The following is a 47356-nucleotide window of genomic DNA, read 5'->3' on the forward strand; positions in this document are numbered from 1 at the left end:
CCTTTTTAACTTCATCAATCAGTAATGCCCGGGAATTTGATTTCTCATGAGACAACTTTTCAACGATGGAGTGAAGCCCTGCTCCATAATCATGAGGAAGATGAAATCTTTTATCTGCCAGCTTATCGAGCAAAGTTTCATCTACCGTATGCCCTATTGCTGTGACAGTCACTGCTTCTATTGTAATAAACAATTCTGAAAGCTGTAAATCATTAAAAGTTTCCATACTTTGTTTGTCTCCCCCACCTCTTACCAATGCTATGATATCGTAGCCTAATGCTGAAACTTCTTCAAGTTTGGAAACAATAGAGGTCGATGAAGTAATACTGCAGGTATATTCCGAGACCTGGAAATACTTCTGGAAACATCCAATCCTTCTGCGAAGTCTCTTTGTACAATCGCATTATTTCCATAAATGTTAGCAATTCTGATCGGCTCATCTTTCAGAATCTTCTCTCTGATCACAGTTTCCAGGTCCTTGGAGCCCTTCCCAAGCTTCTTCTGGATAAGCTCATATCTCTGTAATTCTTCCTCCGAAATTGCGCGTTCTTCCTGCTGAATAATCTCATCGACTACAAAGCGAAGTTCCACAGAAGAGTTCTTAATACTTTTCTCAATATATCCTCTGAGGGTATAAATCTCATTATTTTCAATCTTACTTCTCAGTAACGCAGAAACCCGTACCCCAATAGAAATTGTATCAGATTCTGAAAATAAATTATCATAGTAATAATTTCCATAGGCTTTCCCACCACCAAAAGAGTATCTTCCCTTAAGATAAATAAGATTAACCGTTGCATTAAGTTTTAATGCATTACTAAAAAGGCCAAGTACCGATCCCGGAGAATAAACCTGATATGCCAACTCATTTCCCTGCATGTTTTTCAAACTCAAAATTAAATGACTTCAAAGGTATTGTTATTTTATTAATTTAACTTTTCAAACCTAGAATTGCTAGAATTCCCAATAATATGCATCCACATTATCAACCATTTTATTTTACAAAAATACACTCCGTAAACGACAAAACATGTCGTATTTTATCCCTAGAAAAATGGAACCCTGCCGGTTGAAGTTTTTTGATAAATTATAACAACTATTGTACTACCAGATCTGATAGAACAGAGAAAAAGCATGGGGTCAACGAATATAGTATTATTGTTAAAAAACGATCATTTCTTAGAACATCAATTTTGGAATGCAAAGTAACAAACAAGGTTTGAACGTTAAAATTCGTTAATTTAAACTATTATATAATAATTATTCTTGAGATTTGTTGTGAACATAAAATATATTAATATGAAAAATTTAAAAAAGCTTAACAAAGCAGAATTAAAAACAATTGTTGGCGGAGCAGATTGTACCAGACTATGTTTTATAAATGATAAATTAACATGCGTTCCGTATAATTCATGTGGCGGCCCTGGGCTTGAGCCATAAAAAAAGAATAACCTGTTTTTCAGATACGTATTTTCAAAATACTTTCAATAACAGTAAACCATGAAAAACAGGTTATTACCTTAAAAACATCTATACACACCTAAGAATCAAGAACTAACCTGAACGTCAGATTAATCCGCTCTTTCATGGGTATTATAGATTTAGCTATCCGATGCTCCCAGTTTTCCTGCAAATCGCCTTTCATGATAAGCAGAGAACCATGCGGAAGCGGTAAACTGTACTTACTGGCATGGTGGTCTTTTTTCCTGAAATCAAAGTTCCTGGTTTGCCCAAGGCTGATAGAGGCAATCACAGGCCGTTTACCATACCGGCTTTCTTTATCTCTATGCCAGGCCACAGAATCATTATGGTCTCTGTAGAGATTTAATAAAACTCCATTAAACTTACAGTTAAACTCTTTTTCTATCCTTTCCTTGAGCAAGAACAGTTCAGGAGTCCATGGATTTCTTGCCCTTTCTTTTTCTTGAGCACCATAATCTTTTGAATCCCCATACCATGCTGTCAGCCGTGGAGTCAATATCATTTTATCATACATTTTCTGTGTACGCTGTTCCCATGACGCGGTATTGAGCAGCTTATCTTTTAACTGATCAGCTTGCTCTTTACTTAGAAAATGTTCCCTGTATTCCAAAAGATCCTTTGGAAATTCATAGAACGCTTCTGTATCGAATAAACTTAACTGATTCATAATTCTTCTTATCAAAAATTTTACTATTACTACTGTATCTTATGTCTTGGCAATCCAATCTCATGGGCCTGCGGATAAGGTTCTCTATAGGTCATGCTTACATCTTCCCTGATCTGCCTGTGGATATCATATTGTTTTTCTTTATCATAAGCATACCTTGGATCAGGAATCATGGGCATCTTTGCCATTTTATGAATGGTAACGGTAGGAAAATGAAAATCGACTTCCACGGTTCCAAGGAGCAGATAACATCCGCCGCCCTGAAAATCATACTGCTTTAGACTGTCAGGAAAATGAGCGGTATCAAAATAATCTCCGTTCACATCGATCCACGTACCAAAATACATGGTGCCTTTCTTCGTGGGTACATGTTTTCTTGAAATCAGATACGCCAGCATTTTAACCTGCTGCTTATGAAACTTCAATAAATCCTTCACCAAAACAGAACCCCGGTACCGGGTCTGTAACAGATCAAAAGGGCTGCATGAAACAGGAAACCCAATGAGTTCAATTTCATCAAAGGCATCCTCAAAATGTTCCCGCTTTAATTCAGGAAGCTTAAATTCCTGAACCGGTTCTTCAATCAGCATAAGCCCTCTGTTTTCAGGCTTAAAGTTAACAAGCAGAACTCTCGCCTCAACAAGCAGTTCATTTTTAGGTTTTCCAGTAAACCGGAAGGCGCCGATAAAAATCAGGATCTGTATGGTTTCAATACCAATGGGAATACGTCTTATAAAATTCTCCAATGAGGTATATACTCCGTTGGTTTTTCTTTCCTCGACAATACCGTGGGCAATTCTTGTTTCCAGCCCTTCCAAAAGCATTAATCCCAGATAGATATCCGTCCCTTTCAGTGTTGTCTGATACTCACTGTTATTAATACAGGGAACCTGGATATTTCCGCCCGACATTTTTGCTTCATGAATATAGACTTCAGTTCTGTAAAATCCTCCCTGGTTATTAATCACTGACACCATAAATTCCAATGGGTAATATACCTTTAAATACAAACTCTGATAACTCTCCACCGCGTAGGATGCCGAGTGTGCTTTACAGAAAGAATACCCGGCAAAAGATTCAATCTGTCTGTATGCCTCAGCTGTCAACAGTTCCGAATGGCCCTTCTCCTTACAGGATGCAAAGAAATTATCCTTTATCTGCTGAAGCTTTTTAATCGATCTTCCTTTTCCGCTCATGGCTCTTCGTAAGATATCCCCGTCCGCTAATGATAATCCTCCAAAGTACTGGGCAATCTTAATCACATCTTCCTGATATACCATAATGCCATAGGTTTCTTTCAGATGCTCTTCAAATACCGGATGAAAATATTCAAACTGATCCGGATGGTTATGCCTGAAAATATATTCCCGCATCATTCCGCTCTGAGCCACTCCCGGCCGGATAATGGAGGAAGCGGCGACCAGTGTTCTGTAATTATCACACTTAAGTCTTCTTAAAAGACCGCGCATGGCGGGAGATTCTATATAAAAACAGCCGATGGTTCTTCCTATCGCCAGATATTCATTGGTTTTTTCTTCATCTTTTGACAGTGATGTATCGCGGATATCCACAGCGATTCCTTTTGTTTTCTTAATAAGAGCTACCGTATCATTGATGGTACCCAATCCTCTCTGGGAAAGAATATCAAATTTTTCCAGCCCGATATCTTCTGCCACATTCATATCAAACTGAACAATCGGAAAACCTTTGGGAGGCATTTCAAGTGCCGTATAACTTGTAATAGGTTCTTCAGAAATCAGAATTCCACAGGAATGCATGCTTCTCTGATTGGGAAATTTCTCCAGCAGCTTACCATACTTTTGTACCATCTGAACCACTGTGTTATGGTCATGGTCTTCCATAGGCTTTGTCGCCAGATCATCCAATTCTTCTTTAGGAAGTCCAAACACTTTTCCCACTTCTCTGAAAATAGACCGGTATTTAAACTCCACATTGGTTCCGCAAAAGGCTACATGATCCTTTCCATACCGGTCAAAAACATACTCCAATATCGTATCCCTGTTCTGCCAGCTCCAGTCGATATCAAAATCAGGCGGAGACTTCCGGTTAAGATTTAAGAAACGTTCAAAATACAGGTCCAATTCCAAAGGACAGATGTCGGTTATTCCCAGACAATAGCTTACAATAGAATTAGCACCACTTCCCCTTCCCACATGCATAAGCCCCAAGCTGTTGCTGTAACGGATAATATCCCAGGTTATTAAAAAATAAGAACAGAAATTAAGTTCATCGATCACTTTCAGTTCTTTTTCCACTCTTAATCTGGCCATTTCATGATGAGTTCCGTATCTTTTTTCCAGTCCTGAATATGCCAGCCTGCGAAGTAATTTTACATCATCTGCTTTTGATTTTGTATAAAATTGTTTATTCTTTACCTTTTTAAAATCAAATTCAAAGCTGCATTGTGCCAGCATTGCTTTTGTTCTTGTAACAATCTCCGGATATCTTTCAAATGCCTTTGCAATCTCCTTTTCAGTCATAAAATATTCTGATTCCCTGCATATATCCCGTTTAGTGAGCTTTGACAATAAGGTATTATGATCAATGGCCCTGAGAATTTTATGCAGTTTATACTCCTCACCGGTTCTGAATGTAACAGGATGCAGAACTACCATTCTGGAAATCAGTTTCTGGTACTCAGGTCTTATCAAAAAATTCAGTTCCTCTATTCTCACCCCAACCCGTTCATTTTCCTTTAAGACTTCCGGGATATTACTCATAGGATAAACCACAAAGATATTTTCAAATTCCGGCGCTGTCTCTGAAAGTTCCTTATCGTCACAGTTATGCTGAGTAATAATGGTATTGACTTCTCTTATTCCTGAAAACTCTTTTGCAACAGCAATATACAACAGTTTGCCTTCCTTGCGTACCTCAACGCCTGCGATAGGTTTAATACCAACCCGTTCACATTCTTTCTTAAAATCATAAATAGCGGTAACGGTATTTATATCCGTCAGTACTAGCTCTGTACTCCCTGATGCATAAGCCTGCTTCACCAATTCCTCTATGGATAGGGTCCCATATCGGAGGCTGTGAAAAGAATGACAATTCAAAAACATTATTAAAAATTTAAAATTATTTTTCAAAATCAAAACCTGAAGCTCTCCCAACTGCTCCCATACCGTAGCGGTTTTTCAGATAATCCATGGTCTGATATAAATTCATCTGCTCCTCAGTATCTTCAAACAGATTCATCTGGTGATTCCCATGCACGAGGCCGGTAAAGCGCAGCCCTACCAGACGAAGTCTCATTCTTCTGGTATATACTTTATTGAATAATTCCAGAGCCACTCTTGAAAGGGTGTGATCTGCAGAAGTATAAGAAACTCTGCATTGTTTGGTTTCGGTATCAAAATTGGCATACCGTATTTTTACAACCACTGTGGATGTCAGCCATTTTTCCTTTCTGAGCTGATACGCTAACTGTTCCGCCATTCCCGATATCAGCCTTTTCAATTCTGAAACATCCATAGTATCATTGGTAAAGGTTCTTTCCGTAGAAATGGATTTTCTTTCAGAATAAGGAACTACAGGATTTTCATCAATTCCATTAGCTTTTTTCCAAAGCTCTTTTCCGTTCACGCCGATCATCTGCTGTAAAACCAGAACGGGCATTTCAGACAGCGTATGAATGGTACGGATTCCAATTCTTGATAATAACTGAAAAGTCTTGTCTCCCATCATCGGAATCTTTTTAATAGATAGAGGGTTTAAAAAAGATCTGATCTCTAAATCTTTAATTTCCAGTCGGCCCACCGGTTTCGCTTCTCCCGTTCCTATCTTTGAAACAGTTTTATTAGCAGATAAAGCAAAGCTTATAGGAAGTCCTGTTTCTTTGGTAACAGCTGCCGCAATTTCCTGGGTCCACTGATAGCAACCGAAAAATTTATCCATACCTGAAAGATCAAGATAAAACTCATCAATACTCGCCTTTTCCATTACCGGAACTCTTTCCTGGATAATTTCAGTCACGGTATGAGATAAATTGGAATACAGCTCATGGTCTCCCCGGATGACTTTCGCATCAGGGCACAACCGGACTGCCATTCGGATCGGCATGGCAGAACGGACTCCAAATTTCCTTGCTTCATAGGAGCATGATGCTACCACTCCACGGTCACCTCCGCCAATAATCAGGGGAATTCCGTCAAGCTGAGAATTATTACGTCTCTCGCAGGATACAAAGAATGTATCCAGATCCATATGTACAATCGCCCGGTTCACGTCACAAAATTAGATACTATATGTATCATTTTTCATATATTTGCAGATACAATTTGTATCAATGTCAATTTTTTCAGATAACATCAGGTTTTTAAGAACTCAGAAAAAATTATCCCAGCAGGAACTGGCGGATAAAATTTTGCTGAGCAGGGTCCGGTATTCAAAATATGAGGACGGGCGTTCGGAAGCCCCCTACGAAATACTGATCAGAATTTCAAAGTATTTCAATTTAAGTATTGATCTTCTTTTGACAGTGGATATCAGGAAATATCCTTTAGAAGATGTATTGAGACTTCCGGATAATAGAATTGTTCTACCAGTTATCGTTGATCAATTAGGTAACAACAGTATTGAAATTGTTCCCCAAAAAGCCTCCATGGGATATTTATCAGGATACAGTGATCCTGAATATATTGAAAGCTTACAGAGAATTTCACTACCCTTTCTGACCAACGGAAAATACAGAGCGTTTCCGGCAAAAGGCGATTCCATGCCGCCCTTTAAAGACGGTTCTTACATTGTCGGGAAATATATAGAAAATATCAAGGATTTAAAGTCCGGCAAAAGTTATGTTTTCGTCACCCTGAATGATGGTATCTCTTATAAAAGACTTATCTCTTTGAATGAAAAATCAATAACCGTAGCAGCTGACAATTCATTTTATACACCTTATGATATTCCTTTCGGAGAAATCGTTGAAGTATGGCAGTATGCTTCTGGAATATTTCCTGAAGATTTTGAACCTGAGCTTTTTGAAAACTATAATGTGAAGGAAATACTGCTTGGGATTCAAAAAGATATCCGGATACTTGATGAAAAGTTTTCAAAAAAATTAGATTAAAATAATTTACACTATCCCATTATTATAACTATGAATATCTCCTATTACGATTTTCAGAATTTAACCGATCGCCAGACACAATATGAACTTGTACTAACTCATGGACGCATCATCAGTGAAAGAATGGTTTCCCAATCAAGATATGTTTTGTATGAAATTTCAAATTTTTCGGTAGAACTGATCTATGACAACATGCATAATAAAATTATTGGTATGAATCTTTTTGAAAAGCACTCCAGTTATAGATAAAAATCCTGTTTTATCAATAATAAAACAGGACAAAAAACACAAATGATGAAAAAAAAACGTCTCGATCGAGACGGCGTAAAATTAATTATTTTTACCATAGTAGCAACAAAAAGCTGTTAAAAAATTAATGTCTTATTGGTATTTTCCAGACAATCCCAGCCAAATATCCCCATCTACTTCCACTTTTAACTTTTCCTATCCAATAGGTCTAACTTCGATGTTAAATCAATACTTAACATCATGGAAGATATAGCAAATACCCAAAATCCTGATCCTGCATTAATTAATACTCTGCTGGTTTTAAACCCTAAGACCAACAAAATAGAAGTGGTAAAAACTGTTGATGAAAAAGGTGATCTGAAAACAGTATCCAATACCCGGAAAAACCAGAATCAGTTTTTAAAAATTGATAAGCAGGGCGATTTATTTTCCAACTTTTTTTCCAATTTCCTCAGCCAGCTCAAAAACCCTACTTCATTTAATTTTTTTACCTCTCCTCTCAAAGAATCTGAAAAAATTGGAAAACAGATTGAGCATTACCTCAAGCATTCAAGCAGTAAAGGTGAAGAATTTCTGAAGACCTATAAAATAGTAACCCCAAACACCATTACAATGAGTACAAATCCATCATCAGAAAAAGAATATCAGTACTCCCAGGATCAGATCGACTGGGATATGATGTCAAAATTTGGGCTGACGCAGGAAAAATTAGAAAAAGCCAATGCCCTGGAACCCATGCTAAGAGGATTCAAAACCAATGGTCTCGTTCCCATCAGTCTTAATCTCGGAACAGCGCTTATCCGGATAGACGCCCGTCTTTCACTCAGCACTAATGATGCCGGCAATGTCATGATCAATCTCCACGGCATCAGAAAAGAACCTAATTTCAATTTTAAGTTTCTAGGTCATGAATTTACTGCTGAAGACCGTAAAAATCTAATGGAAACCGGAAATATGGGACGTGTTGTAGATCTTGTCAATCCAAAGACTGATGAAATCATTCCTTCCCTTATCAGCAGAGACCGGCTGACTAATGAACTTGTTGCCTACAAAGTAGAAAACATCAGAATTCCTGATGAAATCAAGGGTGTTAGATTAGATGAAGCCCAAAAGCAGACGCTTATAGAGGGCAAAGCATTATATCTGGAAGGGATGATCTCTACTAAAGGGGAACCTTTCAATGCCCATGTCCAGTTTAATGCTGATAAAAAGTATGTTGAATTTCTTTTTGATCAAAAGCAGATTCAGCAACAATCTCAAACCCATACACAGACAGAGATACCAAGATCATTCAGAGGCAAAGAATTAAGTGACGAGCAGTATAGTCAGTTTAAAGCAGGCCAAACGATTTATCTCGACGGATTGCTGGATAAAAAGAATCAGCCCTATCAGGGATATATCACTCTTAATAAGGAGAACGGAAAAATCGATTTCTCATTTCAGAATCCTGATAAAATCCAACATAAGACAAAGCCTACTGAGGAGCATACAACCCAGACAGCAGTGAATTCAGAAGGCAAGACCAACGAAGCCACCAAGCATTTAAAGGAGCCTCTACAAAAGGGTCAGCAGGCACCTAAAGACAAAAGCCAGCAGTTAAAACAGGACAAAGCCCAGTTCCGCGCTAGAAAACGCCTATAATACCCACTTCAATTAATAATCATTATGAAAGCAGTATTAGCAGAAAAGCCAAGTGTTGCCAGAGAAATAGCAATGGTTTTGGGAGCAACAGAAAAGAAAGATGGATATCTGACCGGTAATGGCTATGCCGTTACCTGGGCTTTTGGCCATTTGATTACACTCGGGATGCCAGAAGATTATGGCATTTCAGCTTGTAAAAAGCAGACTTTACCTATTTTACCTGACCCTTTTAAATTAACCATCAGAAAAGTAAGAAAAGATAAACAACTGATAACTGATCCTGGCGTATCCAAACAGCTAAAAATCATAGAAAAATTGTTTACATCATGCAGCAGTATTATTGTTGCTACAGACTCAGGAAGAGAAGGGGAACTGATCTTCCGGTACATCTATGAGTATTTGAACTGTACCCTGCCATTTGAAAGATTATGGATCAGTTCACTCACTGAAAAAGCCATTAGGCACGGTTTTCAAAATCTGAAGCCGGGTCACCTATATGATGGATTATTCCATGCTGCTCAGTGCAGAAACAGAGCCGACTGGTTATTAGATATTAACACGACCCAGGCACTAACTATAGCAGCAGATGACGGGTTATATTCACTTGGAAGGGTCCAGACTCCCACTTTAGCTTTACTCTGCAAACGTTATAGAGAATATAAAGAGTTCACAAGCCAGCAATACTGGCAGATTGAGCTTATGCATCAAAAAGATTTTGTGGAGTTCAAAAGTCTTGGAGTACTCAAATTCAGCGATAAAAAACAAGCTGAGGACTTTGTAAAATCACTGGAAAGAAACAGGACTACAGCAACAGTCACTGCGATTACTTCACACCCCATAACAGAACATGCTCCTCTTCTGTTTGACTTAACCGGCCTTCAGAAGGAAGCTAATAAAAGATTCAGCTTCAGTGCTGAGCGAACACTCGATATTGCCCAAAGCCTTTACGAAAAAAGGTTCATTACCTATCCACGTACGGGCAGCCAATATATTTCAGAAGATCTATGGCCGGACATTCCAGATCTCATAAGAGTACTGCAGGAATGGGAGCCTTATAAAACCGCAGCAAGCATAATCCCATGGGGAAACTTCAATAAAAGCATTGTCAAGAATGCTAAAGTTACCGATCATCACGGGCTGCTTACTACAGAAAAAATACCTTCAGCACTTACTTCAGAAGAAAAGGTGATATATGATCTGATTGCTTTTCGACTATTTGAGGCCGTCTCACCGCCATGTGTCAAAGAAATCACAGAAATCAGTTTACAGGTACTTCACTATGATTTTACAGCTAAGGGACAAAAGATATTACAAACAGGCTGGCACCATATCAACGGCAATTTTTCTGAAGGTATCGATGAAATCCGGCAATTTCCTGAGTTAAAAGAAGGAATGGATCTAAAGATTAAAATGTTTGCTGTTCTGGAAAAGAAAACGCAGCCTCCCAGCCTTTATACCGAAGAAACCCTGCTTTCTGCAATGGAAAATGCAGGCAGAAATATTGAAGAAACATGGCAGCGAAAATATGTAAAGAATATCGGAATCGGCACTCCTGCCACGCGTGCCTCTACTATTGAGACACTGCTTGACAGGGGGTATATCAGAAGGCAAAAGAAACTGCTTATTCCTACTGATAAAGGCTTACAGGTATATGATTTAGTTAAGGATAAAAAAATTGCGGACGTTTCTATGACTGCAGAATGGGAACAGTCCATGGAGGATATTGAGAATAATGAATTGGGTGCTGCTGAATTTCAAAAGAACATTGAAAACTACACGATGACGATTACGGAAGAATTACTGCAGATAAAAATTGAAAGAACTCATCTTCCCGGTATTGTATGTCCCAAATGTAAAACCCAGTCATTGATGATTGATGATCGTGTTATAAAATGTCCTGATACGTATTGTAACTGGTATCAATTCCGAAATATCTGCGGAACCCGGATCGAAACAGCCGACATTGAAAGACTTGTCAAAAACGGGAGAACCGCATTAATCAAGGGTATGAAAAGCAGATCAGGTAAAACTTTTAATGCCCATATCATCCTTAACGAAAAAGCTGAAAGTTCATTTGAATTTGAACAAAAAAGACGATAAAGCAGCTCAATACTATTGATTTCCTAATCTCACAACGACTCTTATAAAAGCAAACTTAATTAACAATATAACGCATAGACACAGTAAATCGGAAAAGAGAATCATTTGTTTTAAATTTGCACCCGATTCTCATGTTTAATTTGAGTTTTCATGGTTATTAGTTTTTTATCCCCGGTCTCCGGGGATTTTTACTTTATTTTTTGGGTATTAAATGCTGTAACTCAGGATCGGCTTTAATACGCTTCATTTCATTTTCAATGATCTCTACCATATCAAGCTTCACTTTTTTATAGTTCTCTTCAATAATTGATGTGAACCGGTCTTCTCCACTATCATTTACAAATGATAAAATCTCTGGTATCCGCTGATAAAATTTAGTTTCTTCAGCTACTTTCTCATTATCCACTACGATTTCTGCATGAAACATTTTCTGTTCAATTCTTTCATCAAAATTATCAGATACAGCTCCTACAAACATTCCCTGGCTTAATGTTGAGATTTTGGAAGCCGGTATCAAGCTGTCTAGCTGGGTAGATATGGAAGTAGATTTATCATTTCTGTTGATGGTTATGCTTTGCCTTTTCTGCAAAATCTTTCCAAAACGCTCTGAAAGATTTTTTGCGGTATCTCCGACTACCTGTCCGCTGAATATATTGCCTACTGTATTCTGAATCACTTTACTTTCTTTGTCTCCGTAATCTCTGGTCAGCTGAGAAAAATCCTGAAATCCTAAGCAGACAGCTACTTTATTACTTCTTGCGGTTGCAATCAGATTATCCAATCCCCGGAAATAAATCGTAGGCAATTCATCAATAATCACTGAACTCTTTAGTTGTCCTTTTTTATTGATGAGTTTTACGATTCTGGAATTGTACAAACCCAGTGCTGCTGAATAGATATTCTGCCGATCCGGGTTATTCCCTACACATAATATTTTCGGTTCTTTCGGATTGTTGATATCTAATGAAAAATCATCTCCGGTCATGACCCAATATAACTGAGGAGATATCATTCGTGATAAAGGAATCTTAGCAGAGGCAATCTGCCCCTGAAGCTGGTCCTGTGCGCCACCTTGCCACGCGTCCATGAAAGGGGAAAGATAATTCTCAAGATCAGTATAAGAAGTTAATATTGTGAAAACATCAGAGTATTTTTTATTGAGTAGTTCAATGGCATGCGGAAAAGTGCAGTATTTACCATTTTCATATATTTTCAGGAACCAGATAATAGCAGCTAAAAGAATAATGGGAGATTCCACGAAGAAGTCTCCTTGCTTTTGAATCCAGGTTCTGTTTAAATTGAGCATGATGGTGTAAGCTGCTTCATAGGCATCTGAAATATCCGTCATAAAGTCAGGATTTAAAGGATTGCACCGATGGCTTCTTCGGGGATCATCAAAATTAATGACATAAAATTTCGGTTTTACTTTGTATTTATCCTGATGTTTCAATACATGATTATAAGCAATTGTTGAAAGATCATCAAACTTAAAATCATAGATGTACATGGAGAACCCCTTCTCAATCTGCTGTTTGATATAATTATTAACAATGGCGTATGATTTCCCTGAACCTGGTGTCCCCAGGACAATGGTTGCCCTGAATGGGTTAACAATATTAATCCAGCCTTGATTCCATTTTCCTTTATAATAGAATTTAGTGGGAAGGTTAACAGAATATTCATTTTCCATCAGTTGGGTTTCCTGCATAAAACTTTCATTCTCATTATTGAATACATCATCCATCAGGTTATGTTTTAACAAACGGCTCATCCATACCCCTGATACCATTAGGAGGATATATCCTACTGACATTGAAAGCATATATAAAAGAATGCCTGCCCCGCCCCATCTCAGCAAAATAGTATTCAAGAAAAACAACACCGTTCCTACTGCCATGAAGCCGATAATCCGAGGCCAGGTTATCTTCTCGTCTTTTACTCCTTTTGTTCCCAGGCAGCTTAGAGAGAGTAATACAATGCTAAAAACTTTTGTATAGAGACAGTGAGAGAACAACCCTGCCGTTCTTTGGAAATTCAGCAGTATTCTGTTGATAACTTCCAATGTCCATCCTTTTTCATGAAAAAATGGATAACAATACCAGTAATAATGCATCAGTACCATTAAAATACTGACGGTACGCATAAAAGCCATAATTTTAGCTAAGCCCCGTAGATCATCTTCACCCTGCATATCATTTATTTTTAGAGTTAGGATGATGAATTTATCGGGTAACAGAAGTCTGCTTTCTACACTGGCAGTGTCAGGCATTATAAGGAAGCATTTGGCACAGTACCGAAATTTATTTTCTCATGAATCATAGCAGTTGTTGACCAGGGAATTTTTTACATTTGTCTTATAACAAAATATCAATGAAACCTGTACAATCAAAATACACTGAATTACTGGACAGTATCGGATCCGCTATTGAGGTTGCAAGACAAAATGCGGTCAAGGCAGTTAATACTGAACTGGTGAAAGCCAACTGGGAAATTGGCAGGCATATCGTGGAATACGAGCAGCATGGTGAGGAACGTGCAGAATACGGAAGTAACTTACTGGCAACACTTTCCAAAGATCTGAGGCAGCGTTACGGCAAAGGATTTGGCAGGCGTAATATTTTAGATATGCGCAGATTTTATCTGACCTATCAAAAATGGCAGGCAGTGCCTGCCAAATTAAGCTGGACTCATCTGGTTACTTTGCTGGGCATCTCTGATGATACGGCAAGGAAGTTCTATGAAAAACAGGCAGTACTGGAAAATTGGGGCTACCGTGAACTGGAAAGGCAGATCAACTCTTCCCTTTTTGAAAGACTGGCATTGAGCAAAGATAAAAAGGGCGTACTGCAACTGGCGGAAAAAGGTCATATCGTAACCGATTCCACAGAGGCTATAAAAGATCCGTATGTCTTGGACTTTCTCAAATTACCTCAAAGTCATCGTGTTACCGAAAAAGCATTGGAACAGAAGATTATTGACAATCTGCAGATGTTTCTTTTAGAACTGGGAAAGGGTTTTACATTTGTCGGAAGACAGTATAAGATATCACTTCGTAACAGGCATTTTTATATTGATCTTGTATTCTACCACCGTATCTTAAAATGTTTTGTGCTGATTGATTTAAAAATAAAACAGGTTGAGCACAATGATATAGGACAAATGAATTTATATCTGAACTACTTTAAATCTGAAGAAAATGTTGTGGATGATAATGAGCCTATAGGCATTATCCTTTCTGCGGAAAAAGATGAAGTATTGGTGGAATATGCAACAGGTGGTATTTCTAATAAAATATTTGTTTCCAAATACCAGTTGTATTTACCTGATAAAAAGGAATTACAGCAAAAAGTACAGGCAATTATGCAAAAAGAAGGCTAAGGGTAAGAAATCATTAGACTATCTTTTTCTTTTCTTTTTCCACTTTCGCATTTGCTGTGAAAAAAACTGTTCTTCATCGTCTTCTCCCTGCACTGTTGGCAACAATCCGGGAAATGAGTCCATTGATTCAAAGTCATGTAAATCGTGATTGTCATCATTTAAGAATCCAAATAGGGGATGAAGTTGAAGGGGTAAAAATTGATTTGTTGGGAGTGATTCAGCTTCTGTCTGCTTTGCATCAGAGGATTTATTTAAATGCTCCTGATTCTTCCATAAATCATTAAAAACAGCAGCGGAGTATCCTTTTCCCAAATTTGAACCATTCCATACTGTTTGGGTGTTATGATCGATAAACGTGATTCCATACATACGTCCGGCTTCATTTCTGCGGATTACCGTATTAACACCCACAGACTTTAATTTCTCCACAAAATCTTTTTCATGATGACTCACTTTGAGGGCATTATCAATCCAGCCCTTTATTTCAGTTTTATTCGATTGAAGAATAGATTCTTTACTTTTTAAAAAATGAGATTCCAGTGCAGGTAAGAGTGCAGCTTTTCCAATGCTTGAAGCTTTCAATGGGTTTCCAATTTTATGTTTGTTTGTATCCAATGCAAAATACACCAACCCCCGCTGTGGTTTTCCATGCAATTCGCCATCAATTTTTTCAACTGCTATATTGAAAAGTGAAAGCAGCGCATTGTACTCTCCAAGTGTTTTAAAGGAATACACATCAGCTATATTCCTGATCACGGAGGCGATCTGATGTTTAATATTTCCAGTCTGATAATCAACCGGTTTGAAAACCATGTTATTTTTCACCTTCTGCCCTTCTGCAGCTGGCCATAAATTATAGGTATTTTCGAGTTGTCTGCACATATTCATCGACCGTCTTTTCTCAAATCGATCTGATATTTTCCTGCCATTTTCATCAACACATACAGACACAATATGAATATGGGTACGGTCGATATCAGTGTGTTTAAAAACCATGTAAGGCTGTTCACCGTACCCCATTCCATTCATATACTCTTCTGCCATCTTCACAAAATTCTTATCGCTGACCTTATCATTCGGATCGGGATTGAGCGATATATGTAAAGTATGTTTTTCCGTCTTTTGATTGGCAGCCAGATAAGGATCGAAAGATCTCATGAGTTGGGGTATAGTATATTTCCCATCTGTGGATTCCACCATTTTATTCATCAACAAAATTTGTCCATGTCCCTTTTCCACCTTATGATGATTATAGGCTAAGGCACCATATAAATTACTGCTTCTGCCAATTTTTGCAATCATTGAACCATCATTTTTCTATATTCCGGTTAGTAAATTCATTAGCCAATTCGATAATTTTCCGGCACAAAGCTGAAAGTTCAGCAGTGTGTCTCTCCAATTGATATAGAAATGCCGCAGCTTTTTTTTCGGTAAAATGAGTATATAATAACTTAACTACCTGATTGTAATTCACGCCCACTGCTCTGAACTGGGAATAAAAGGAAGTCAGCCTCATGTAAAAATCAACAGTACCTTTATCAATTTTTACTGTTTTTATTTCTTTTGAAAACAATACAGAAGTTATAAATTTAGCTTTATTATCTATTCCAGAGGCTTCAAATAAAGACAGAAATTTGCTATTATCTTCATCATCCAGCCGAAAAACATAACGGTGATTACAAGGGTTTATCTTTGGTTTTCGCCCACCTTTACTTCTCTTATTATTTTTCTGATCATTCATAGATATCCATTTAAAGTTTATAAACCTCGACTTCGGAGAGTGTTTCAAAGCTCCCGGCAGGGCAAGTTGTTTTGAGGCACAAAAAACAGTTATGAGGCACTCAAAACACAACTTGCCGTGTTCAGGCGAACACCCTATTTACCATATCACAAAAAATATTGTAACAAGCGATCAACATCTTTCAGATGTTGTAATAAACACCAACTCTTCTTAAAATTGTATACAATAAGGTAAACAGAAACAACCGGATATCTACAATAATCCCCCCTTCCAATAACTGCCAAATAACACCAGGTATCACCTGAAGATCAGCACTGGTTTTGAAAACTCTTTCCTTTACAGCAACACATAAAGTTGATGATGAAACGGGCAAATCATAAAAATGTAAAGTTTTAAAACTATAAAAGCGCAAAAGCAAAAAAGCAGTTACAGATATTCAAAAAAAGGTATTCTCTCAACAAAGCAGTTGCAGATATGCCCTGTAAAAAAGATGTAAATGTATACATCTTTAGATTTTTAAGATAATACAGGAGTACCCCTACATATAAATCAACTTATACAGATTCTTACCATTCAACATTATAAAACAACATTAAATACATGCATCATGAAAGCAACAAAAAAAACTTTAAAAGTAAGTTTCTCCACTCAAAAAGGAGGTGTTGGAAAATCGACGATTACCATATTACTTGCCGGCGTATTACATTACCGATTGGGATACAATGTTTTAGTCATGGATTGTGATTTTCCACAATACAGCCTAAGCAATATGAGGGAACGTGATAAAAAAGCAATTATGGTGAACGAGTACCATAAGAAAGCTGTTATGAAACAATTCCAACTGATCAATAAGAAAGCATATCCGATTACACGCTGTAAGGCAGAAAATGCAATAGAAGAAGCTACCCGATATATTAAACAAACTACCATAGTTCCGGATATTATCTTTTATGATCTGCCTGGTACCGCCAATACCAAAGGGGTGCTGACGACCTTGAAATCAATGGATTTTATTTTTGCTCCCATGACTGCTGACCGTTTGGTTGTAGAAAGTACGTTAGGATTTACCAAAGCTTTTATGGCGCTTCCTTCCGGTGAGCATGATTTTTCGCAACAAGCGTTATGGCTATTCTGGAATCAGATTGATGGTCGGGAAAAGACCGGGTTATACGAAATCTACGAAAAAGCGATTGCGACTCTTCAGATGAATATAATGGATACGCGAATCATGGACAGTAAACGATTTCGTAAGGAATCCGACCATATCGGAAACAGTATTTTCAGATCAACACTGTTACCAGCAGACTATCCGCTTTTAAAAGTGACAAGAATGGATCTGTTTATTGAAGAGTTTCTAAGAATCACAAATCTATAAAACCCAAAAGATGGCTACAAACAATGAGAACAACGATTTAGAAAAGGCTACTGTTGATGAAGAGTATTTAATGCAGGTCATCAGTGGTGAACAAACGGCTCTTGACGAACAAAATCATACAACCAAACCAGCTGTTCAAAAGTCCAAAGAAAAAGCAAAAACCAATTCTTTTAAAAAACTGAACTATGAAAAGACCTTTTTAACCAATCGCTTTCCTTCAGGAAGGAATGGTAAAGTGGTCTACATACGCCCCGAGTATCATGAAATATTATTGCGGATTGTACAGCTTTCCAGAGAAGAAAGGACAACTCTCTATTCCTATATTGACAATATTCTTGAACAGCATTTTCTGGAATATGGAAACGAGATTACGGAGTATTTTAACAATCACTTTAAACCCATTTTATAACTATGGAGACTCTCATCATTATTTGTCTTCTGATCATAATTCTGCTATTACTCCATGACAAAATTATCCGAAAACAATCCCATTGTCACAAAACTGAAGACCAAGCAAATAATAAAAAGCAACTCAATATTATGGGTGAAGCAAAAACTTCACTCCATTCTATGACAATGACTTCCTCTGAAAGACAAGAAAATGAACTTGGTTTTGATCCCTCTAATTTAGACATAGAATATGATATCAGCGAAAATATCAGTCTATTAAATCCGCAGGAAGAGCCGGAATATGGTTTTAATAATGAACCTGATTTTATTGAAGAGGAAGAAGAATGGAAAAAGTATAGAATAATCGGTGAGGATAACAGTTTAGCCCAAGGGATTACCTTTGAAGAACTGAGCTCTGTGGAGATGTTTGTGAAACAAAATAGTTTTACCTTATCTCAAAAGGAAACAGCAGCAGCGATCGTTCAAAAAACTTATGGAACCGAATTATATACCTTACTTGAGAATTCTATGGAAAATGATTCCCATAAAATAGCATTACTATTAGATAATTCTTTTAACAATGAAGGAATATCCGGTTCTTCCGATATGCGGAAAAGCGATCTCAATGATTTTGAAATAGGGAAATTCATTTGAAGTTCCCTATTTTCTTTATAAAGCACTAAACTATTTGATCAAAAACAGCTTTTTGTAAAAAATGAAGATCACCTTTTTCTGCCATTATTTTCTGATCTGGGTCAGTTGGACGTATCGCTAACCCAATTGTTCTATAGGAATATCTTTAACAAGATTTTTAGCAATATCATCAACTTTTGGAACTCTCCACTTTGTTAAATTAGCCAAATAAATCATCCATGTAAGTTCTCTACCGCTCATCTGCTGACTTTTTAAAATTTTTGTTAAAGTTTTAGACAGTAAAGTATCTACTTCTTCATACATCCTTTCGATATTATCCCCATATTCCCATTTATATCAAAAAGATTCCTGCCATCTTCAAAGAAAATAGCTTTAGGACTTTGCATCTTACTGATAATTCTTTTGGATTCTTTGTTATATACCCACAACATATTGTTTTCATCACTAAAATTCTTATTCAGGAATTTGGGTATGTAGTGATGTCTCTTTGATTGTTCTTTCATGGTTAAGTACTATTTTTTGAAAGTAATCAAAATATTCTTTATAAAGCATTATAGAGCCAAACAATTCCTGAAAACACCAAATTCCCAGGTGGCAACCCCATACCAAACACCTTTGTCTCAGAACCCGTAAAGCACGGGTTTTCATCATCATAAAATCTATTCATTATGAAAAGACAAAGAAAAAAAATCGTCTTAACAGCATTGCTTCTGTTAATCGGATTGAGTATGAATGCCCAGGGAAATGGTTCTGCAGGAATCACTGAAGCAACTCAAATGGTTACTTCCTATTTTGACCCTGCAACGAAACTGATTTATGCCATTGGTGCGGTAGTAGGCTTAATTGGAGGGGTCAAGGTTTACAACAAATTCAGCAGTGGTGACCCTGATACCAGTAAAACTGCTGCCAGCTGGTTTGGAGCGTGTATCTTCTTAATTGTTGCAGCTACCATCCTACGTTCATTCTTCCTTTAAAATCATTGATGATGAATACCTATCATATCAACAAAGGAATCGGAAGAACGGTAGAGTTCAAAGGATTGAAAGCACAGTACCTGTTCATTTTTGCAGGAGGATTATTGGGAATACTTGTATTTATCATGATCATGTATATGGCTGGTGTCAATACCTATATCTGCTTACTTCTTGGAGGAACTATTTCTGGTCTTCTCATTTGGAAGACCTTTTCTCTCAACAGAAAGTATGGAGAACATGGATTAATGAAATTGGGAGCAAAAAAGAAGCATCCAAGGTACATCATCAGCCGAAAATCCATTTTCAGGTATATCAAGATACACTCTAAAAAAGCTGTAGCATGAGAAATCAATCCAAAGCGACAACGCTGGAAAGCAGATTTCCACTGCTAGGTGTAGAAGAGAACTGCATTATTTCAAAAGATGCTGATGTTACGGTTTGTTTCAAGGTAAGTCTTCCGGAACTGTTTACGGTAGCGTCAGCTGAGTATGAAGCTATCCATTCGGCTTGGTTTAAAGCCATAAAGACATTACCTGATTACAGCATCGTTCACAAACAGGATTGGTTTATCAAGGAAAATTACCGTCCTGATTTATCTAATGACGATCAAAATTTTCTGTCCAAGTCTTTTGAAAGGCACTTTAACGAAAGACCTTTCCTGAATCATTATTGCTATCTGTTTCTTAACAAAACTACAAAGGAAAGGATGAGAACACAGAGTAATTTCTCGTCACTTTGTAAAGGAGTTTTGATTCCAAAAGAGATCAGGGATAAAGAAGTGATCAGCAGATTCATGGAAGCGGTTGATCAGTTTGAAAGGATTATGAATGACAGTGGATATGTTTTCCTTGAAAAAATGACCGCTGATGAAATTACGGGAACAGCAAAACAATCGGGATTGTTAGAACAGTATCTGACTCTGTCCAGAGAAATTAATCCATCTCTCCAAGACCTCAACTTAGGAGCAGAAGAATTGCGTATCGGTAACAACCGCATCAGCATGCACACTCTTTCGGATACGGATGATCTTCCGGGTACAGTTTCTTCGCACAGCAGATACGAAAAGTTAAGCACCGACAGAAGTGACTGCTTGCTCTCATTTGCATCTCCGGTTGGACTGCTACTCAGCTGTAATCACATCTACAATCAATATCTGTTTATTGATAACAGTGATGAAAACCTAAACAAATTTGAAAAGTCTGCGAGAAATATGCATTCGTTGGCAAGATACAGCAGAGCCAATCAGATTAACAAGGAATGGATTGAAAAGTATCTCAATGAAGCGCATTCTTTCGGACTACAGTCTATACGTGCCCATTTCAATATTATGTGTTGGTCTGATAATCCTGCTGAGCTTAAACAGCTAAAAAATGATACCGGAAGTGCCTTGGCACTGATGGAATGTAAACCCCGTCATAACACAACAGATACTGCAACATTGTACTGGGCAGGAATTCCCGGGAATGCAGGAGATTTTCCGAGTGAAGAAAGTTTCTACACGTTTATAGAACCTGCCTTATGTTTTTTCACTGAAGAAACCAATTATCAGGATTCCCCTTCACCTTTTGGGATAAAGATGGCAGACCGATTGACGGGAAAACCTATCCATCTGGATATTTCAGATCTTCCGATGAAACAGGGAATCATTACCAATCGAAACAAGTTCATTTTGGGACCTTCGGGGAGTGGGAAGTCTTTTTTTACCAACCATATGGTGAGGCAGTATTATGAGCAGGGAGCCCATGTTCTGTTGGTCGACACCGGAAATTCCTATCAGGGGTTATGCGAACTGATCAAAGGTAAAACAAAGGGTGAAGATGGAGTTTACTTTACTTATACAGAAGACAATCCGATTGCTTTCAATCCATTCTATACTGATGATGGAGTTTTTGATATAGAAAAACGGGAAAGCATCAAAACACTTATTCTCACACTATGGAAAAGAGATGATGAACCGCCAACCCGCTCCGAAGAAGTTGCTTTATCCAATGCATTCAGCGGCTATATTGATCGAATCAAAAATAATGAGCAGTTCCCTTCATTTAATGGCTTTTACGAGTATGTAAAAAATGATTATCAAAAAGTATTAGAGCAAAAAAAAGTCAGGGAAAAAGACTTTGATATTGCCAACTTTCTGAATGTTTTAGAGCCTTATTATAAAGGCGGAGAATATGATTACTTATTGAATTCAGAAAAGCAATTAGATCTTCTTTCTAAGCGATTTATCGTTTTTGAAATTGATGCGATCAAGGATCATAAAATCCTTTTTCCCATTGTAACCATTATCATCATGGAAGTTTTCATTAACAAAATGCGAAGACTGAAAGGAATCAGAAAACTGATCCTGATTGAAGAAGCCTGGAAGGCAATTGCTAAAGAAGGAATGGCTGAGTACATCAAATACCTCTTCAAAACTGTAAGAAAATTCTTTGGAGAAGCCATTGTCGTTACACAAGAGGTGGATGACATCATTCATTCTCCCATTGTTAAGGAAAGCATCATCAACAATTCAGACTGTAAGATCCTTTTGGATCAGCGGAAATACATGAACAAGTTTGATGATATTCAGTCTATGCTGGGTCTGACAGACAAAGAAAAAGCACAGGTTCTTTCCATCAATATGAATAATGATCCGAAAAGACTGTATAAAGAAGTCTGGATCGGATTAGGAGGAACGCACTCTGCTGTATATGCCACGGAAGTTTCCACAGAAGAATATCTGGCCTATACCACAGAAGAAACGGAGAAAATGGAAGTCATGCAATTGGCTTCTGAACTTGATGGCAATTTAGAGCATGCCATCAAGAGGATTTCTCTTAAGAGAATCAAATCGAATACAAAAGAAACTTAAATCATTTAAAATTTTACAACAATGAAAAATTCAATCATTACAACAGTTATGGTTATTGTATTAGCTATAACATCATTTGCAAAAGCACAATTTGTGGTTACGGATCCGGCTAATCTGGCTTCAGGAATACTCAACTCCGCCAATGAAATTGTACAGACCTCATCGACTGTTTCGAATGTAGTTAAGAACTTCAATGAAGTTAAAAAGGTTTATGAGCAGGGTAAGGAATATTATGACAAACTGAAAGCAGTAAACAATTTAGTAAAAGATGCCCGTAAAGTTCAGCAGACTGTTTTATTGGTGGGTGATGTTTCCGAAATGTATGTCAATAATTTCGGAAAGATGCTGAATGATCCCAATTTCAATGCTCAGGAGTTAACCGCTATCGCTAACGGTTACTCAACACTATTGAACGAAAGCACTGAACTGCTTAAAGAACTAAAACAGATTGTCACCTCTACCAATCTATCATTGAATGATAAGGAAAGAATGGAAATTATTGACAGAGTATATAAAGAGGTGAAAGATTATCACAATCTGGTAAGATATTACACCAATAAGAATATCTCTGTCAGTTATCTGAGAGCTAAAAAGCAGAACAATACGCAGAGAGTTCTAAACCTGTATGGTACCGTTAATCAAAAATACTGGTAAGATGGAACCTACTAATTTACATGAGGTGCTTCGTTCCGTGTATGAAGAGATGATGCCGATGTGTGCTGACATGGCAGCAGTTGCAAAAGGAGTTGCAGGGCTGGGAGCATTATTCTATGTGGCCGTAAAGGTTTGGCAGGCATTAAGTCGTGCCGAACCGATTGATCTGTTTCCTATGCTCAGACCATTTGCCATCGGAATCTGCATTATGTTCTTTTCAACAATTGTCTTAGGCAGCATCAACGGAGTATTAAGTCCGGTCGTTCAGGGCAGCCACTCCATGCTGGAGGGTCAGGTATTAGATCTTAATGAACTCCAGCAGAAAAAAGATCTGCTGGAAAGGGAGGCTATGCTTCGAAATCCTGAAATGGCTTATCTCATTTCTGATGAAGAATTTGACAAAAAATTGGAAGAACTGGGATGGTCACCTTCTGATTTGGTGACAATGTCGGGAATGTATATTGAAAGAGAAATGTTTGCCATTAAAAAAGATATCAGAGACGGTTTCAGAGAATTTCTGGAAATACTCTTTCAGGCAGCGGCCTTGGTGATTGATACAATCAGAACTTTCTTTCTCATAGTACTTTCGATTCTTGGTCCTATTGCATTTGCCATATCGGTTTGGGATGGTTTTCAATCTACGCTTACCCAATGGCTGACCAGATACATCAGTGTATACCTATGGTTACCGGTGGCTGATATGTTCAGTGCTATCCTGGCAAAGATTCAATCCCTTATTATAGAAAGGGATATTGAAATGCTGGCAGATCCCAACTTTATTCCAGATACTTCCAATACGGTGTACATTATCTATATGATCATTGGAATCATTGGCTATTTCACTGTACCTACCGTTACAGGCTGGATCATTCAAGCGGGCGGAGCGGGAAACTTTATGCGGAATGTTACCCAGATGGCACAAAAGTCAGGAAATATTGCCGGTGCGGCGGCGGGTTCTGCAGCTGGTAATATATCAGGAAGGCTTCTTAAATAACAAAATCATCAAATCATGGAATTTAAAACCTTAAGAAATATAGAAAACAGCTTTAAGCAGATCAGGTTATTCACCTTCATTTTCGCTCTGCTATGCTTTGGGGTGGTTGGTATTGTTGTCTATCAGTCATATAGCTTTGCCGAAGAACAGAGGCAAAAAATATATGTCCTGGATAATGGCAAATCACTTATGGTTGCACTGTCCCAGGATATGTCCATTAACAGACCCGTAGAAGCAAGGGAGCACGTAAGGCGGTTTCATGAACTGTTTTTTACGATTGCCCCCGATAAAAATGCGATTGAAAGCAATGTGAAAAGGGCATTTAATCTGGCTGATCAGTCCGCATTCAACTACTACAAAGATCTTTCTGAAAAAGGATATTATAACCGGATAATCAGTGGAAATATACAGCAGAGAATTGAAATTGACAGTATCGCTGCGAATTTCAGCAGCTATCCATATTCAGTAAAAACTTATGGCAGGCAGTTTATCATCCGATCCAGTAACCTTACGATCCGAAACCTGATCACCAACTGCTTCCTTGTTAATTCAGTACGATCTGACAGTAATCCACAGGGATTTACAATTGAAAAATTCAATGTACTTGAAAATAAAGATCTCGAAACCGTTAACCGATAAATGAACAAACATGAAGAAATTAACCCTACGAATTGACCGGTGGATAGAAAAAACGGAAAGCCAGTGGAAAGCAATTCCTATAAAAAAGCAGCGCGTACTGACAAAACTATTTTTTACAGGATATACACTTTTGACCATACTTGTTATCATTCGGATATGGGCAAAAGGAACTGGCAGTACTGATATACCGCTCATCAGGCATATCACTACTGCACCAGCAGATCTCAAAATCAAACAGCAGGCAGGCAATTCAATCTATAATTCCCCACAAAACAATCATGATGAAAGCCCAAAATAACAGCAGTATCAGAGTCAGGGAAGGCAACCAAAGCAATAGTTCCGAATACGGATTTGAAAACCGAAAGCTCATGATTGAGCAGTTGAAAAAACCATTCATTTATCTACTAATGGTTATTGCATGTGCGAGTTTCCTGTTCTTAGTCTTTAAACCGGAAAAAGAGAATGATAACGCAGAAAAGGCAGGTTTCAATTCAGTTATTCCGCAGGCATCTGACGGCCAGTTGCAGTCTGATAAGCAAAAAGCGTATGAACAGCAGTTGCTTGAACAGCAAAATGAAGAGAAAAAAAATGCCCTCACAACCTTATCAGACTATTGGACGGATTCTTCTTCAGAAACATTACCCTCGGATCCGATGTCTTTACAAGATAAATCTGAATCTGTCTTATCCGCCCGGAATTCGATGGGCAGTTATCAGAATACCCGGCAAGTCTTAGGCTCATTTTACAGCAGGGATGATCAGGAAGTGGAGCACCTTAAAAAAGAAATCCATCGGTTACGAACAGAGGTTACAGAGCGGGAATCAATACCGGCCAGCACAAGTATCAATAACCAGCTGGAGCTCATGGAAAAATCTTACCAGATGGCGGCCAAATATTTTCCAACTTCTAAACAGGAGGTTTCAGAAAATAAAGGCGAAATAAAAGAAGGATCAGCTTCTGCTAAAACCATGATCACCATTGCAAAGCCTGTCATTCATCCTATTGTTTCAAGTTTATACCGCAGTACATCAGACAGCATCACCCTTAGCAGTATTTATGCTCAAAGATTTACAGGAATTCAGGATCAACAGTTCCAGGAATCACAACCCAGAAACAGTATCCGCGCTGTCATTCCAGAAACAAAAACAGTCACCTCTGAAAGTGTTATTTCAGTAAGGATCCTGGAGTCTATTTTGCTTGGACACATAAAAATCCCTTCTGGAACTTTTCTGAAAGCCAAGTGCAGATTTCAGGGCGAAAGATTGCAGCTTCATATCTCTGCCATAGAGTATGGAGGCATGATTGAGCCTGTTGACATTGATATCCACGATAATGACGGACTGCCAGGACTACATATTCCCTACTCTTCCGAACAAAGTGCCCTCAGTGAAATGGCCGCCAACATGGGCCAGAATTCAGGAACAAGCATTATGATGACGCAGTCTGCAGGACAACAGGTTGTTGCCGATATGTCCAAAGGGGTTATTCAGGGAATAGCGGGATATTTTCAGAAAAAGGTCAGGAATCAAAAAGTAACTGTAAAGACAGGACATCATGTTTTCTTAGTTCCAAAAAGTAAATAACATATAATTATACCATCATGAGAATAATACATCATATAAAGCTCTTAATAATTTTTTCGTTTATTCTGATAAATACTGTTAAGGCGCAGAGCCGTGCAGGAGATAGCCCGCTCCATAAGGCACGGCTGAATCCATACAAAATGCAGGTCACTTATGATAAAACAACCCATCTCATATTTCCTTCGCCAATACGATATGTTGATTTGGGTAGTGATTATCTTACAGCAGGCAAAACAGAAGATCTAGGAAATATTTTAAGGATTAAAGCAGCAATAAAAGATTTCGAGACAGAAACCAATTTTTCAGTGGTCACAAAAGATGGCAGGTTTTACAGTTTTGATGTTGTATATGATCCTTATCCTGATATACTCAGCTATGATCTTTCTAAATTACTTATGGAGACTGAAAAAGAGAGCGATCCTGAGGTTCTGTTTGAGGAACTCCAAGGGGATTCATCCGCTCTTACAGATCATATAATGAAAACACTGCAAAAAAGTACGAAACGCGGCACCAGACATATTCATGCAAAGAATGATGGTGTGTATTTCTCATTGAAATCGTTGAATACATTCAGGGGCAAGTTCTATTTTGTTCTTCAGATCAAGAACAGCCGAAATATCAATTATGATATCGATTTTATCCATTTTAAAATAACGGATAAAAAAAACCTCAAACGGACTGCTGTTCAGGAAAAAGTGATGTGTCCTGTACGGATATATTCTCCAGTAACAAATGTAGAAAGCCACTCCACTGCTATAAGTGTTTATCTTTTCGACCAATTTACATTGCTGAAAGATCAGGCACTCAGCATTGAAATATTTGAAAAAAACGGTGGCCGTCATCAGCAGTTAAAGGTAAAAAACAGAGATCTGGTCAGGGCAAAAATTATCAAATATGCTCCCAATCGTACAATATAAATTTACAGCGAAAAGACATCTTCGACCAAAGGAAAATCTGTCTTTTCGCCAAAAAATTTAAAAAACGGCAATCTTTAATTGCTGTTTTTTTATGATTATATTTACAAATCACTTACAGTAAACCTTCATCAGCAAATGACAAGTATTCTGCTGACGTTAAAATACAATGATCCTGCAGTTGAATATTTAAAAATTCAGAGGCATTCTTGATTGTACCGGTCATTTTCCGATCCTCAGATGACGGCTTTAAACTTCCCGAAGGATGGTTGGTGCTACAATGACATTAACCTCTTTAACTTCTTGGAAAAAATCATCTGTCACCACTCTTGGTCTACAGTTTAAATAAGAAGAAATGGAAAATCTACGTAAACATCTTCACCAACGTACTTTTAAGAAAGGTTTCGTCAAAAGTAATTAACAAAATGTCCTCGATTTCCTTCCAGCTGAATGTCCGATAATTACTTGGATTGGTAAAATAGATTGAATGTGGTTCAGCTTCAAAGCTTTGCTCATCGATTGTATATCTTCCACTGCCATTCTTGAAGAACAAAAAAAGAGAAAAATTGGGTCGGTAAGACGCAGATTGATAAGGAAGTTTGAACGGGATATCTCTTAAATTGAAAATAGTGAATCCCTCCATAAGATCAAACAGGTCTACAGGAAAGTTCAGTGCTTTGTATAGCTGAAATAGAGATGAGATTCGAAATTGTCTGTTGATTCCACTTTTACTGCATTTCAAATTTGACTTCCAAATTTAATAATTTGAAAACTTAAACTGATAAAATCAGGAATTGGTCTGTAGTCTTGATGCAAATATTAATATTTAAAAATGCTTGATCCCGATATGCTTCTTTACCTAATTTCATCCGAAAACTGATCTACGATCTTTTTCAGATTAATTCCTTTGCCTAATACCGGTTTAAAAATATCTCCTTCGCTCTGCATTCTTTCTATAGCATTGAAAATATGAAAATCAGCAATCTTCAAGCCCTTTTTAACTTCGTCCCAGTAAAGCGGCATGGAAACTGTAGCACCGGGTTTCGGACGGACAGAATAAGCTGCTGCGATGGTAGCATGAGGTCTGTTCTGTAAAAAATCCAGATACATCTTCCCTTTTCTATCCTTTATGGTCCGTTCGATACTTGTAAATTCAGGCAATTCCTTATGTACAAGAGTAACAATTACTCTTGCAAATTCTTTTGACTGTTCGTAGGTGTATTTATTTCCGAGAGGAATATAAATATGCAGCCCGGTAGATCCGCTTGTTTTACAATAGCTTGGAACCCCCATATCATCCAGAATACCTTTTGTTACCTGCGCTGCTTCGATCACCTGCTCAAATGAATTTTTATCCGGATCAAGATCAATAATACAAAAAGTAGGATGCTCAGGTTTTTTAATGGTACTGTTCCATGGATTCATTTCAATACATCCCAGATTAGCCATATACAGCAATGTAGCCTCATCTTTTCCTACAAGATAATGCCGGTCTTTATTATCGGTATCGCTATGATATAAATAAGTTTCTGCCCAATCGGGAGCTGTTTTCGTAACATCCTTGAAATAAAATCCTTCATCCTCGATACCGTTGGGAAAACGGTTCATGCTTTGCGGACGGTCTTTAAGATAAGGCAGAATAAAAGGGGCTGCCTGGTAATAGTAATTAATAAGATCTCTTTTTGTGATCCCTTCTTTAGGCCAGAATAATTTATCAAGATTGGTAAATTTGAGTTCATGTCTGTTTATTTTCCGCACCTGGCTTTTATCTTTCGGATTAAGAAGAGTTTTACGGCTGGTCCCGGTTCTTGCTTTTATCATTTTACCAGGGTGATCTTCTACTAGCTTTTCTATAGGTGCTTCTGTTTCCAGAACAACTTTTTTCGCATTTTTATCCTCTCTCATTCCCTCAAAAGAAGGATGCCTCATAACACCATCACTCGTCATCTCTGCAAAGCTTACTTCACACACTAATTCAGGACGAAGCCATGTTACCGTTGCATGTGGAGGGTTGGGTCTGAACCGTGAGGGTTTATTCACATCAGGCTCTTCTGCAAAAGGTGCTTTTTTGATAATCAGCGGTTTAAAAAGTTCCATCATTTCCGTCTGCAGCTTTCTATTGAATCCTGTTCCTACTTTTCCTGTATATATGAATTTACTGCCTTCATATACTCCAACAAGAATACTGCTGAAGAGCTTATTGGAATCATCGTTCAGGGTATATCCGCCAATCACAACTTCCTGCCTTTTATTAGCTTTAATTTTGAGCCAATCCCGGGATCGGTTATGTACATGATAAACACTGTCCTTACGTTTTGCCATTATACCTTCAAGGCCAAGCCTTTTCGCTTCTTCTAAAAAATCAGTACCTGACGTTTCAAAATGTTCACTGACAATAATACTGTTACTTTCAGGAAGCACTTTCCTTAAGACCGCTTTCCTTTCCAAAAGGGAAAGATCCTTTAAGTCTTTGCCTTCATACCATAGAATATCAAACACATAATAAACCAGATCGCCATCTGCTTCGCTCCGCCAATTCTGAAGCCGTCCAAAATCAGCGGTACCCTTTTGGGTCAGGACAACAATTTCACCGTCTATCACTGCATTCAGATTCAATTTTTTAAGTTCATCATATATAGGATAAAATTTTTCGCCAAAACTTTTATCGTTACGGGACTTTAATTCAACCTCACCATCATTCATAAATGCTACCGCTCTGTACCCATCCCATTTCACTTCATAGATCCATTCATCATTATCAAACGGCTTATCAACCAATGTTGCCAGCATCGGCTCAATTCGGGTATAAAATTTTTGTTCAGGCGATTTATTAAGAAGAGATTTGATGTTACTCTTACTTTCAGGTTCTTTATCGGTTCCAGCTTTCCTTTTCGTATTTTTCCTATTCTTTACAGCCTCATCTTCATTAATATCTGTTTTTCCATAGATATTAGCCGTTGCTTTTTCCATCTGTTCAATTGTCTTACCGGAAATCACTGACTTACCTTTCTCTGTAATATCTTTTTCACTGGCATATTGATCTTCAAGCTTCATCAGCAGCCAGCCGTTATCCCCCCTTCCATGCGCTTTTACGAGAGCAAACTCTCCTTTAAGCTTTTCACCATTGAGTATAAACTTAAGTTTCCCGGAATATAGTTGATGAAGAAGATTCTTCTCTTGTTTTGTATGATCTTCATCTTGCAAATCTGCCGGCATATAAGTCCCCTGGTCCCACACGATCACAGTTCCACCACCATATTGCCCCTTGGGAATAATACCTTCAAAATTCCGGTAGTCATAAGGATGATCTTCAACCATCATAGCCGGTCTTTTTATGTCAGGATCCATTGAAGGCCCTTTTGGCACTGCCCAGCTTTTTAATATCCCATCCATTTCAAGACGAAAATCATAATGAAGATGTGAGGCATCATGTTTCTGAATCACAAAATGCAGCTCTTTTCCATTTGGTTTTCCTCCAAAAGGCTCTGGGGTCTTTTCTTCAGAACGCTTTTTGCGGTATTCAGATAAGCCCATAAAAATAGTTTTAAGATTTATTGCAGTGAGTAAAGAATCTTTACTTTCTATGTTTTTCCTTGAGATATTTTTCAAGTATTTTACGGTCATTCGATCCGGTTGCCCTTATCGCTCCTGTTACAGCCTGAGATGTCACTCCCATTTTTTCCTTAAAATATTGGATTTCGTAATTTTCCGATCCGCTGACTTTATTTCGGTCAGATGAACCTCTTTTGGATTTATTGTCTGCCATGATCTGATGTTTTGAGAATAAATATTTTGTAGGTTAAAAAAATTACAAAAACCAAGCCGTTTTGCGAAAATATATTTTATCATCACAGGATTTACTGTACCAACAACGATAAATAGGAGAAGAATGAATTACAAAGTAATTCTTAGGCTATCTCTATCGACCGGCTATGAAGATGCCGTTGGGTCGTCTTCCTACTTTAATCCTTGAACATATAATTTAGGTAATTGACACTCAGATTCAATTCATCTATTATTAAAATAAACATTCGGTAAGCTTTCCAGCTTTGTAATAAACAACTGAGCAAAATAAAATTAAGCTCCAACCTGATCCACGCAGCCAATTCTCAGAACTTAGATATAATGCTTCAGGAAAAGAAATCCTTACTGTAATGGTTTCAGATATTGGAGACAGAACAATATACGGTTACAAGACCGATATCGTATCAGGTAAAATAAACTACCGATAGACATCGAAAATGCATATCAGGAATCTACCACGTAAAGTGGTGTTCTAGAATGGAAATTCCGATTCATACAACTACTCAAAAAATAAATAGTAAAAGCGATGTGCCAACACTCTGTCCGGCTGATAAAATGTTAAAAGTAAATTCCTTACCATCCTCATGGTAAGTATTTACCTATACTGTTCCTGTAACAATCTGGAAATAATACTGAGGAATGCTACCAAAATGAAAGATTATTTCTTTGTCAGCATAGTCTTTGTAAACAGCTCCATTTTCGAGCAAAAGATTTTCATCGATGATCATATTCTTTTCATTTAAAGTGATTCAACAAAAAATCTTAGTAAATTGGTAAAAACAAATATCAAAATTCAAGCCATATCCCTAGCAAATACTGGTTAAAAGTTAAAAATATAAACCAAACATAATCTATATTAATAAATTTAAAATATAAAGATATTTTCCAGTAGCATATTTGTATTTTAAATCAATTTATAATATTATTTATTCTTTTTTGAAGTTGTAAAATTGCATGTGTTTAGCTGATATTGCATTTATGAGAAATATCTTCAATAATTAATTTAAGCCAATTAAAATGAAATATTATCCAATACCAGAAGCTTTAATGAATTATGTTGAATCTATCTGGTCATTTGAAAGCCCGGAGCAGATGGAAGCTGATGAACAAGCAGCTATAATTCCATCAGGTCGTTGGATCGTCATATGGAATTATAGTGGGAAATATGAACATATTATTCAAAATCAATCTTATCATCATTCGACATTTGATCTTCATTTGGTAGGACAGCACCATACTAAAATTGTGCTCAAAGGCAATGTTCCCGTACATTCCATCGGTATCAGTTTCAAGCCATACGGTTATTACTCAATAGCAGGTAGCGATCTTTCCAATTATCTCAGCAAAGTGGTTTCCATCTCAAAAAGAAAGCTTGACGGCTCTGAAGTTTTGACAGATTTTTCAGGAAACCTTCAGGAATCAGTAACTCAGCTTACCGAACTGCTTACAGAAAGGATAAGGTTTGAACCAGATAGCCGTGTTGTCCATATTGCGGAACAAATAAACGCTCACAAGGGCAATATTTTAATTAAAGATCTTTTTGCAGGAATTAATACTTCGCAACGCCACCTTAACAAACTCTTTAAGTTGCAGACTGGAATTACTCCCAAGGAATATGCCTCAATAGTACGTTTTCAGGAGATATTTAACCGTTACATAAGAAATAAAAAACCAGAGAATAAAAATGAACTGTACGATCTTTTTTATGATGAATCCCATTTTTTGCAAAGCTTCCGTAAAGTCTTAACATTACAACCGAATGTATTTCTGAAAAAAAACAATAAACTGGGAAACGAGTTTATTAAAAAATAAACAGGTCTGTTTTTTCCTATCACCAACTACATCTGTACTGTTACTTTGCAGAAAAAAAACAGAACAATATGCTAAACAAAGTAACTGACACAGCAAAAGAGCTTATTACCTTTAAAGCTGCAACTACGACTATACCGTATGCAAAAGAAATTGCAAAGTATTTCAGTATTGACAATCCACTGAATTCAGATTTTGGGTTCAGGGCAAGTGTGCTCCATTTTGAAATGCGCTACCTTTCCCTTGACTTTTTCCTTGAAAAGAGTGTTTCCTCGGCAGTACTTGAATTGTCAGCCGGATATTCATTGCGTGGGTTGGAATACACCAGTAAAAATCCTGACAGGATCTATTTTGATACTGATCTCAGGACGGTAATGAATGAAAAAATGGAAATGTTAAAACGTCTGAATATTCCTGTTCCCGGCAACCTTAAGTTTCAGGAATTTGACGTTTTGAACCCCGGCAGTATTCTGACTAAAGATGAGGATCTTCTTATTATTAATGAAGGCCTGCTCATGTATTTTGATAGAGAAAAGCAGTCTCAAATCCTTAAAAATATACATTCGGTCTTGCAGGAAAACGGAGGAACCTGGGTAACAGCTGATATTTATCTCAAACACGAAACAGGTTCCGTAGGTAGCGATAAGGATAAAAAATGGGCACGCTTCTTTAAATCAAATAATGTCATGGAAAATTATTTTGTTTCTTTTGACCAGGCAGAACAATTTTTTTATGACAATGGATTTATTATTATAAATAAATATGAACCTGAATTTGAAAAATTCAGCAGCCTTCCCAGTTTATTGAATTCTGCATCTCCCCAACAGCTGGAGGCCTTGAGAAGTAAAGGAAATGTTCAGCAGACATGGCAGCTTAAGATTAGGTAATACTATAATAATCCTTTATGTCTACTACTATATACCTTACGCTTTAAATGAAACGAATCTGAGTTTGTACCCATGTGATAGTTTGTTTGGATTTTGAAATATTATGAGATTTTTTCATCTTTAAAAAGAATTGAATTACAAGAATCAAGTATTATTTCCTTAATAAGTTAACAATAAACTGTGGCGGAAGCATGGCACTTGTTACTTTAAAAGATGGAAATATGGATAATACACTGGTTAAAGAATACAGTTCGTATCCCGTATTGAAAAATTTGAAAAAAACGATGGCTGCCATCAGCGGTTAAAGGTAAAAAACAGAGATCTGGTCAGGGCAAAAATTATCAAATATGCTCCCAATCGTACAATATAAATTTACCGCGAAAAAACACCTTCGACCAAAGGAAGATCTGTCTTTTCGCCGAAAATTAAAAAAACGGCAATCTTTAATCGCCGTTTTTATGATTTATAATTTACAAAATCTCTCACAGTAAACCTTCATCAGCAAATGATAAGTATTCTGTAGATGTTAAAATACAATGATCCAGCAGTTGAATATTTAAAAATTCAGAGGCATTCCTGATTTTACCGGTCATTTTCAGATCCTCAGATGACGGTTTTAAACTTCCCGATGGATGGTTATGTGCTACAATAATAGATGACGCATTACACAATAAGGCGGCCTGCATAATAATTCTAATATCCACCAGTGTTGCAGAAATTCCAGATTCCGAAATTTTCTTTATTCCTAAAACGTTATGTGCATGATTCAAATAGAGTGCATAAAATGATTCTCTATAGTCAATTTGGCTACTATCAAAATGTGCTCTGAATACTTCAACCGCATCATCTGAATTTGTTATCAGTTTTTCGGCATTCCCTTCTCTTGAATAAGTTAATTTAATTTCATTGACAATATTAAACTTCATTTGTTTTGCTCCGGATACGGCGGAGCCTTTCTTTTCCCGTACCTGCTTAATTATTAAATCAATTCCTCTTCCTATTGAGCTCAAGACTCTATTGATATTTCTCAAAAGAAAAACTGGAAAAAAGAAAGCAGATTATTGTTACGGGCAAAGTGAAAGGCAAAAGGAAACGGAATAACTGGAGGGTACCTTTAGGGAGGAAACCGTTTATGCCGTAGTCTTTTGACAGGGATATAGATAGAAAGGCTGACCGTTACAACTTGGCTGCCTTTTTACCGGTTATTTTTGAAATATCTGTAAACAATATTCAATTAAATAAGCCAGCAAAAGACATTATGTTCCAAATGAGCAGCTATTCAACATGATAAAGCAGTTAATAGTAATTTAACTCATAGTTAAACACATAGTACCGGAACTGACTAAATAGAGATGGTTTATGAAGAGAAATCGTAATCATAAAATAAGAAAAAGTAATGCTATAAAGACATTACCAAGATCATTATATAGTTATCATACTATTCAGCAACTTCCTTTTGAAAAAACAAAAAAAATACTTTTAAATTCGGGGCTAAAATTAACTGACCAAGAAGTAAAAGTAATCTCTGAAATTTTGCACAAAATTGCAGAACTCATTATAAAAGAGTTTATTACCAAATAATTCTTATATTGCATAAATTATTTTTTTTTGAATAACAATAGAAAGATCATGAAGATAGCAGATTTATACATTCGGGTTTCTACCGACGAACAGGCGGATAAAGGTTATTCTCAGAGGGATCAGTTTGAACGGCTTGAGCGTTACTGCAAACAAAACAATTTAATTATTGGTCAGACGATATTTGAAGATCATTCGGCAAAAAACTTTGTAAGGCCAGAATGGATTAAATATGTCAATCATATAAAAAAAAGGAGTACAAAATCCAATTATTTGCTTTTTACCAAATGGGATCGCTTTAGTCGAAATGCTGGCGACGCCTATCAAATGATTAAGCTGCTACAAAATCACAATATTTCTCCACAAGCTATTGAACAGCCACTGGACACAAGTATCCCTGAAAATAAAATGATGCTTGCTATCTACCTTGCTGCTCCAGAAGTAGAAAATGATCGCAGAGCGTTAAATACATTATACGGAATGAGAAGAGCGCAGAAAGAAGGACGAGTTATGGGAACCGCTTCTTACGGGTACATCAATAAATGTACTGAAGATGGCCGAAAATATGTGGCTATAAAAGAACCCGAAGCATCAAACATGCGCTGGGCTTTTAACGAACTTTCTAAAGGAAAATATGCCATAGACCAAATACGCAAAAAAATGAATTCGATGGGAGGAAGTCCTATCAGTAGAAGTTCATTTTATAAGTCTATCCGTAACCCTATTTATTGTGGCAAAATTTTTATAAAGGCTTATAAAGATGAGGAGGAATGTATTGTTGAAGGAAAGCATAAACCCCTGATTTCTGATTCATTATTTATCCAAGTTCAGCAGGTACTCACTGGAAAAGCGAAGGATGAAAGGCCAAGGGGCAAAATTCTTGTTTCGGAGAATTTACCACTCAGAGGTTTTCTGAAATGTCCCAGATGTGGGGAACATATCTCAGGAAGCGGCTCCAAGGGCAAACTTAAAATATATTACTATTACCATTGTAATTCAAAGTGTGGCTACAGATACAATTCCACTGTGGTCAATACAATTTTTGAAGAGCAATTAAAAACATTGAGTTTTAACGAAAGCGCAAAACAATTATTAAAGGAAATAATACTGTTTAATTTTAAACATATCCAACAAAATGTTGATGACAGAAAAAAAGATCTTATCTCGCAATTACAAGATTTAAATAATAAATTAGACAATGCCAGAGACAAATACTTGAACGATCTGCTAGATTATGATGATTACCGTCTCATAAAATCTGGTACCAAAGCTAAGTTAGACAATTTAGAAATGGAATTACAAAATCAGAAATTGACAAGAAAAAATCTTGATATCACGAAAAAAGTTGAAACGGTTCTAAAGATCATACCTAATCTGTCAAAGCTCTACTCACAAGGAGATACAGAAACTAAACGTGACATATTGTGTTCGATTTTATCAGAAAAACTTGAGTTTGAAGAAAATGCGTTTCGAACACCAAAATTAAATTCTGCGTTATCTTATATCTTACACATTAACAATAGTTTACAAACAAAAAAAGACGGACAAAACATTAAAAAAAATGTCTCGTCCGTCCGAGTGACCGCAGAAGGATTCGAACCCTCACTGTCGGAGCCGAAATCCGAAGTTCTATCCATTAAACTATGCAGCCGTATTCATAAATAATGAATGATAAATAATGAGTAATACCTGATTATTTATCATCATTGCCTTTTATGTTTTAGAAAGTAATTTTCACCCCTCCCAGAATCTGTGCACCCAGGACTTTATATCCTTTGTACGTCTGGTATTTTGAGCTCAGAAGATTATTTCCGAGTGCGAAAATACTGAAATTTTTGTGAATTTTATACTCTGCGGAAAGATTTAAATCAGCATACCCTCCAACTTTATCATTTGTATTCTCTGTAGACTGGTAAATGATGTTAGGATCACCTATCCCTTCTATCGCATAAGAGTTTGTAGTTCTGTCACTTGCAAAGATTCCTTTGAATCCAAGTAATAACTTCTTGTCAAGCATCGTATATTTTGCCCCGATGCTCGCATTGAACAAAGGAACGTTATAAATGTTGTCGTAAGTCTTAAGATCGTACTTGGTGAACCTCAACTCTCCGTCTAAAATAAGGTTAGCCAATGGGAAATACTGCACACTACCCTTAATATCGCTTACATTTCCGTCATCATACACTGCAGAGAATGTATTGGCAAAATTGTAGGCAGAACGATTAACAGAGTTGTTATCGAAAAGATCATTGGCCTTAAAGAACATAATATCTCTCATTTTTCCATAACCTGCAGAGAAGTCGTATTTCAGCGTTTCATCAATATCTCCTCTTAATCCTACATAAAAATGATATTTTGTCTCTGTGGGCTTTAAAAACTGATCAGAAAGGATAAATGGATTCGTCTGTAACATATCTCCGTATGTATTCAGTTTCAAACCACCGTCTACCCCTCCGTAGAATTTAAATTCATTAGCAGCGGCAAACTGAAACTCCGCCTGCGGGAACCAATAGGTTTTATTATTTTTTTGCTGTTCTAACTGATCGTTGGAGTTTTTAGCATTCAGGAAAGAGAATGAAGATCCTAACGTCAAATAAGAGTCTCCTTTTCTGAAAGTTACTTTCGGAGTCAGGCTGGTATTGAAGAAGTTAGCAGAGTTTTTATCCCTGATGGCAAAATCTGTCTTTACCGCATCCAATCCTACTCCAAGGTCAGCATTCAGGTTGATTCCTGATTTTCCTAATTCAACAGCATGTTTGGAGAAATTGGCAAGAATAGACACCTGATTTTCCTGAGCATCAAAATGATCCTTCAGGAATGATGATTTTACTCTTATATCATTTAAGATTTCATTGGAATAAAAATCGTAGTACCCGTTTACTTTAAACTGATTTACTTTTTGTTTCAGATCAAGCTCTCCGGTAGGCTGCATAGCGTAGATCCCATAATAATTATAGCTGTCTAAGCCATATTCAGCGTTAAGGTTGAACTTCCCCTTTTCTCCGTAAGAGTTTAAGAAAGCACCAACATTGGCTGAAGTCTGCCCGGATTTCCAGTCATAATCTTTTTTAAGACCATTCGTAGACAAAACATGAACATCAGCTCCTACTTCAAGCTTATTTTCAAGGTTTTTTGAAACGTTTCCATCTACCAGGATTTTCCCATAGTTACCCATTCCGAACTGGAAATAATTATTCTGAGCAGTTCCGTCAAATTTTGGTGCTACGTCCTCTCCCTGAATGGTTGAAGTTTTGAAATCCGAAACAGCAGGAACATCTGTGATGGTATACTTCACAGGTGTCTGCGATTTCTCTTCCGGCGGATAATTTTTAATGGTTTCCACAGAAGTTTTCTTCTTCTCGATCTTCTTCACTTCCGGTTCTCTTTTTTTGTTAAGAACCAGCTTTTCTTCCTTGATCTGGGAAAACGCCACCGACGAAACCCCTAAAAATAATATGGATAATAATTGAATTTTCTTGTTCATATTTTCTTTATTTGAAAAAAATATATAACGGGCTTTTATTTATTGGAAGCAATATAACTGCCTAATAAAGCTTTCCCCGACTGTTTTGAAAAAGTTCTCCCCAGTCTGAATATATTAAACAGCCAAAGGCTTTGATAAACTTGTAATTTGTATTGATAATTTTTCGTTGCACTATTCTCAGCTACATCGTAACTGTAAACAATATCATAAGGAAATGCTGAAGGCAGTAACCCGACTGTGATCATACTTCCTATCATTGGGTTTCCGCAAGGAGGAGTATAGGTTTTCATCGGATGCAATGTTATCTTAGATACATTGGTACTGTCTTCTACAATTTCATAAATATCAGAATGTTTTAAAATCTCAAATTCTTTCTTAAGATCCTTATTCACTACAAAAGCTTTCTGTTTTTGGAAGTCAGCTTTTGCATGGTTATACTCTTTTGGATAGGCACTGTACGAAGGAATGCAACTCCAGAGTGAAGCAGAAATTAAAAAAGAATATATGGAAATTTTAAAAACTTTCATGTACTATTTCTTAATCTGTTTTTTAACTTCTTTTGCTTCTGCAACAATTTCAGGGAAATCCTTGTAGTTTGCAATGATCTGATCACAGGTATAACTTGCCTGGTAGTTATCTTTCAGGCCGATATAGTTTTTCGCCATCAATACCAAAGCTTTTGCTCCCCAGAATTCTTCTGATGCATAGTTGTTGGCAAGCTTAAAGATCGTCTCATTAGAAGACTTGAAAGCTTTTCCTTTGTTCTGATAGTAGGCTTTTGCATATAAAGCTTCTGCAGCTACTGAAGTATTGGATGATTTTTCAAGAGAAGAATAGGCAGTCTGTGCATCTTTATCTTTTCCTGAGTTCATCAGGCTTCTTGCTTTGATCACTTTCGCAGTTTCAATAACGGCTGCCGAGTTTTTAGAATTGGCGATTACTGCATTGGCTAATTTTTCAGCTTCTGAGAAATTATTTTCTTCCGCATACAGTTTCATCAATTCCACATTTGCATAGTTTTTAATGCTGATGTTAGAAGAATTTTTAATGCCTTCAAGGTACTTTTTAGCTTCAGCAGTATTACCCTGTGCAAGGAAGATCTGAGCTAAACGAGTTTGTGCATCATCCTGGTAATCATTCTGAATTCCAGCAACTTCCTGAAGAACAAGTAAAGCTTTGGTTGAATTATTGGTCTGGTAATAACTCTCTCCCAATTCATACTTCGCCTGGTACAACCCTTCCCCTGTTGGGTTCTGTGTCAGATACTTTTCATAATAAGAAATGGCATTCTTATAATCTTTCTTCGCAAACAACTGCTTACCTGTAGATAAGTTGATCTCATCAATTTCAGCAGCATCTACATTTACTCCAATATTTCTTGCGAAAGTTTCATATCCTGAAACATCTCCGTTTTTCGTAAAGATAGGTTTTGCAGCCTGAACTACTTTCTGAGCATAGGCCGTATTTTTATACTGCTCACCCAGAGATTTTAATTCAGAAAGTGCTTTATCATTCTGATTCTGGTCGATGTAATTCTGCGCCCTATAGATAGAAGCATTCGCAATCAGATCTTTATCAGAAGAACCTTTAATTACTTTTCCGAAATAGTCATTGGAGTTCGCAAAATCATCCTGAGCGGCATATGCTGTTCCTATTTCGTACTGAGCATCATCATAATATTCAGAATCCGGATATTTTGATAAAAGGTTTTTAAGGTTGTTAATCTTCGCCTGAGTATCCCCTTTGAATCCTAAAGCCATTGCTTTTTGATACAAAGTATAATCCGTAGCATCTTCGTTTTTATCATAGATAGCAATGGCTTCGTTCAGATCATTGTTGGCATAATGGATATCTGCAAGACGAAGTTCTGCATCATTTTTAAACTCCGGTTTCGGATTGGTAAGATACTGCTTAAAGTAAGTAGCAGCCTGATCAAACTTTTTGGATTTAAAATAGGCATATCCTAAATCATAAGGCAGCTGCTGTTTTTCAGGGAAGTTTTCAGTCAGAAGCTTTTCGTAACGAGCAATGGCAGAAGGATAATTCCCTTTCTGGTAATATACCTGTGCCAGCCAGTATAAAGCTCTGCTGTTGAATTCCTTATTGATATTGAAACCAAGACTTCTTAAGAAATATTTCTCGGCCTCATCATAATTTCCTTTGTTGAATTCTTCAGTCCCTAACAAATAAGAAACCTCCTGGTCTACTTTGTTGATCTCAGGAGTTGAACTCTGTAATCTGTCAATTGCATTCAGCGTTTCTTTATAGTTTCCGGAATACAGATAAGATTTCACCAATAATGACCTCATTTCTGCAGCATTGGCTCCGTTCTGATTTTCGTTGATATAACTTTGAATTACCGCCGAAGGACTTTCAAACGGGTTACCGATATCGTAACTTAATTTAGCGTACTGCTCATGAGCCAGTTTTTTCACTTTCGCATCATAATCCATCTGATAAGAAGAACGGAATGCAGAAAGAGCCTCCTGTTTTTTATCTACGGCCAGATAAGCATTTCCTAACTGGTAATAAGCATTTTGAGCTAAAGCAGAATTACTGTTCAGAAGCTGGTTGTAATAAGAAACCGCTTCATCATATTTCTTCAGCTGTGCAGCCACAAATCCCATCTCATACAAATCGTTTTCAGATGGATTCTGCTGTACACTCAGATAATCTTTTAAATGCGGATAGGCAGAAGTGTAATCATTCTTCATGAAATAACTCTCCCCAATGATCTTATGAACTTCCGCTTTATAAGAATCTGAAATATTTTCATTCAACAAAGCTGTTCCTTCTGTAATAGCCTGATCGTAGTTCTTATCATTGTAATACATCTGTACATAATAAGGACGTACCAGCTTTGAGAATTTATCCTGATCTTTTATCGAATCAAAATACTGGAAAGCTTTATCATTCTGTCTGTTGCTGTAATACAAATGCCCAAGCATATAAGCAATATCTCCTTTTTGGGACTGATCTGCTGATTTATAAGCTTCTTCAAGGGCATCAGTAGCTCCCTTAGAATCACCCGTCATGAATTTTGCATATCCAAGCTTCAGAATATACTCGGTATTCTCCTCCTTCGAAAGCTGATACTGGTTTACTTTTTTCAAAGTTTCCAGCGCTTTGTCGAAATCTTTTTTTGCTAAATAGTAATCTGCCAATGGAAGATTAGCTTGCGCAAAATAAGCAGAATTAGGGTATTCTTTCATGAAAGCGGTTAACCCTTCTTCAGCATGATTTTTCTGAAGAATCACACCGATCACATTATCAAAAAACTGGGCGCCTTCTTTTTTCGAACGGGACAAATTCTGATTGTAGAAATATTGCCTTGCATATTCGTATTGGGAAGCGTTGTATATTTTGGTCTGATAAAGATTTTCGGCTAGATTGAACCTGTAATTTTCTTTCTGGGTAAAATATTGGGACTGTTGAGCATCGGAGATTCCGAAATAGATGACCGCAGCCGCTAAAAGTATTTTTTTTGATTTCATTCTTCTTGATATAAGAAAATTAGTCTAAATAAGTTAACGAAAATATTAAAAACTTATTGTTTAAGCAAGTTTTAACAGTGTTAATGACAGTTAATTCTTATTTGATAACAATGTAAATTTTCTCACCATACAATGATAAAATTTACTACATTCGTTTGATAAAATATAAACAATTTTAATAAACAGTTATCAAATACATATTTTAATTTGATACTTTTTCAACAGCAGCTAAAAACATACCATAAATACACCATCTCATGAAATTTAAGATTCTTTTAGCATTAATTTGGGTAAACCTCCTGCAGGCACAAAAGTTTTATTTTCCAAAGACAGCTGTAAATGACTCTGTTATATTGGAAAAACAGATTCCAGGACTTGCACAGCAAGTAATTCCTCATCTTCAGTCGGTAAAATACAAACCGGAAAACACTGTTGATCTTATGGATAACCTTTTCCGTTTGCAGATAGTGGCTCAGGATTATAAAAATTCGCTGACTTCTCTTACTGAAAACCGTAAGCTCTTCGCGGATAACAATATGGGAGACTACAGATATATCGGATTTGAACTGTATGCTCTTGCGAAAATGGAGCAAAAAGAAAACAGCACCTCATTTTCCAATGCCCTTCAGAAAGTATTCAACCCAAAATATGAAAGCCTTCCGGAAAAATTAATTCCCAGACTCGGCCCTGCTCTTGATGGGGATGTAAAAGAATCCAGAAAGCAGCTGAAAAAAATACTTGACAAACAAAAAGACAAAGACAGTATTGATTACAGGACTGCCCTTGCTCTGTGCAAAAGTTATTTAAGCTATAAAACCTATTCGGGAATTAAACCTCGGGTGATGCAGCTGCTGGCGTCAAAAGACAGAGAAAGATTCATTATTGAAAACAGAGACCTTACTATAAAAAACGGAAATACCTTAACGATCACCATTGTTCGGAAAAAGGATAATACTTTCCCACTACCTGTAATTCTTACCAATAATATTTATGCCGGTCCATTTGATGAATTCTTTGGGAAGAGAGCCGCTGCTTATAATTACGTAGGAGCTGTTGTTAATACCCGAGGTAAGAGAAACAGCAATAATGTGAACAATCCCTTTGAACATGAATCGGAAGATATCTACGAAGTAATCGACTGGGTCAGCAAACAGCCCTGGTGCAACGGGAAAGTAGGAATGATCGGAGGAAGCTATTTAGGCTTCAGCCAGTGGGCAGCCGTAAAAAAAGTGCATCCGGCTTTGAAAACAATTGTTCCTCAGGTTGCAGTGGGAATCGGGATTGATTATCCGGCTCAGAATAATATCTTCATGAGCTATATGCTTCAGTGGATCCAGTATGTTACCAATAATAAGTTTACCGATGAAGCTGATTTTACCAATGCTGTAAAATGGGATTCTATTTTTACAAAATGGTACAAAAGCGGGGAATCATTCAGATCGTTAGATAAAATAAGCGGGAAACCCAGCAAAATATTCCAGCGTTGGCTGGATCATCCGGGATATGATGAATACTGGCAGAAAATGGTTCCTTACAAAGAGGATTTTTCAAAAATCAACATTCCCATTTTGACTACAACCGGATATTATGACGATGATCAGATTGGTGCACTGTATTATTTTAAACAGCATCATTTATACAATAAAAATGCAGATCATTATCTGGTCATAGGCCCCTATAATCATGGTGGAGCTCAAAGTTTCGGATTTACTTACGTGAATGGCAATCCTATTGATCCGGTGGCCAGAATAAGCATTGATGATCTTGCTTTTTCATGGTTTGATTATATTCTTAAAGGAGGCAAAAAACCGGAAATTTTAAAAGACAGAATTAATTTTCAGGTCATGAATACGAATACCTGGAAACATGTGGGTGATCTCGATAAAATGCATAATTCTTCTTTGAAATTCTATCTTCAGGACAAAAAAAATACGCCTTCAGTCTTTAATAAACCTGAAGCTCAAAGTTTCACAACCCAAATTATTGATTTTAAAAACAGGGATCAGAAAGACATTTATTACAATGTCAGTAAAAAAGACAGTATTAAAATGACTAATTCTGTCGCTTTTGAAAGTGAAATTCTTGACAAGGATATGATCATGAGTGGAAACCTGTCAGGAGTTTTCAATGTTTCGATCAATAAAAAAGATTTTGATACGGAAACCTATCTGTACCAGATTTCTCCTGATGGAAAATCCTATTTACTATCAACTCATATCGTGAGAGCCAGCTATGCAAAAAACAATCAAAAACGACAGCTTCTTGACCCGGGCAAGACAGAACAGATTCCCATTAACAACTCATATGTTATGAGTAAAAAGATAGAGAAAGGAAGCAAACTCCTTTTGTTGGTCGGCGTTAATAAAAATCCTAACTGGCAGATTAATTATGGATCTGGTAAAGATGTAAGTGAAGAAACGATAAAGGATTCTGGGGAACCGCTGGAAATAAAATGGTACAATGACAGCTATGTGGAAATACCTCTTTATAAAGATTAAAATCCATTGTTTGAGCATTTTTACCTAAATGTTTTTAACAGCTGTTAACATCAAAATAAAAAATCATTACATTTGCTTTTTTTCAAATCAAATATAGTTATTGAATGAGTCAACTTTTTAGAAGAAAAATCTATTCAGATACAGATACTTCAACGGGACTTTTAAGAGTGCTGGGTGTATGGGACATTGTATTTTTTGGTATTGCGGCTATTATAGGAGCTGGGAGTTTCAGCAGTTTGGGAGAAGCCGTTTTCAGAGGGGGTCCCGGCGTTATTCTACTATATTTGATTTGCGGTTTTGCCTGTGGGTTTACGGCTTTATGCTACGCTGAATTTGCCAGCAGAATTCCTACTGCAGGTTCTGCTTATACCTATGCTTACGCCAGTTTTGGAGAACTTATCGCCTGGGTTATCGGCTGGGCGCTGATCATGGAATATTCTTTTGGAAACATTTATGTAGCCTTTTCCTGGTCGGATTATTTTACCAGTTTCCTGGGACGTCTTGGAATGCATATTCCTGATTATCTGACCTGCAGCTATACTGAAGCAAGGAAAGCTGTTCAATATGGTTCAGAAAATAAAGAACTGTTAAATGCATGGAAAACAGCACCGCTAATCGGAAGTTTGAAATTCATTGTAGATATTCCGGCGCTGGTGATCAATGGTTTAATTACATGGCTTTGCTATGTAGGAGTAAAAGAAAGTAAAAACTTCAATAACTCTCTGGTTATCTTAAAGCTTGGAGTAATTTTACTCGTTATTCTTGTTGGTTTTGCTTATATCAATACTGAAAACTGGACCCCGGTAAGCCCGACAACTGGAACACCATCCTTCATGCCGAATGGTTTTGCCGGAGTAATGAGTGCCGTATCGGGAGTATTCTTCGCCTATATCGGATTTGATGCCTTAAGTGTTCTATCTGAAGAGACCAAAGACCCGCAGAAGACCTTACCAAAAGGAATGATTATCTCTCTTGTATTGTGTACCGTGATCTATATTGCTTTGACATTGGTCTTAACAGGAATGGTAGATTACAAAAAATTTGATGGTGTGGGAGATCCGCTTTCATTTATATTTGAAAAAACGAATGCTAATGTAGCCTGGATGGAGCTTGTTGTTTCCTTCGTTGCAATTGTTGCCATTACTACCGTATTATTGGTTTTCCAGATGGGACAGCCGAGAATATGGTATGCCATGAGCCGTGACGGACTGATGCCTGCAAGATTTCAAAAAATACATCCTAAGTACAAAACGCCATCCTACGCAACGATCGTTACAGGAATTGTGGTAGGTATTCCTATCCTGTTTACAGATAAAACGTTCATCCTTGATTTTACCAGTATCGGAACCATTTTCGCTTTTGTACTGGTATGTGCCGGAGTACTAATGCTTCCAGCTAAAGAAAAAATTAAAGGCAGATTCCACCTTCCTTACGTGAACGGTAAAATCATTTTCCCTGTCATTTTCATTGGAGGTTTACTGGCTTTCTACCAATGGCAGCCTGAGTTTTTTGATAACCTGATGAACTGGTCAGACCCTAATGAAGGAGAATTCAGAGCTTCTATTTTCTTTTTTATTATCATCAACCTGATTCTATGTGTCGTAGCTTTTATCAAGAATTTATCATTAATCCCATTGATTGGTTTAAGTTCATGTCTGTATCTTCTTACAGGAATGAGCCATGAGAACTGGTTCTGGTTCGGAATGTGGTTCCTGATCGGTATGGTTATTTATTTCTGCTACGGATATAAAAACAGTAAGCTTGGAAAAGAATTAAAGGACAGCTAAGTAAGTACTTAATAAAATTGCGAAAAGGCAAAATAGCAAATAGGTTAGACCTGATGGAAAGACTGATTTGTTATTTTGCCTTTTTACTTTTTGAGACTCTTTTAAAAATCGGCAGAATTATTGCTTTCAACTCAATTGAACCAATAAACTAACCCGCCATGTCTGAAAGAATCAAAACATACAGAGAGTTTTATCAGTTTTATCTTACTGAGCATAGTAAAACAGGAACCCGCATTTTCCATTTTATCGGAACGTTTCTCGTATTTTTCGTATTATGGTACGTCATCAGTTCCGGAAAAGAAAGATTTCTTTGGTACATCCCGATTGTAGGCTATGGATTTGCCTGGTTCAGTCATGCTGTGATCGAGAGAAATAAGCCGGCTACTTTTAAATATCCTTTATGGTCTTTAATTTCAGATTTCAGACTGTTTTTTGAACTATTAATCGGGAAACAAAAGTTCTTTACGTCCAATAACCAGCCTCAAAAGCAGGAATAGCTTTAGGACTTTCTGATTCTTTTTTTGTTCTGGAAATTAAATTTTAGCTTATAAAAAACTCGTGCCATTGCGGTTCGATCCGTAGCTTTATGAATACTATTGAGATTCCTTGCTTTGCTCGGAATGACAAAACAGAGTTTTGA

General features: G+C 37.1%; 42 protein-coding genes, 1 tRNA gene and 2 pseudogenes (1 of these 45 running past the window's edge). 25 read left to right on the top strand and 20 right to left on the bottom strand.

The window, feature by feature from the left end:
• Positions 1-256: the beginning of an exodeoxyribonuclease VII large subunit gene (locus tag AC5YGI_RS17060; protein WP_330746792.1), read on the bottom strand. It extends 551 nt beyond the left edge of the window; 256 of the gene's 807 nt are visible here — the first part of the coding sequence; it begins with the start codon at positions 254-256; its stop codon lies off the left edge, out of view.
• A 17-nt stretch (positions 257-273) separates the two neighbouring features.
• On the bottom strand, positions 274-879 hold the full coding sequence (locus tag AC5YGI_RS17065) for a hypothetical protein (RefSeq protein WP_330746793.1): 606 nt from the start codon (positions 877-879) through the stop codon (positions 274-276).
• 420 nt (positions 880-1299) lie between these two features.
• Between AC5YGI_RS17065 and AC5YGI_RS17070 the strand changes: the two genes are divergently transcribed.
• Positions 1300-1440 (top strand): bacteriocin-like protein, encoded by a 141-nt coding sequence (locus AC5YGI_RS17070; protein ID WP_110010354.1) that lies wholly within the window; start codon positions 1300-1302, stop codon positions 1438-1440.
• Between the two features lie 100 nt (positions 1441-1540).
• Here the strand turns inward: AC5YGI_RS17070 and AC5YGI_RS17075 are convergent, their stop codons facing one another.
• Genes AC5YGI_RS17075 through dinB form a run of 3 tightly spaced genes read right to left on the bottom strand, consistent with a single transcriptional unit; the run spans position 1541 to position 6397 of the window.
• The gene (locus tag AC5YGI_RS17075; RefSeq protein WP_330746795.1) at positions 1541-2149 is read right to left on the bottom strand and encodes an alpha-ketoglutarate-dependent dioxygenase AlkB family protein; all 609 of its coding nucleotides are present in this window, start codon (positions 2147-2149) and stop codon (positions 1541-1543) included.
• A 29-nt stretch (positions 2150-2178) separates the two neighbouring features.
• Positions 2179-5232: a DNA polymerase III subunit alpha gene (locus AC5YGI_RS17080; protein WP_330746796.1), complete on the bottom strand. Its 3054-nt coding sequence runs from the start codon at positions 5230-5232 to the stop codon at positions 2179-2181.
• Positions 5233-5248: 16 nt separating this feature from the next.
• Positions 5249-6397, bottom strand: coding sequence for a DNA polymerase IV (gene dinB, locus AC5YGI_RS17085; RefSeq protein WP_330746797.1), 1149 nt, complete (start codon positions 6395-6397; stop codon positions 5249-5251).
• Between the two features lie 61 nt (positions 6398-6458).
• On the opposite strand from dinB, the gene AC5YGI_RS17090 reads away from it, so the two are divergent.
• The 4 genes from AC5YGI_RS17090 (at position 6459) to AC5YGI_RS17105 (ending at position 11228) form a co-directional block, all read left to right on the top strand.
• Positions 6459-7238, top strand: a complete 780-nt coding sequence (locus AC5YGI_RS17090) for an XRE family transcriptional regulator (RefSeq protein ID WP_330746798.1) — start codon at positions 6459-6461, stop codon at positions 7236-7238.
• 30 nt (positions 7239-7268) lie between these two features.
• Entirely contained in the window at positions 7269-7487 is a 219-nt protein-coding gene (locus tag AC5YGI_RS17095) for a hypothetical protein (protein ID WP_120231288.1), read from the top strand.
• A gap of 240 nt (positions 7488-7727) precedes the next feature.
• Complete coding sequence (locus AC5YGI_RS17100; RefSeq protein ID WP_120231289.1) at positions 7728-9128, top strand: DUF3945 domain-containing protein; 1401 nt, start codon at positions 7728-7730, stop codon at positions 9126-9128.
• A gap of 24 nt (positions 9129-9152) precedes the next feature.
• Complete coding sequence (locus AC5YGI_RS17105) at positions 9153-11228, top strand: type IA DNA topoisomerase (RefSeq protein ID WP_330746799.1); 2076 nt, start codon at positions 9153-9155, stop codon at positions 11226-11228.
• Positions 11229-11421: 193 nt separating this feature from the next.
• Here AC5YGI_RS17105 and mobC read toward each other — a convergent pair whose 3' ends face one another.
• Positions 11422-13419, bottom strand: a complete 1998-nt coding sequence (mobC, locus tag AC5YGI_RS17110) for a conjugal transfer protein MobC (protein WP_330747665.1) — start codon at positions 13417-13419, stop codon at positions 11422-11424.
• Positions 13420-13598: 179 nt separating this feature from the next.
• Between mobC and AC5YGI_RS17115 the strand changes: the two genes are divergently transcribed.
• Positions 13599-14606: a PDDEXK nuclease domain-containing protein gene (locus AC5YGI_RS17115; protein ID WP_227942488.1), complete on the top strand. Its 1008-nt coding sequence runs from the start codon at positions 13599-13601 to the stop codon at positions 14604-14606.
• Between the two features lie 18 nt (positions 14607-14624).
• Here AC5YGI_RS17115 and mobB read toward each other — a convergent pair whose 3' ends face one another.
• A complete protein-coding gene (gene mobB / locus AC5YGI_RS17120) occupies positions 14625-15908 on the bottom strand; it encodes a conjugal transfer protein MobB (protein WP_330746800.1) in 1284 nt (427 codons plus the stop codon).
• 7 nt (positions 15909-15915) lie between these two features.
• Complete coding sequence (mobA, locus tag AC5YGI_RS17125; RefSeq protein WP_330746801.1) at positions 15916-16347, bottom strand: conjugal transfer protein MobA; 432 nt, start codon at positions 16345-16347, stop codon at positions 15916-15918.
• 607 nt (positions 16348-16954) lie between these two features.
• Between mobA and AC5YGI_RS17130 the strand changes: the two genes are divergently transcribed.
• Genes AC5YGI_RS17130 through AC5YGI_RS17140 form a run of 3 tightly spaced genes read left to right on the top strand, consistent with a single transcriptional unit; the run spans position 16955 to position 18766 of the window.
• Complete coding sequence (locus AC5YGI_RS17130) at positions 16955-17722, top strand: ParA family protein (RefSeq protein WP_330746802.1); 768 nt, start codon at positions 16955-16957, stop codon at positions 17720-17722.
• 10 nt (positions 17723-17732) lie between these two features.
• A complete protein-coding gene (locus tag AC5YGI_RS17135) occupies positions 17733-18131 on the top strand; it encodes a DUF3408 domain-containing protein (RefSeq protein WP_227942491.1) in 399 nt (132 codons plus the stop codon).
• Between the two features lie 2 nt (positions 18132-18133).
• On the top strand, positions 18134-18766 hold the full coding sequence (locus tag AC5YGI_RS17140; protein WP_227942492.1) for a conjugal transfer protein TraD: 633 nt from the start codon (positions 18134-18136) through the stop codon (positions 18764-18766).
• A gap of 117 nt (positions 18767-18883) precedes the next feature.
• Here AC5YGI_RS17140 and AC5YGI_RS17145 read toward each other — a convergent pair whose 3' ends face one another.
• Positions 18884-19069 carry a hypothetical protein gene (locus tag AC5YGI_RS17145; RefSeq protein WP_330746803.1) on the bottom strand — a complete coding sequence of 62 codons (186 nt, stop codon included), beginning with the start codon at positions 19067-19069 and terminating at the stop codon, positions 18884-18886.
• Positions 19054-19269 carry a DUF4238 domain-containing protein gene (locus tag AC5YGI_RS17150; RefSeq protein WP_429813956.1) on the bottom strand — a complete coding sequence of 72 codons (216 nt, stop codon included), beginning with the start codon at positions 19267-19269 and terminating at the stop codon, positions 19054-19056. Before AC5YGI_RS17150 ends, AC5YGI_RS17145 begins: the two co-directional genes overlap by 16 nt.
• A gap of 165 nt (positions 19270-19434) precedes the next feature.
• Between AC5YGI_RS17150 and AC5YGI_RS17155 the strand changes: the two genes are divergently transcribed.
• From AC5YGI_RS17155 to traN, 9 genes are read left to right on the top strand one after another with little or no spacing between them, the layout of a single operon-like run.
• Complete coding sequence (locus AC5YGI_RS17155) at positions 19435-19740, top strand: DUF4134 domain-containing protein (RefSeq protein WP_227942494.1); 306 nt, start codon at positions 19435-19437, stop codon at positions 19738-19740.
• A gap of 11 nt (positions 19741-19751) precedes the next feature.
• The gene (locus AC5YGI_RS17160) at positions 19752-20084 is read left to right on the top strand and encodes a DUF4133 domain-containing protein (protein ID WP_227942565.1); all 333 of its coding nucleotides are present in this window, start codon (positions 19752-19754) and stop codon (positions 20082-20084) included.
• Complete coding sequence (locus tag AC5YGI_RS17165; RefSeq protein WP_227942495.1) at positions 20081-22591, top strand: TraG family conjugative transposon ATPase; 2511 nt, start codon at positions 20081-20083, stop codon at positions 22589-22591. Before AC5YGI_RS17160 ends, AC5YGI_RS17165 begins: the two co-directional genes overlap by 4 nt.
• A 21-nt stretch (positions 22592-22612) precedes the next feature.
• On the top strand, positions 22613-23245 hold the full coding sequence (locus tag AC5YGI_RS17170) for a DUF4141 domain-containing protein (protein WP_227942496.1): 633 nt from the start codon (positions 22613-22615) through the stop codon (positions 23243-23245).
• Between the two features lies 1 nt (position 23246).
• Positions 23247-24239: a conjugative transposon protein TraJ gene (gene traJ / locus AC5YGI_RS17175; protein WP_330746804.1), complete on the top strand. Its 993-nt coding sequence runs from the start codon at positions 23247-23249 to the stop codon at positions 24237-24239.
• Between the two features lie 15 nt (positions 24240-24254).
• Positions 24255-24878, top strand: a complete 624-nt coding sequence (gene traK / locus AC5YGI_RS17180) for a conjugative transposon protein TraK (RefSeq protein WP_227942498.1) — start codon at positions 24255-24257, stop codon at positions 24876-24878.
• Positions 24879-24888: 10 nt separating this feature from the next.
• Positions 24889-25176, top strand: a complete 288-nt coding sequence (locus AC5YGI_RS17185) for a hypothetical protein (protein ID WP_227942499.1) — start codon at positions 24889-24891, stop codon at positions 25174-25176.
• Positions 25157-26461: a conjugative transposon protein TraM gene (traM, locus tag AC5YGI_RS17190; RefSeq protein WP_227942500.1), complete on the top strand. Its 1305-nt coding sequence runs from the start codon at positions 25157-25159 to the stop codon at positions 26459-26461. Before AC5YGI_RS17185 ends, traM begins: the two co-directional genes overlap by 20 nt.
• 17 nt (positions 26462-26478) lie before the next feature.
• Positions 26479-27378 (top strand): conjugative transposon protein TraN, encoded by a 900-nt coding sequence (gene traN, locus AC5YGI_RS17195; protein ID WP_330746805.1) that lies wholly within the window; start codon positions 26479-26481, stop codon positions 27376-27378.
• Between the two features lie 112 nt (positions 27379-27490).
• On the opposite strand, the pseudogene AC5YGI_RS17200 reads toward traN, so the two are convergent.
• The 5 genes and pseudogenes from AC5YGI_RS17200 to AC5YGI_RS17220 form a co-directional block, all read right to left on the bottom strand.
• A pseudogene (locus AC5YGI_RS17200) lies at positions 27491-27637 on the bottom strand (JAB domain-containing protein); the annotation flags it as partial.
• Positions 27638-27739: 102 nt separating this feature from the next.
• Positions 27740-28117 (bottom strand): hypothetical protein, encoded by a 378-nt coding sequence (locus tag AC5YGI_RS17205; RefSeq protein ID WP_227942503.1) that lies wholly within the window; start codon positions 28115-28117, stop codon positions 27740-27742.
• A gap of 113 nt (positions 28118-28230) precedes the next feature.
• On the bottom strand, positions 28231-30909 hold the full coding sequence (gene ligD / locus AC5YGI_RS17210; RefSeq protein WP_496169041.1) for a DNA ligase D: 2679 nt from the start codon (positions 30907-30909) through the stop codon (positions 28231-28233).
• Between the two features lie 40 nt (positions 30910-30949).
• Entirely contained in the window at positions 30950-31141 is a 192-nt protein-coding gene (locus AC5YGI_RS17215) for a DUF3606 domain-containing protein (protein WP_202838626.1), read from the bottom strand.
• A gap of 637 nt (positions 31142-31778) precedes the next feature.
• On the bottom strand, positions 31779-31907 hold the full coding sequence (locus tag AC5YGI_RS17220) for a hypothetical protein (RefSeq protein ID WP_330746807.1): 129 nt from the start codon (positions 31905-31907) through the stop codon (positions 31779-31781).
• 319 nt (positions 31908-32226) lie between these two features.
• Here AC5YGI_RS17220 and AC5YGI_RS17225 point away from each other — a divergent pair, with 319 nt between their 5' ends.
• Complete coding sequence (locus AC5YGI_RS17225; protein WP_496169043.1) at positions 32227-32991, top strand: helix-turn-helix domain-containing protein; 765 nt, start codon at positions 32227-32229, stop codon at positions 32989-32991.
• A 68-nt stretch (positions 32992-33059) separates the two neighbouring features.
• On the top strand, positions 33060-33875 hold the full coding sequence (locus AC5YGI_RS17230) for a hypothetical protein (RefSeq protein WP_227942506.1): 816 nt from the start codon (positions 33060-33062) through the stop codon (positions 33873-33875).
• 482 nt (positions 33876-34357) lie between these two features.
• Here the strand turns inward: AC5YGI_RS17230 and AC5YGI_RS17235 are convergent, their stop codons facing one another.
• Positions 34358-34885: a JAB domain-containing protein gene (locus AC5YGI_RS17235; RefSeq protein ID WP_330746809.1), complete on the bottom strand. Its 528-nt coding sequence runs from the start codon at positions 34883-34885 to the stop codon at positions 34358-34360.
• Positions 34886-35234: 349 nt separating this feature from the next.
• Here AC5YGI_RS17235 and AC5YGI_RS17240 point away from each other — a divergent pair, with 349 nt between their 5' ends.
• On the top strand, positions 35235-35456 hold the full coding sequence (locus AC5YGI_RS17240) for a hypothetical protein (protein WP_202838622.1): 222 nt from the start codon (positions 35235-35237) through the stop codon (positions 35454-35456).
• A gap of 48 nt (positions 35457-35504) precedes the next feature.
• Positions 35505-36287: pseudogene (locus AC5YGI_RS17245) on the top strand (recombinase family protein); the annotation flags it as partial.
• Between the two features lie 745 nt (positions 36288-37032).
• On the opposite strand, the gene AC5YGI_RS17250 reads toward AC5YGI_RS17245, so the two are convergent.
• From AC5YGI_RS17250 to AC5YGI_RS17265, 4 genes are all read right to left on the bottom strand, one after another.
• Positions 37033-37104, bottom strand: a tRNA-Arg gene (locus AC5YGI_RS17250).
• A 69-nt stretch (positions 37105-37173) separates the two neighbouring features.
• A complete protein-coding gene (locus AC5YGI_RS17255; protein WP_496169044.1) occupies positions 37174-38937 on the bottom strand; it encodes a TonB-dependent receptor in 1764 nt (587 codons plus the stop codon).
• A gap of 35 nt (positions 38938-38972) precedes the next feature.
• Positions 38973-39464, bottom strand: a complete 492-nt coding sequence (locus tag AC5YGI_RS17260) for a hypothetical protein (RefSeq protein WP_110010356.1) — start codon at positions 39462-39464, stop codon at positions 38973-38975.
• Positions 39465-39467: 3 nt separating this feature from the next.
• Positions 39468-42431 carry a tetratricopeptide repeat protein gene (locus AC5YGI_RS17265; RefSeq protein ID WP_496169045.1) on the bottom strand — a complete coding sequence of 988 codons (2964 nt, stop codon included), beginning with the start codon at positions 42429-42431 and terminating at the stop codon, positions 39468-39470.
• A gap of 257 nt (positions 42432-42688) precedes the next feature.
• Between AC5YGI_RS17265 and AC5YGI_RS17270 the strand changes: the two genes are divergently transcribed.
• The 3 genes from AC5YGI_RS17270 to AC5YGI_RS17280 all read left to right on the top strand — a co-directional run bounded on the left by AC5YGI_RS17270 (position 42689) and on the right by AC5YGI_RS17280 (position 47213).
• The gene (locus tag AC5YGI_RS17270; protein ID WP_330746812.1) at positions 42689-44929 is read left to right on the top strand and encodes a CocE/NonD family hydrolase; all 2241 of its coding nucleotides are present in this window, start codon (positions 42689-42691) and stop codon (positions 44927-44929) included.
• 104 nt (positions 44930-45033) lie between these two features.
• Positions 45034-46716 carry an APC family permease gene (locus AC5YGI_RS17275; protein WP_110010360.1) on the top strand — a complete coding sequence of 561 codons (1683 nt, stop codon included), beginning with the start codon at positions 45034-45036 and terminating at the stop codon, positions 46714-46716.
• Positions 46717-46874: 158 nt separating this feature from the next.
• Positions 46875-47213, top strand: a complete 339-nt coding sequence (locus AC5YGI_RS17280; protein WP_110010361.1) for an Mpo1-like protein — start codon at positions 46875-46877, stop codon at positions 47211-47213.
• The last annotated feature ends 143 nt before the right edge of the window (positions 47214-47356 follow it).

This window comes from Chryseobacterium sp. CS3K3.1, assembly GCF_059515165.1.

Excerpts from the sequence above, each read along its gene's own strand:
- AC5YGI_RS17065 (WP_330746793.1), bottom strand. The coding sequence starts at position 879 with ATGCAGGGAAATGAGTTGGCATATCAGGTTTATTCTCCGGGATCGGTA.
- AC5YGI_RS17070 (WP_110010354.1), top strand. The coding sequence starts at position 1,300 with ATGAAAAATTTAAAAAAGCTTAACAAAGCAGAATTAAAAACAATTGTT.
- AC5YGI_RS17075 (WP_330746795.1), bottom strand. The coding sequence starts at position 2,149 with ATGAATCAGTTAAGTTTATTCGATACAGAAGCGTTCTATGAATTTCCA.
- AC5YGI_RS17080 (WP_330746796.1), bottom strand. The coding sequence starts at position 5,232 with ATGTTTTTGAATTGTCATTCTTTTCACAGCCTCCGATATGGGACCCTA.
- AC5YGI_RS17090 (WP_330746798.1), top strand. The coding sequence starts at position 6,459 with ATGTCAATTTTTTCAGATAACATCAGGTTTTTAAGAACTCAGAAAAAA.
- AC5YGI_RS17095 (WP_120231288.1), top strand. The coding sequence starts at position 7,269 with ATGAATATCTCCTATTACGATTTTCAGAATTTAACCGATCGCCAGACA.
- AC5YGI_RS17100 (WP_120231289.1), top strand. The coding sequence starts at position 7,728 with ATGGAAGATATAGCAAATACCCAAAATCCTGATCCTGCATTAATTAAT.
- AC5YGI_RS17105 (WP_330746799.1), top strand. The coding sequence starts at position 9,153 with ATGAAAGCAGTATTAGCAGAAAAGCCAAGTGTTGCCAGAGAAATAGCA.
- mobC (WP_330747665.1), bottom strand. The coding sequence starts at position 13,419 with ATGCAGGGTGAAGATGATCTACGGGGCTTAGCTAAAATTATGGCTTTT.
- AC5YGI_RS17115 (WP_227942488.1), top strand. The coding sequence starts at position 13,599 with ATGAAACCTGTACAATCAAAATACACTGAATTACTGGACAGTATCGGA.
- mobB (WP_330746800.1), bottom strand. The coding sequence starts at position 15,908 with ATGATTGCAAAAATTGGCAGAAGCAGTAATTTATATGGTGCCTTAGCC.
- mobA (WP_330746801.1), bottom strand. The coding sequence starts at position 16,347 with ATGAATGATCAGAAAAATAATAAGAGAAGTAAAGGTGGGCGAAAACCA.
- AC5YGI_RS17130 (WP_330746802.1), top strand. The coding sequence starts at position 16,955 with ATGAAAGCAACAAAAAAAACTTTAAAAGTAAGTTTCTCCACTCAAAAA.
- AC5YGI_RS17135 (WP_227942491.1), top strand. The coding sequence starts at position 17,733 with ATGGCTACAAACAATGAGAACAACGATTTAGAAAAGGCTACTGTTGAT.
- AC5YGI_RS17140 (WP_227942492.1), top strand. The coding sequence starts at position 18,134 with ATGGAGACTCTCATCATTATTTGTCTTCTGATCATAATTCTGCTATTA.
- AC5YGI_RS17145 (WP_330746803.1), bottom strand. The coding sequence starts at position 19,069 with ATGTATGAAGAAGTAGATACTTTACTGTCTAAAACTTTAACAAAAATT.
- AC5YGI_RS17150 (WP_429813956.1), bottom strand. The coding sequence starts at position 19,269 with ATGAAAGAACAATCAAAGAGACATCACTACATACCCAAATTCCTGAAT.
- AC5YGI_RS17155 (WP_227942494.1), top strand. The coding sequence starts at position 19,435 with ATGAAAAGACAAAGAAAAAAAATCGTCTTAACAGCATTGCTTCTGTTA.
- AC5YGI_RS17160 (WP_227942565.1), top strand. The coding sequence starts at position 19,752 with ATGAATACCTATCATATCAACAAAGGAATCGGAAGAACGGTAGAGTTC.
- AC5YGI_RS17165 (WP_227942495.1), top strand. The coding sequence starts at position 20,081 with ATGAGAAATCAATCCAAAGCGACAACGCTGGAAAGCAGATTTCCACTG.
- AC5YGI_RS17170 (WP_227942496.1), top strand. The coding sequence starts at position 22,613 with ATGAAAAATTCAATCATTACAACAGTTATGGTTATTGTATTAGCTATA.
- traJ (WP_330746804.1), top strand. The coding sequence starts at position 23,247 with ATGGAACCTACTAATTTACATGAGGTGCTTCGTTCCGTGTATGAAGAG.
- traK (WP_227942498.1), top strand. The coding sequence starts at position 24,255 with ATGGAATTTAAAACCTTAAGAAATATAGAAAACAGCTTTAAGCAGATC.
- AC5YGI_RS17185 (WP_227942499.1), top strand. The coding sequence starts at position 24,889 with ATGAAGAAATTAACCCTACGAATTGACCGGTGGATAGAAAAAACGGAA.
- traM (WP_227942500.1), top strand. The coding sequence starts at position 25,157 with ATGATGAAAGCCCAAAATAACAGCAGTATCAGAGTCAGGGAAGGCAAC.
- traN (WP_330746805.1), top strand. The coding sequence starts at position 26,479 with ATGAGAATAATACATCATATAAAGCTCTTAATAATTTTTTCGTTTATT.
- ligD (WP_496169041.1), bottom strand. The coding sequence starts at position 30,909 with ATGGGCTTATCTGAATACCGCAAAAAGCGTTCTGAAGAAAAGACCCCA.
- AC5YGI_RS17215 (WP_202838626.1), bottom strand. The coding sequence starts at position 31,141 with ATGGCAGACAATAAATCCAAAAGAGGTTCATCTGACCGAAATAAAGTC.
- AC5YGI_RS17220 (WP_330746807.1), bottom strand. The coding sequence starts at position 31,907 with ATGATCATCGATGAAAATCTTTTGCTCGAAAATGGAGCTGTTTACAAA.
- AC5YGI_RS17225 (WP_496169043.1), top strand. The coding sequence starts at position 32,227 with ATGAATTATGTTGAATCTATCTGGTCATTTGAAAGCCCGGAGCAGATG.
- AC5YGI_RS17230 (WP_227942506.1), top strand. The coding sequence starts at position 33,060 with ATGCTAAACAAAGTAACTGACACAGCAAAAGAGCTTATTACCTTTAAA.
- AC5YGI_RS17240 (WP_202838622.1), top strand. The coding sequence starts at position 35,235 with ATGAAGAGAAATCGTAATCATAAAATAAGAAAAAGTAATGCTATAAAG.
- AC5YGI_RS17255 (WP_496169044.1), bottom strand. The coding sequence starts at position 38,937 with ATGAACAAGAAAATTCAATTATTATCCATATTATTTTTAGGGGTTTCG.
- AC5YGI_RS17260 (WP_110010356.1), bottom strand. The coding sequence starts at position 39,464 with ATGAAAGTTTTTAAAATTTCCATATATTCTTTTTTAATTTCTGCTTCA.
- AC5YGI_RS17265 (WP_496169045.1), bottom strand. The coding sequence starts at position 42,431 with ATGAAATCAAAAAAAATACTTTTAGCGGCTGCGGTCATCTATTTCGGA.
- AC5YGI_RS17270 (WP_330746812.1), top strand. The coding sequence starts at position 42,689 with ATGAAATTTAAGATTCTTTTAGCATTAATTTGGGTAAACCTCCTGCAG.
- AC5YGI_RS17275 (WP_110010360.1), top strand. The coding sequence starts at position 45,034 with ATGAGTCAACTTTTTAGAAGAAAAATCTATTCAGATACAGATACTTCA.
- AC5YGI_RS17280 (WP_110010361.1), top strand. The coding sequence starts at position 46,875 with ATGTCTGAAAGAATCAAAACATACAGAGAGTTTTATCAGTTTTATCTT.